The sequence below is a fragment of the Negativicoccus succinicivorans genome (assembly GCF_014207605.1).
GTDB classification, from domain to species: domain Bacteria; phylum Bacillota; class Negativicutes; order Veillonellales; family Negativicoccaceae; genus Negativicoccus; species Negativicoccus succinicivorans.
Window position 1 is genome coordinate 229,046 of the sequence record NZ_JACHHI010000003.1, and the last position, 42,682, is coordinate 271,727.

Below are 42,682 nucleotides of genomic sequence, written 5' to 3' on the forward strand. Positions count from 1 at the left end.
CGCGGTGACGGATGTGTTGCCGTTGCAAGACGATGTTTCCGCGCAAGAGGTCTTGGCGTTGGCGGCGGCGGCGGAAGAACAAAGCGAGCATCCGCTCGGCAAGGCGATTCTGCACAAGGCGCAGGCTGTCGGCGTCACGCTGCCCGAGCATACCGATTTTGTGATGACGGGCGGCCGCGGCGTGCGCGTTCGACTGACCGACGGCAGCGTTCTTTACGCGGGCAGCGAACGGTACCTCACGCAAGAAGGAATCAACATCGCGCCGACGGTGGAAGCCACGCTGAACGAGTTACGCAGCAACGGCAAAATCGCAGTGCTTGTGGCGCAAGCGGATCAACTTATCGGCGTGGTCGCTTTCGCGGATACGGTGCGCGCGCAGATGCCGGCGGTGACGGCGGCGCTGCAACGCGCTCGACTTACGCCGGTCATGTTGACGGGCGATAATGCGCAAACGGCGCAATTCGTCGGCGCAACCGTCGGGATTGATGAAGTGCACGCGCGCTTGCTGCCGGAAGATAAAGTAGCGTACATTGCCGCGCAGCAAAAAGCGGGCCGACGCGTGGCGATGGTCGGCGACGGAGTGAACGACGCGGCCGCGCTGAAACGCGCCGATGTCGGGATCGCGATCGGCGGCACGGCGGGCGATATGGCGATCGAAGCGGCGGATATTATTTTGCCGGGGAGCGACATGACGCGTTTACCGTACCTCGCGCGTCTTTCACAAAAGACCTTGCGCACGATTCATATTAACTTGGCGATCGCGTTGTCGCTGAATATTCTCGGCGTCATTTTATCGCTTTTCGGTTGGCTGACGCCGGTGACGGGCGCGATCGTGCACAACGCGGGCTCGATTATCGTGTCCTTGCACGCGATTTGGCTCTATGAAACCAAAATTTTGACCGGCGTGCGGGAGGCGGATGCCCGACCGACTTGTGGCGCGTTATCGCGCGATATCATCCGCGGCTGATGACGCAACAAAAAAAGACCTCGTACGAGGTCTTTTTTTGTTGGTTAATTTTGCGCGGCATCGTCCGCGGGAAAAGAATGGTCGGTCGGCGGCGCGAAATCGTCGCGATCGGCGACTTTGGTGACGACGCCGCGCACCGCTTTCATGAATTTCGGACGGGCGATCATCACGGTATGACCGCAACCGCGGCAGCGAATGCGAAAATCCGCGCCGATGCGCAAGACTTCCCATTCCTTGCTGCCGCAGGGATGCGGCTTTTTCATGTTGACGATATCGCCGATATCTACTTTTAAATACGCCATGGTTTCTCCTTACGCCTTTTTCACAAGCCGCGGCACCGTGTAGCTGCCTTGCGGCATGAGGCAAATGTCCGCGTTCGGACCGAGTTTTTGTTCCGCCAGTGCCAGCGCTTCTTCGACCGAATGCACCGGCGTGAAAAGGGCGGCGCGGGCTGCGTCGTCGGGCATTTCGGAAAGCAAATAGAAGTCCGCTTTTTTCATCAGACGCGTAACCGCGTACGCTTTGTGACGGCCGATTTGAAAATCTTCGCGCACGTACGCTTCGATTTTTTCCGGCGAAGGATACGCGCGCACCGTCGCGTCAAATTCACTGTTGCCCGAACCTTCCGGACAGGCGGCGAGCAAGATGACGACACCGCCTTCCTGCACGGCGCAAACGGCGTTGTCCATCGTTTTTTGGCTCTGGTAAATATTGATGTCTTTCGGATAGCCGCCGCACGTCACGATGACGATCGGATATTCGCGCGGAATTTCGACGCCGTTCATGCGGTCGACCAACTCACAGGCTTTTTCGTGCGCAGTGATGTAGTCGCCGGCGAACACGCCGATGAATTCTTTCTTTTCATTCAAGACGGTATTGAGCAAAAAGGTCGGTCGATGCATTTCACAGCCTTCGACCTGATCGAGATAGATCGGATTGGTTTTGATCTCACCGATGACCGCGTGCGGATCGAGCATCAACGAGTGGTTGTGGCGGATGGTTTCCCGATGCGCCACGCCCGGAAAGAGCGCCTTGCGCCCGCCGCCGAAACCGGCGAAGAAATGGTGAACGACGCTGCCGGTCAGAATTAATTTATCCGCGGCCAGCGCGTCTTTGTGAAACGCGACCGGCGTACCGTACGAGGTCGTGCCGATTTTGATGTAATCCGCGTCATGTCGCGCTTGGGCGTTGACCGTACGCAGACGGCGAAAGAGATCTTCCGTGATTTGCGAAATCATTTCTTCGTCCGTCATCGGGCGATGCATACCCAGTGCGAAAAGAATCGTGATATCTTCGTCGGCCACGCCGCGCTCGTTCAGCATTTCCACTATGACCGGCAAAAAAATATCCGTGTGCGCGATGCGTGTCGTATCATTGACGATGATCGCGACTTTGTCGCCGGCGTCAATCAGTTCCGGCAGAGGGGCGGAGTCGATCGGATGCAACAGCGCTTCACGAATCGCTCGGATCGGATCGGCGAGCGGCTGCATTTGTGCCATGGTTAAACAATTTTTTACCCGTTCGTCGGGCAATGTAAATGAAATTTCTTGGCGGCCGTAGGGCCAGGTGTAGGTGGTTTCCATGGGACTCCTTTTCGAATGATTTACATCATTTGCGCGGCGGCGTGAAGTTTTTCTTCTTTCAATACACCGCTGGCTTGTTTGCCGGTCAGTGTTTCAATTTTGAGATAAAAAACCGCGACTTCATTCAGATATTGATCGACGAAAGCTTCCACCGTGTGCTCATGTTGTGGCAGGTAATGATTGCCGAAGCTCTGCATCAACATTTTTATTTCCGCTACGTCGCGGACGACGGTGAGCGGTCCGAAGGCAATAACGCTTTTAAAATACGTAGTAAATTCCGCCGCATGAATATCGGCGCGATCAATCACGCAAAACGAGCCTTGCGGGTGCGCGGCGATAGCGCTCATTTTATGTCCTTGGGGGGCGCCATGAAAGTAGAGCGTATTATCATGGTACCAATAATTGAGCGGAACGGCGTATGGTTGACCGTCGGCATCAATCAAAGCAAGCACGCCTTCATGGTGCTTCTGTAAAATTTTCTGACAGTCTGCATTGCTGAGTGCCTGCTCCGGTCGACGCATTGCTACCGATTTCATCGCTCTTCCTTTTTACCCGTATATAAAAAGCGGTTGCCGAGCCAATCGGTGGCGGACACGAGCATGCCTGTCGTCACGAAGTGACCGAGATTGTCGATAAATTCCGTTTTGACATCGGCGCCGGCATCTTGCAAAATGGTGGCGAACTCCACATCCGCGCGCGGGTCGACGGAGTTGTCGGCGGCGCCGTGAATGAGGTAGAACGGTTTTTTCTTGAGGGCCTGCGCGTGCATGTGCGGCGACATTTCCTCCACGTCTTTATGGATTTCCGCGGCGAGCGGATACATTTGGCCGAAGCGCGCCTGGAAGAAAAGGTGGCTCAGCGGCCAATGACCGGAACCGTTGATCGCGACCACGCCGGACACCGCTTTTTGTTGTGCGGCGACGCCGAGCGCGGAGAAACCGCCCATGGAATGGCCGGACGACACGATCAATTTGTAACCGTTTTCCCGCGCGTAGTCCATCCAAATATCGCTTTCGCGCACGTTTTGGAACAGCGTTTTCCAAAAGTACGGATAGGATTTCGGATCTTCGTAATCGATTTCGCCGCGATTGTCATGGTAGATAGCCGCCGGCACGATGACTTCCCAGCCGGCGTTCGCAAAGGCCAGCGCCCGCAGTTCCTGTCCGGCCATCTTCGAGCTCCAGCCGTGGTACCAAATCACCAGGCCGCGCGGATTGACGGGGGTGTAGCGGATGGCATCGATGCCCTGGCGCGTAATGGCGGAGATATTCACCATAAACGCGCGTGCTTGTTTGCTCATTACATTCGACTCCTTTGTTTTATCGGGAACGTATCGTTTTACGCTTAGTTTCATTCTATTACAAAAACGATACGCCGCCAACCGCGCGGGCGCGGAAGACGAAGCGGCGGAAAATTTTCGTACACGCGCAAAAGGTTGTCAGGCGCTTGTCAAAATGCTTATACAAATTTTGCATTATACAATATCTTGTAACTGAAGAAAGAAGATGTATAATAGATATACAAATTATTGATTACCTGCTTGCAGGTTGCAAAGATATCGTATGGAGGAGAATATGAGTCGTTTTACCGGTTTCAGTGAGGAATTTATTCAGCAGTATCCGCATTTTCCGGCGCATATGACGCAGTTGGCGAAGTTCGTTTACTATCGCACGTATTCGCGTTGGCTGGAGGAAGAGGGGCGGCGGGAAACATGGCGGGAAACCGTCGTACGCGCGCTCACGTATAATTGCCAAATGGCGGCGGAAAATCAGGAAGACGCGGAAGCGCTGTTTGACAATGTTTTTAACCTGCGTCAATTTATTTCGGGACGCAGCTTGTGGATCGGCGGTTCGAGCGCGTCGGAAAGTCTGATCACGGCGAATTTCAATTGCGCTTTTACGGTGATGGATAATGTGCACGCGTTTGTCGATCTGTTTTACCTCTTGATGGTCGGCACGGGCGTGGGCTTCCGCATTTTGAAAGACGATGTGGCGAAGTTGCCGAAGTTCCGCCATGACGTTATTTTGGAAAACTTGCCGTTTGAGCCTTTGCCGTCGAATGAACGCGTCGATCCGACGTCGATTATTTTCCGTACGGACGATATCGCGACGATTGTGGTCGGCGATTCCAAAGAAGGCTGGGTGCAGGCGCTGCAGTTTTATCTCGATATTCACACGCGCCATGATTACCGCAAAATTAAGCGGGTCCGCATCAATTACAACGGCGTGCGCCCGAAAGGCGAGCGGCTGGTGACGTTCGGCGGCACCGCGTCGGGATATGAGTCGCTGGCGACGATGTTTGAAAAAATTCATAAAGTGCTGACGACGGAAGAATTCGCGCCCGCGCCGGTCGAAGGGCAGTTGCGCCCGATCCACGTGCTCGATATCTGCAATATCATCGGCGAAAACGTGGTGGTCGGCGGCGTACGTCGCACGGCGGAAACGGCGATTATTTCGCCGGACGATGATGAAGTCATCGAGGCCAAAACCGATCTTACGCCAAACAAATTCCACCGTTTCATGAGCAACAACAGCATTTATTTTACGGAAAAACCGTCGCGCGAACGCTTGCAGCAAATTTTTCACACCTTGCGCTACACGGGCGAGCCGGGCTTCGTGAATGCGGCGGAGGGCAAACGCCGTCGCGCCGATTTCGAGGGCTTGAACCCCTGCTTTGAAATTTTACTGCCGCGTAATTCCGTCTGTAACCTGACGACGGTCAATATTCTCGCCTTCGTGAAAGACGGCAAGCTGCTGAAAGAGGAGCTTTTGGCGGCGGAACGGTTGAGCGCGCGCGCGTGCTACCGCATGACCTGCATGAACCTCGAATTGCACAATTGGAACCAAACTCATCAGCGCGACCGCCTGCTCGGCTGCTCGATGACGGGCTGGCAGGACGCGATGAGCGCGCTCGGCTACGATCGGGAGCAGCAAATCGAATTGATGCGGGAACTGCATGACGCAGTCCGCGAAGCGGCGGATGAGTACGCGGATGAGCTCGGCACGCCGCATTCGCTCCTGGTGACGGCGGTGAAACCGGAAGGCACGCTCTCGCTGGTGGCGGGCGGCGTCAGTCCGGGATTGCATTACTCGCACAGCGAATATTTTATTCGTCGGATCCGTGTCAACGCCAGCGACCCGCTCGCCAAAACGGCGGAGGCGCTCGGCTGGAGCGTGCATCCCGAAGTGGGACAGGAAGAGCCGAATGTGCGCACGAAAGTCATCGATTTTCCGTGCTATTCGCCGGTCAAGCGCACGAAGTACGATGTGTCGGCGATGGAGCAGCTGCAGACATATTACGATTTCCAGAAGTACTACACGGAGCAGAACAGTTCCAATACGATTTCGATTAAAGACGACGAATGGGACGACGTTTGCCAAAACGTGTACGACCATTGGGACGAAATGCTCGCCTGCTCGTTTTTGAGCTTGTCGGATCATCACTATGAACTCGCGCCGTACGAAGCGATCACGAAGGAAGAGTACGAGGCGATGACGGCGACGATGCAGGACTTCAATCCGAATTTGCTGAATTATTATGAACAGGCGACGGGGAACGAAGGTAAGGAATTTGAAATTTTGGACGATCGTGAAGAATGCGCGTCGGGAGTTTGCCCGATCAAATAAAACGAGGTGCTGAGCATGGAACAAGCGCCGATTTTGGCGATTTGTTATGATTTTGACCACACGCTTTCTCCGGACGACATGCAGGCCGCGGGCTACATTCAGTCCGTCGGCTTCGCCGTGGAGGATTTTTGGCGAGAGTCGCGGAAACTTGCGGAACAAAATGAAATGGATCGCAATCTCGCGTACATGTACCTGATGGCGAAGACGGCGCGCGGCAAAGTGTTGTTCACGCGCGATCGACTGGCGGAGTACGGCGCGCAAGTGCCGTTGTATCCGGGCGTGCGCGAATGGTTCGCCAACGTGAACGCGCTGGGGGAAGCTGCGGGCGTGCGGGTGGAGCATTACATCATCTCGTCGGGATTGAAGGAAATGATCGCGGGCACGGCGATTGCGAACGAATTCAAAGCGATTTACGCGAGCTCCTTTTTCTATGATGAAGACGGGGTGGCGGTATGGCCGGCGCAAGCGGTCAACTACACGAATAAAACGCAATTTCTGTTTCGCATCAAAAAAGGCGTGCTCGATGTCAATGACGAACGCATCAATGAATATTTCCCGAACGAAGAGATGCGCGTGCCGTTTCGCAATATCGTCTACATCGGCGACAGCGCGACGGACATTCCGTGCATGAAGCTGGTGGCGAGCTCGGGCGGTCATGCGATCGGCGTGTACGCGCCGGGCGAATCGACCGCCATGGTGGACGGTTTGCTGCGCGACGGGCGAATTCAGTACAAAGCGCCGGCGGATTATCGGCAAGGCGCGCCGCTGGAACAGTTGATCAGCGCGATTATCGCGCAGACGGCGACGCGGGAAAAGTTGGAGCGGCGGAAGGTGGCTGACCTTCGTGACGCGAAGAGCCGACTCGCGAACGCGAAGCAAGGGCAATAATTTTTCCGAATTAGCATCACGTAATAAAAAAGTAGACACAAAAAAAACCGCCGTACGGCGGTTTTTTATTACGGTAATTCATACGGCTGATCGCCACGCGGCGGTCCGAAGATGGCGGCCATGATAATGCCTTTTCGCCAATCCTCGCGCGTTAAGCGGCGACCTTTCATGCCGACGCGACTCGCCGATAAGGGCGTTGCCTTCAGCGTCGCGAGCGGATTGTCGTTGCCGATCGGAAGCGACGGTTCTTTTAAATCGCGTACGGCGGCGGGCGCCTGACGCAACGGATGGCCGGCATGATCGTGTCCGGCATGCGCCAACGTCGCGGAGTGACCGGGTTCTTCGATCGGCATTCCCGAATGCCGCGCCGGTGTTTCCATAGGCGGTTTTTCTTTCGGCGCGCGTTCCGGTGGCGGATCTTCGTTCGGAACGGGATCGGTGACCGAAGGATCGTCCGCGTCATTGGAATTTAGCGGCGGCTCGAAAGGCGCCAACCATTGCTTTTTCATAAGCTCGATGGCCTCTTCCAATGATGGCAGGCGCGACGCGGTTGCGCCTTTCTGCGTGTGAGGTCGGGGCGGTTGCGCATTTTGCTGCGCGGAAGGGTCCGAGTACTCCGGCGGCAGCGAATGATTTTGTTGTGATTTTTTACGCCGTCGCGATTGCAATGAATCGACAACAACGATAGCGATGACAAGCAGGATGCCCAACAATGAATCCATAGGTTGTCCTTTCCTGTGCGTTGAACTTCAGCAAAAGCAACGAAAGCCGTTGCCGTCTTGATTATTTTATTAGCGTTTCCGTTTTTTGCGAAACAGATGGAAGAGACCGCGGCCGAGCGTGACGTAGAGCAACACTTGCAGTAAAGTGGCGGTCGTTACCGCGATGGCGCGGATGACACTGCCGATAAAGCCCATGAGTTTGCGCCTCCTTTAGAGATCACGGCAAGCCGTCAACGACGGTGTAACCATTTGGCAATCGCGTAGACAATGCCGATACCGGCGATGAAGTACAGCGCCAAGCGCAAAAGCGATAAAAAGAACGCGGCTCGTAAAAATACACCCATGATTATTCCTCGCTTTCCGGTTTGGCAATCGCCTCACGCATTTCCGTGTCGGCGTTGATGTTTTGCAAACGATAGTAATCCATGACGCCCAATTTGCCCGACTTGAGCGCTTCCGCGAACGCGATCGGCACTTCCGCCTGCGCGCGGACCACTTCGGCCTGCATTTCCTGCGTCTGGGCGCGCATTTCCTGCTCTTTGGCGACCGCCATCGCGCGGCGCTCTTCGGCGCGCGCTTGAGCGATGCGTTTGTCGGCTTCCGCCTGATCGGTTTGCAGTTCCGCGCCGATGTTGCGTCCGACATCGACGTCGGCGATATCAATGGACAGAATTTCAAAGGCCGTGCCGGCATCCAAACCTTTTTCCAATACGGTGCGAGAAATGTGGTCGGGATTTTCCAAGACGTCGGTGTGACGTTCGGACGAGCCGACGGTTGTGACGATGCCTTCACCGACACGGGCGATGATCGTCGCTTCGCCGGCGCCGCCGACCAAGCGGTCGATGTTGGCGCGAACGGTGACGCGCGCCCGCACGCGCAATTCGATACCGTTTTTCGCCATCGCGGAGATGATCGGCGTTTCAATGACTTTCGGGTTAACGCTCATTTGCACCGCTTCGAGCACGTTGCGTCCGGCGAGATCAATCGCGGCGGAGCGTTCGAAGGTCAGCGGAATCGAAGCGCGATGCGCGGCGATCAGCGCGTCGACTACGCGGTCGACATCACCGCCGGCGAGGTAATGCGCTTCCAGCTGGTTGACGTTGACCTCAAGTCCCGCTTTTGAGCCCTTGACGAGCGGCAACACGATCAAGCGCGGCGGCACGCGACGTAAGCGCATCCCGATGAGATCAAAGATGCTGATATGAACGCCGGCCGCCAGTGCGGAAATCCACAACCCAATCGGCACGAAATGCTGCAAAATCAGGATAAAAAAGACAACTAGCACAATGGTGAAGCCCGGAAAAATAAAGTCCATATTTCCTCCTTATAATTCGTTTTCACCGTCGGAACGTGCGGCAACGATGATGCGATTACCAATGACGCGACGCACAATGATCGGCGTACCGCGCAAGATGAATTCGCCCTGCGTCACAACATCATAGGGACGGCCGTCGATTTTGGCCGTGCCCGCCGGTCGTAACGGCGTGGCGGTGATGCCGGCGTGTCCGGTAAGAAAGGTATAGTCGTCATTGCTGGTGTAGCCCGACGCGCTGTCGCTTCGTTGCGAAAGCGTCAGACGCCGCCAGAGCCGACCTGTTGTCAGATGTTTGGCCAGGTGCCAGAACACGATGATCGAGAGCACCAGCCCGCCGGCGATGATATACAGCGCCGAGCTGCTGCCGCCGAGCAACAGAAACAGACCGCCGATACATAAAGCGATCCCCGCCGCCGTGACAAAACCGGTCATGGCGAAGAATATATCGGTCAAGATGATGAGCACGCCGCCCGCGAGCATGAGCGCGGCCAAAAGTGACGGATTGCCGATTTGCCATTGCCCAAAAAAGAGCAGGGCCGTTGCCACGAAAGCGACGAGGCCGCCGCCGGAAAAGCCGGCGGTTTTGATTTCCGCGAATAATGAAACGAAAATAATCGCAATTAAAATGATTTGCAACCAGGGCGACGCGAGCCAGCCGACAAGCGTGTCGGACCACTCGGGCGCGACGGTAATGAGGCGGGCGTTTTGCCAGCCGTAATGCGCGAGCAGCGTGGTCAAATCACCTGCCGAAGTCTGCGCGAGACCCGCGGCCTGCGCCTGCTGCTCTGTCAGCGAAAGAATCGTCCCCGGCGCGGCGTAAGGCGGATAGCCGAGCGTTTTATCGACCATCGCCGCAGCGAGTTCCGGAGAACGGTTGCGCCGTTCCGCTGTCGCGGCAAATTCACCGCGCACGGCCGCAATCGTTTTTTCGGTGGCGGGAATCGGTTCCGCCGCTCCGATGGAACTGCCCGGCGCCATTACGAGATCCTGTCCGGCGAGCGCCAAGAGAGCGCCGGCGGACCAGGCGCGCGGATGCACGTAGACGACCACCCGTTGCGGGGAAGCGAGAATTTCATCGCGCATCGCGGTGGCATGCGTCAAAACGCCGCCGAAACTGTCCAAATCAAGTACCACCGGCGCGTTTTCCTGCTGCGCCGTCGCAAGCGACCGATGGAGTTGCGCTGCGGTTTGGGCGTTGATTTCACCGTGGATCGGTACCAACACCACATTTTGCGCAAAAGCGGTCAGCGCCAAACAGCAAAAAAGGCAGAGCGACCAAAGGACGCGCCAACCGAAGCGAGGGCGCGGCATCATGAAGCGCCTTGCGCCTTAGCGGCGTATTTATCGCCTTTTGCTTCGGCGTGAAAATAATTCATCAGCGCCTGCGCGCGTTCGATCGTGAGGTGGGCGTAGCACGCGTATTCGAGCAGCGGATTGCCGCGCTCCTTGCGCTTTTGCGCCATATACGCGCGGCGTTCGTCCAACGTCATGTCGGCGACATATTCCAGATCCTTTTGCCGACGTTCGTAACGAAATTCCATATACTTTTGGGTAGCGTCCGCTTCCGCGCGAGTCATCACGCCCGCGCGCACGGCATCGTCCAAATAGTAACGGATCGCTTGCGGATGGTGCGGGGAAAGTTCACGCACGGCCGGGGGCATCGCCTGCGGTACGGGCGGCGGCGGAGCCGCGACGGTGGCGGTGATTCCCAGCAGACACGCGCTGCAAAGAAGCGCGCTGATTCGTTTTATCATATTAGCTCCTTTCTAAAGCGGAAAAACAACATTTATACTTTGAATATACCTGACGAAAAAAGCAGTGTCAAACGCGCGACAGACAAGGTACAACATATTGCCCTTGCCCGTCGGGAAGGAGTTCGTTACAATAATATAAGGAGGCTGTATGCAGGAACGAAAATCATTAACGAAAATTACTTTGGAGACATCCGTGCGTGCGGCGGCTCCGTTCCAACTCATTTACACGGCGATGGGCATTGTTTTCGGCATGCAAATGGTGATGACGCCGCGCTCCCTTTTACAGGGAGAATACGCCCTGGCCGTTTTAGTTTGCGTTTGGTTGATTCACAGCGCCAAGCGCGTGCTTGTCGTGCTCGATGCCGAGACGATGGAAGTCACGTTGCGGCCGACGACGCTCCGCGGCCTGTTCGGGGAGACGTTCGGCAAAAAAACGACCGCCACGGTGGAGTACTCTTCGGTTGTCGGCGTGTCGGAGACGTGGCGCGAATTATATGTAGTCAATCGCAATGGCGGTATGAGCGTAATACCGGTCACGTGGCATGAACTTTCCGCCCATGATCGCGGTGTGATTTTGCGTCGCTTTCAGGAAGCAAAACACGAAAGTTAACGGCTAGAAATACAAAGGAGAAATTATGAAACGAGTCTATTGGCTGACCAATATTGACAGTCAGGCTGACCATGTTGCGCGGGCATTACGCTCGTTGCGCGAAAAAAATGAAACCATTCCGGCCGAGGTCGTTCGGGTCAAAAGCGGTGACGCGACCGATTTCACGCCGTCGTCATTTCAGGACGCGGCGCTGGTCGTGATGTCCTTCATGGGCGGTCAGACGCTGGTGGAAGAAACGCTGAACGTCTTGAATGAATACCCCGATGTGCCGTACCTGGTGCTGGCGCACGGACCGAACCCCGCCCGTCCGCGCGGCGTGGAGCCGGAAACGATCGAACAGATGACGAAGTATCTGGCGTACAGCGGTTTGCGCAATATTGAAAACCTCTGGCGGTATCTCGCGCATGCCTTTTTGCATATCGGCAAAGGCGCGACGGCGGAACCGCAACAACTGCGCACGGACGGATTATATTATCCCGGCGAAGAACCGTACGGAACGCTTGCGGAATTCGCCGCGGCGCATCTCGATCCGGATAAATACACGGTCGGCTTTTTCTTCTTGCGCGATGATTGGCTTTGGGGCAACTTGCGTTTTTACAATGCGCTGATCGCGGAAATCGAATGCGCCGGCATGAACGCGTTGCCGCTTTTCACGCATTGGGGCAGCGGCGCGAGCAAGGAGCGCACGCTTGAAACCTGCGTGCGGGAATATTTTTACGACGCCGACGGCAAGGTCGTGCCCGATGTCGTCATCAATAACCATCGCATGTCGTTGCGACTGGGGCGCGCGAACGATCCGAAATTTTTGGAAAAACTCGGCGTACCGACATTGCAGGCGTACCATTCCAAACAGGATGAGGCGACTTGGCGCGCCAATCCCGCCGGCCTCACGCCGACGGAAATCTCGGCGACGGTGGCCATGATTGAAACGGACGGCATCTTGCACGGGCCGGTCGCGTCGCATCGCGAGGTCGAACCGGGCGGCGAGCCGCAACGCGAACCCTGGGCGTACGGTTTGGAACTTTTGGTACGCAAGGCGAAACGCTGGGCGACGCTGCGGCACAAACCGAACGCGGCGAAAAAAGTGGCGATCGTGCTGCACAATTACCCCGCGAATAATACCAATATCGGCTGCGCGGCGGATCTCGACTCGGGGGCGAGTCTGTTCCGTATTTTGCAGGCCATGCAAAAAGACGGTTACGATGTCGGCGCGTTGCCGGACACGGCGGCGGAGCTTTGGGAAGAAGTGCTCGCGCACATGACCAATGACCGTCGTTACCTGAGCGAAACGATGCAACGTGAAGCGACGAAAATCGCGGGCAGCGATGTGATTAAGTATGAAAAAACATTGCCCGCAAGCGTTGTCCAAAAGATGAATGACACATGGGGGAACGCGCCGGGCGACGCCTTTGTCAACAATGACGAGGAACTTTTGCTGCCGGGCTTACGGCGCGGCAATATTTACATCGCTTTGCAACCGCCGCGCGGCTTCGGTGAAGATCCGTCGGCGATCATTCACAGCCCGACGCTTGCGCCGACGCATCATTATTTGGCGTACTACCATTATTTGCGCGACGTGTTCGGCGCGGACGCGTTCGTTCACCTCGGCACGCACGGCTCGCAGGAATGGCTGCCCGGTAAACAAATGGGCCTGTCGGATGAATGTTACTCGCAAATTACGATGGACGACATGCCGAATATTTATCCCTATTTAACGACGATTATCGGCGAAGGCATTCAAGCCAAGCGACGCGGTCAGGCGGCGTTGATCGGTTACCTGCCGGCGCCGACGGCGCAAGGCGGTTTGTACGGCGACTGGGAAGCGCTGGCGCCGCTTTTGGATGAGTATCGGCATTATAAAATCTACGAACCGAAACACACGGCAAGCGTGGTCGCGGATATCGCGGCTTTGGTGGAAAAACTGGGCATGACCGAAGTGTTCGGCACACCGACGGCGGAAACTCAGGAAGAGTACATGCTTAAAGTGCACAATTTCCTGGACGATATGGAAAGCAGTGAAACGCATACCGGTCTGCATATTCTGGGAGAAGTGCCGACAGGGGATGAATTATACGCGCTCGTGCGCAAACTTGTCGCGGTGGCGCACGGTGATGTGCCGTCGCTCGTCGACGCGCTCGCGGAGGCGCTTGATATTCCCTACGCGGACATCGCGCAAAAACCTCTCGCCACGCCGGAAGAACTCGCGCAAAAACGCAGCGTCGACCGCAAAGCGGAGGAACTTTTACAGGCGCTCGCCGCGCGTGACTGGCAGGCGGATACATGGCGGGATCTCGTTGCGGATACGCCGCAATCGTCCGCGTTGGACGCGGTGCTGGCGTTGATTACCGAATCGATTTTGCCGAAAATTCAAGGCGTCGGTCAGGAATTGACGAATCTTGTCGCGGCGCTGTCCGGCGTGATGGTGCCGGCGGGTCCGGGCGGCTCGGCCGCGTCGGGCAATTTGGAAGTGCTGCCGACCGGACGCAATTTCTACGGCATCGATCCGACGAAAATGCCTTCGGCGACCGCGTGGAAATTGGGCACGGCGTTGGGTGACGCGCTCTTGGAACAATACGTGGCGGAAGAAGGCAAGTATCCCGAACAGGTCGGCATCATCGTTTGGGCCGGCCCGAATTTGCGCAGCAACGGTCAGTGCGTCGCGGAAATTTTATATTTACTCGGCGTCAAACCGGTTTGGCGGGCGGAAACGGGACGCGTGGAACGGCTCGAAGTGCTTCCGCTTAACGAACTCGGTCGCCCGCGTATCGATGTGACCGCGCGCATCAGCGGCCTGGTGCGCGATTCGTTGCCGCAGGCGGTCGCGCTTATTAATCAGGCGGTCGCGTTGGTCGCGGATCTGGACGAACCGACGAATATCAATTTTGTAAAAAAACATATCGAAGCGGACGCGGCGGAATTGGCGGCGGCCGGTACCGATCCCGCGGCGGCGCTCAAAGAGGCGCGGTACCGCGTCTTCGGTTGCCCGCCCGGCGCGTACGGCGCCGGCGTCGGCAATGTATTGGATGAAAAAAATTGGGAAAACGAATCCGATCTCGCTGACGCGTACTTGGCGTGGGGCGGCTACGCTTACGATGAAAACGGCATGGCGCACGCGTCGAAGGAAGCCTTCGCGCAACGTCTCAAAACGCTTGACGTCACCGTGAAAAACGAAGACACGAGCGATTTGAACCTGATGAGCTCGGACGATTTCAACGCGTACCACGGCGGCATGGTGGCGGCCAGTCGCGCCTTGGGCGGGAAAGCGCCGCGCTCCTACGTCGGCGACAGCTCGCAGCGCAGCCGGGTGCAGGTGCGCACGCTCGCCGAAGAATTCCAACGTGTCGTGCAGTCCGAAGCGCTTAACCCGAAATACATCAAAGGCATGATGGAGCACGGTTATAAAGGCGCGCTGGAACTTGCCAAACGCGCGATGCTTTCCTACAGCTGGGATGCGACGTCGGGCGTTATGAATGACGCGCTTTACAATCGCATTACCGAATCCTACGTGCTCGACCCCGAAGTGCGGGAATGGATGCAAAAAGTCAATCCCTGGGCGCTGCACGAAATCAGCGAGACGATGCTGGAAGCGCGGCAACGCGGCATGTGGAACGCGCCGGAAGAAATGCTCGCCGAACTGCGCGACATTTATCTTGCGACGGAAGGCGATTTGGAAGAACGCAGCGAATAATCCTTGGGAAAAGGAAACGACGCTTGCTTGAAGACAGACAACATGATGGGTAGGTATTATGGAGACAAAAACACCGGCCGATTTGGCCAATAATGTACATGATAAGGTGGGCAAGGCAGCTACGAACGTCAGCCACGAGGTCACCGAACAGGTCGACACCGCCACGCAATGGACCGCCAATGCCTGGGATTATCTTTCATCTCACCTGGTTGATTTTCTGATGGCGATTCTGATTTTTGCGATCGGTTACTACATCGCCCGCTTCCTGCGGGACAGTCTGGCGCGGATGATGAAGCGCTCCCGCGTCGATCAGTTGGTCGTCGACTTCGTGACGCAGGGGCTGTATTTTGTCATTTTAATATTGGTCGCGCTGGCGGCGTTGAATAAAATCGGCGTACCGACGGATTCCTTTGTCATGGCTTTGGGCGGTATCGGCTTAGGCGTCGGCTTGGCTTTGAAGGACAATATCAGCAATATGGCGGCCGGTATTTTAATTTTGATTTTCCGACCGTTTCGCATCGGAAACTACGTGCGGGTCAGCGACGCGGAAGGCACTGTGACGCAGATTACGCTGATGAATACGCACTTGCGCACGATCGGTCGCGAAGAAACCATCGTGCCGAATGCGATGATGATCTCGAACGCGATCGTCAATTATTCCGCGTACCCGACGCGTTGCATGGAGCTTTTGATCGATGTGTCTTACAGTTCCGATCTGAATCAAGTCGTCAGCGTTTTAAAAGATGTCGCCAAAGGTGACGGCGGCGTTCTGAACGCGGACGATATGCTGATCGGCGTGCGCGAATTCGCCGATAACAGCGTGCGCGTGTACATGCGGCCCGAAGTGGATGCATCGGAATATTGGCCGACCTATCATCGCTTAATGCAATCGATCAAGGAAACCTTTGATGCGAACGGTATCGATATTCCGTTCCCGCATCGCGTGCTGGTATTGGAAAAAGCGCAGGACGCGCCTCCTCTGGCGGGCGCGCTTCCGGAGCAGGGCAACGCTAAATAAATGTTTGTAGCACGATCATCGCGAAGTGACGCGATTGATAAGGACACCGGCGATGACAAACGGGCAAGATATTATGATAAAAAAGACACCGCTCTGCGGTGTCTTTTTGTTTATTTCAATTTGTGCAGCAGGCCTTCGCGCTTTAAAAATTCGCGTGCGACTTTCGCCGGATCCTGCTGTTCTTCATCGACCTTGTAGTTCAAATCTTGCGCGACTTGATTATTGATATGCGATCCCAGTTCGTTCAACACGGCAATGACTTCCGGATGCTTTTCCGCGGCGTCGGTACGCAAGAGCGGGGTCGCGAAGTACGGCGGAAAGTAGTGCCGGTCATCGACGAGCGCGACCAAATTGAATTTACGGACCAAGCCGTCGGTGGTGTACGCGTCTACGACCTGCACGTCATCATTGAGGAGGGCGATGTAACGCGAGGAGCCGTCCAGCCCGGTGGTGCCGGCGAAATTCATGCCGTAGTAAGCGGTCAGACCGGGGAGTCCGTCTTTGCGATTGGTAAATTCGAACGTAGAGCCGACGACCAAATGCGGCGCGGCGGCGATCAAATCGCTCATTGTTTGCAAGCGGTATCGCTCGGCGGTATCTTGCCGTACGGCGAGAGCGTACGTATTGTCGAAACTGTATTGCGGAAGCATCATGATTCCCATGGTCGCGAGTTCATCGCGACTGCGGCGATATACTTCATCGACATCGGTCAGCGGTTCGTGGCGCAATATGGAAACGTAGACGGTGCCGGTGTAATCCATGTAGAGATCGATGCCGCCTGTTTTAAGCGCCTCATAGGCGACTTGCGTGCCGCCGAGATTCGTGTGACGGGTGACGCGTAAATCCGTGCGATCTTCGATCATATCGGCCATCAGATGCGCCATGATGACGCCTTCCGTGAAATCTTTCGAACCGACGGTGATATCGCTTTGCGTTTCGGCGTAATTGCGCCAGACGGTGGTTCCCACGCCGATGATGAGAAGCGCCGTGACGAGACCGATCAACCATTTGGCGAGACGGCGTTCTTTTCTAATGACCGCGCGCGTATGTTCCGGCGTAATCAAGGTCGCCATCGGTGTAACGAGTTCTTCCACAAGACCGAGCAGGTAGTCTACGGCAAGCGCCAGCAAACAGGCGGGGATCGCGCCCGCGAGAATCATATTGTTATCGACGGTACGAATGCCGGCGAAGACGAGATCACCTAAGCCGCCCGCGCCGATGAAGGCCGCGATCGTCATCAAACCGACCGCGGTGACGGCGCTGATACGGATTCCGGCCATGATGACCGGCAGCGCCAGCGGAAATTCCACTTTGCGCAGCACTTGCCAAGGGGAGAGGCCGATCCCGACGGCGACTTCCTTGGTGTCGGGAGAAATTTGCGTCAGTCCCGTGTACGTGTTTTTGATAATGGGCAACAGGGAATAAATAATAACGACAAGCACGGCCGGCACACGACCGATCCCGAAAAAGGGAATCGCGAAGCCCAGCAGCGCCATGCTCGGAATCGCCTGCATGATATTCGCCGTTTGCAAAACCGGGGCTTGTAAAGGGCGATGTTTCGCGATCAGAATACCCAGCGGCACGCCGATCAAAATCGAAATGCTGACGGCAATCACGGTCAGCTCGATGTGTTCCCAAAGAAGTTCCATAATGTGCGGCCAAGCGGTGGTCAGATAATTCAAAAAAGGATTCATGCCGGCATCTCCTTACCGTCTTTATGCAAGTATTGACGCGCGCTGCTCTAGAGCCATCAGACAGAGCGTTTTTCGGACGCGATCGCCGCATTATTCCCGCCGGGGCGGATTTTGTTTTCTGAACGGGCATGCGCGGGAACACGGCGCGTATGTTGAACACAGTATAGCACGCCGTTTACAAAAAAAACGGAACGTGCATAATTTTTTTCCCTGCGAAAAGTTATTTTGTCGGGAATGGTGTGAAATTTTTTGTTTTTACACAATAAAAAAGCTCCCGCGGGAGCTTTTTTATTGGCGTTTACTTTTTCAATAAGTTTTGCGAGACGAGGAACTCATGAGCCACTTTTTCCGGATCCTGACGTTCTTCGTCCACTTTATAATTCAATTCGCGCATGACTTCGTCCGTCAAAAGCGGCGCGAGTTCATTCAGCGCGTCCACCACTTCCGGATGTTCTTCGGCGACTTCCGTACGCAGAAGCGGTGTCGCGTAGTACGGCGGGAAGTAATGCCGATCGTCTTCCAGCACTTTCAGATTAAATTTCTTCAAAAGGCCGTCGGTCATAAACGCGTCGATCGCCTGGACTTCATCATTGTTGATGGCGATGTAACGCGAGGAGCTGTCAATACCGAGCGCGTTGGCGAACTGCAGACCGTACATTTGCGTCATGCCGTCCAAACCGTCGGGGCGGTTTTTAAATTCGAACGTCGTGCCGACATTCATATCTGACGCGACGGCGCGCAGATCGCTGATCGTTTCCAGGTTATGCGCGGCCGCGAAATCAGGGCGAACGGCGAGCGCGTAGGTGTTATTGAACGCGTACTGCGGCAGCATGGTGATGGAAAGCGGCGCGAGTCCCGCTTTACCTTCTTCGTACACCCGCTGCATGTCGCTGATCGGTTCGTTTTTCAAAAGGGAAACGTAGACCGTGCCCGTGTAATCAAGATAAAGATCGATTTCTTTGCTCTTGAGCGCTTCAAACGCGACATTGGTGCCGCCTAAATTGATGCGTCGTTCTACGTTCAGACCCGTATGATCTTCAATGATTTCCGCCATCATGTGACCCATCAGGATGTTTTCGGTGAAATCTTTCGTTCCGACGACCACATCGGCTTTCGGCGCGAACGCTTGCCGGATGCCGGCATAGCCGCCGCCAAGCACGAGCAAAATCGCCAGCGACGCGATCAGAATTTTGGAGCGACGGTGGCGGCCGATGACCGCTTGACGATCCGTTGTCGGCGAAAGTTGGGTGGCGATCGGCGTGACGAGCTGTTCGACCCGACCTAAGATGTAATCGACGGACAGAGCTAAAATACAGGCGGGAATCGCGCCCGCGAGAATCATATTGTTATCGACGGTGCGAATGCCGGCGAAGACGAGATCACCCAAGCCGCCCGCGCCGATGAAGGCCGCGATCGTCATCAGGCCGACCGCGGTGACCGAACTGATGCGCACGCCCGCCATGATGACCGGCAAAGCCTGCGGCAATTCGACTTTGCGCAATACCTGCCAGCGCGAAAGACCGATGCCGATCGCCGCTTCACGCATCTGCGGACTGATTTGCGAAATACCCGTATACGTATTTTTAATAATCGGCAGCAGTGAGTATAAAATAACGACGATAATCGCCGGCAGACGACCGATTCCGAAAAACGGAATCGCGAAGCCCAACAGCGCCATGCTCGGGATCGCCTGCATAATGTTCGCCGACTGTAATACCGGTGACTGCAGTTTGCGCCGGTACGAGATCAAAATTCCGAGCGGCACGCCGACGAGTACCGAGATCGCGACCGCGATGGCGGTTAATTCGATATGCTCCCACAAAAGAGAAAGGATGTAGGACCAATTGGAGGTGACATAGGAGGTAAAACCGCTCATGCCTGCACCTCCTCATCTTCGATATACTGTTGGGAAAGCGTCGTGACAAGACTCGACTGCGTAATCAGGCCGAGCAGCGATCGTTTTTCATCGACGACCGGAATGTAATAGAGGTCGTGCGCGTTGATTTTCGTCAAGGTGTCGACCAGCGTATCCGACGGCACGACAGTTTCCACATGCGTTTCCATCACGTCGACAACCGGCGTCTGCAGGTCATCCAATGCGCGCAACTTCTGCGCGAAGACCGAGCCCAGCAGTTCGCGCGTGCGCAGATTGATGACTAAAAGACCGTTGATGTGCGCCCGGCGCATGCGCTCCAGCGCGCGGAACGCCGTCAGATCCGGTCCGCAGGTGTGTGTATCGGTGACCATGATATCTTCGGCGCGAATCAGTTCCGGCGAATTCCAGATTCTGTTTTTACCGATGAAATCGGCAACGAACTGATTGGCCGGATTTTTCAAAATATTTTCCGGCGTGTCATACTGCGCGATCACGCCTTTGTCGATGATGCAGATGCGATCGCCCAAACGGATCGCTTCGTCCATATCGTGCGTGACGAACACGATCGTTTTATGCAGCTCGTTTTGCAACGTGCTGACTTCGTCCTGCAACGCGGTGCGCGTGAGCGGATCCAACGCGGAAAAAGGCTCGTCCATTAAAATAATATTCGGATCGCAGGCAAACGCGCGGGCGACGCCGATGCGTTGCTGCTGACCGCCGGACAGTTCCGACGGATACCGATGCAGAAAATGTTCCGCGTCCAAGCCCACCATATCCAACAGGTGCGCCGTACGGTCTTTGATCTGCTCGACCGGCATTTTCAGCGCGCGCGGAATGACCTCGATGTTTTCGGCAATCGTCATATGCGGGAACAGTCCCGTTTGCTGAATGACGTAGCCGATGTTGCGCCGCAACGCGAGCACATCTTTTTTCGCGATATTTTCGCCGTCGATGCGAATTTCTCCCGATGACGGCTGAATGAGCCGGTTGATCATTTTCAACAGCGTCGTCTTACCGCTGCCGGATTCACCGATCAGGCAAACCGTTTCCCCTGCGGGGATGGTGAGAGTGACATCGCGTAATACTTCGGTTCCTTTGTAACGTTTCGTAATATGGTCAAATTCAATCAAAACGACCACTTCCTTTCGTAGCTGACAATCATCAAATATTCATGTAAACCGGTCCGAAGTATGCATAAATACATACAAAGTATACTAATATTATAACATTTTTTGAGATTTCATGCGAATTGGCGTCGCGGCAACCGCTTACGGCGCGCGTTTTCTTTGACAAGCGCGGGCCCGCTCGGTATACTGATTCTAATGGTGCGGGGGAACTGCGTACGCGGTTGAGAGGACGAGGTCCGACCCTTTGAACCTGTAGGTTAAGACCTGCGTAGGGAGCACACCCGTCTGAGCGGCGGGCGTTGCCGCAAAGAAGGGAGAGAAACATGAAATTATCGACACGTGTATTAACGGAAAGCGGTCTTTGCATCGCGCTGAGTTTGCTCTTGGGGATGATCGTCTTTTGGCGCATGCCGCAGGGCGGATCGATTCATGCGGCGCACATGGTACCGCTTTTATTATTGGCGCTGCGGCGCGGACCGAAAGTCGGCATGCTGGGCGGTTTGACCTACGGGATTTTGCATTTCCTGTTGGGGGCCAAATATTCGCTGCATCCGCTGAGCATAATTTTGGATTACCTGCTTGCTTACGCCGCGCTTGGTCTGGCGGGCTACGCGAAAGAGCATAATCGCGCCAGCGCGTTGGTTTGGTCGGCGTTGGCGATGTTCGGTCGCTATGTGATGACCGTGCTGTCCGGCGCGATCGTGTTCGGATCGTATGCGCCGGCGGGCATGAACCCATGGTGGTACTCGATCACGTATAACGCGACGGTGATTCCTCCGGACGCGATCATCAATTTGATAGTGCTGGCGTTGATTTACGCGCCGATCATGCGCATTCAACGATGAGGAAAAGCAAAAATACGCGCGTATGCGCGTATTTTTTTGTGGCGTGATTCCATATAGGAGCGAGTGAAAAACGAAGCGAGACAAGCGATTTAAGTTCATTTGACCGGCTTGCATGAAGCAAATGAAGCGGCGGGAACTTGACCTTTGCGTTTTATCTCGGGTAACCATATTTTGAGCAATAAAAAAGCACCGCTATAGCGGTGCTTTTAGTTTTAGAACAACAAGAAGTTCGCGAGCACGAGTGTGATACAAGAACCGATCATCGGGATCGCGGTACGTTTGACGAGATCGAACGACGAAATGTTCGCCATGCCGCTGACGACGATGATAACGGCCGTAATCGGCGAAATCGCGCGGGCGGAGCTGGCGATGAAGTGCATCGGCAAGATCATCGTTACCGCGGCAATACCGCTCTTGGCGGCGATATCCGGAACGAGGTTGGCGAACGCGAAGAACGGAGCGTTACCCGAACCCATAACAACGGAACATACGCCGATGATGATGATCATGACGAGCGAAAGTGCGATCGCGCCGAAACCGCTGTTTTGCGTCCCGGAGATCAACGCATCAATCGTGCCGCTGACCATGAGGCCGCGGGCGAACGTTTCACCGGCGACGATCAGCGTGACGACGTTGGCCATCTGACGTCCCATGCCGTCAAAGAAAATCTGCAACTCTTCGGCTACCTGCTTGCCGTTGCGGGTGCGGATATACTGCGCCAGCATACCGACGGCGGTGCCGATAAGCATTGCCTTGATGATGTCCATCTTAATGTCGGGAATCAGCAACGGGCTGAAGACCAAAATCAAAGCCAAAGGAACGATCGGCAACAACGCGTAAATAAGCGGCGGATGCGCATTGTCCAAGGTCCCGTTATCGGTCGATACCTCGACATCTTCTTTGCGCATCGGTTGCACTACGTGACCGTCGCGTTTATCCATGTATTTCTGGGTAAAATAATGCAAAATCGCGACCACCGGGAAGACGCAGAGGGCTACCGGCACCTGGTAATCATGCCAGTACATTACCGGATCGATACCGGAGAGTTCCGCCGCCAAAATCGTACCGGTGTCACTCGGACTCCAGTCGAGGCAAAGCGTGGTTGCGATCGCGGCCGCGGCCGAAAGACGGCTGACGCCGAGCGCTACCAAGATCGGGAACATGGTTACCATCAAGAGCATCGCCAAACCCGACGCGCTGTTAATAGCCAAACCTAATACCATACCGAGCGCCCAGCAGGCGGATAAAACGAGGTACGGCGATTTTAAGCGCAAGAGCGGCTGGATCGTCAAGTTGACGAGCGCGCGGCTCGCGCCGATGTGGTCCATGTAGCGGGCGAAACCGGCGACGGCCATAATGTTCAAGCCGAGTTTAGCGGCGCGCGAGGAAAGCACCGTACGAATAAATTCAAAGAGATCGAAAAGCAACGAACCGGTGCTGCCTTTACCGGCCGGGAAAATCTCCCCGTACCCTGCAATGACGGACACTAACATCAGGAACATGCCGCCGATGAATAAAATGGTCTGCGGTTTATAGCGCTTCACAATGAAGTAGGCTACCCAGACGGTCACCAAAATTGCCAATAAAATGTTCACAACATCACCCCTCTACAACCCTTACTAAGCTCATATTTACAAAGCTTATATATTGGTATCATTATAGCATGATAAAGAGCCAAATCGGCTATAAAATTTTTGGGATAGGGGAGTATTTATTGCTATTTACGCATATGGATTTGCATAGCGATCGAAATTTGAGAATATCCGCCAAATACGCACAAAAAAACCGCCGGAAGGCGGTTTTTTATTCGAAATCGCAAACTTGCGCGTCCTCTTTACAATATTTAATCTGCTGACATATACATTTGTCTTTCTCGCGGAAAAGTTGCGGCAAGAAGCGCAACAACTCTTCAAAACGTTCTTCGTTGATCGAATAGCGCGTCCATAAACCTTCGCGACGGGATTTGACGACGCCCGCTTCGACAAGAATTTTCATGTGGTAGCTCAGCGTCGACTGCGAGAGCGAAAAACTCTGCAAAATATCGCAGGCGGATAATTCGCAACAGGAAAGCATGTCGACAATGCGCAGACGAGTTTCATCGCTCAATGCTTTGAAAATATCGGCGTAGGTTTTGTAAGTGAGTTCCATAGTAAATTCCTTTCTGTATCGGTCGCGGGACAACCTTCCAAGACGCGGTCCGCGAGCGTGTTTACGTCGGTGCTCGGCGGAGCCGGCGCCACAGGTACAGCAAGCCTGCTCGGTGCTTACGTGCTGCCTCGCGAGTTTCGGTGCGAAGCGTTTCCGGGGCGCGTTTACCGTTGCACCGCGCCGCATCGGTCAAAATCGTAAATTTCAATCGTGCAATTTTATATTGAAAATATTCTTTATAATACTTTACCCGATTTTGACGGTGTTGTCAAAATTTTCGATATAGCATCGAATTGGTTTATTTTTATGCAATCAAAAGGAGAGCCCGCGGGCTCTCCTTTGAAAAAGGGGGAGATTATTTATAACGCGACGACTTCTTCGTTGACGCGCGCTTCGCGTTCCATTTTTTCCTGCGCGATATTTTTTCCTTCCCACTGATTGACAATGGCGGCGCAGGTCATATCGCCTGTGACGTTCAAGCAGGTGCGGATCATATCCAAAATACGATCGACGCCGGCGACAAGCGCGATGCCTTCCAACGGCAAACCGGTGGTTTGCAAAACCAGCATGAGCATGATCATGCCGGCGCCCGGAACGCCCGCGGTACCGATGGAAGCAAGGGTCGCTGTCAAAATAATCATCAATTGGTGACCGATATCGAGGTTGATGCCGTACACCTGCGCGATGAAGATTGCGCAAACGCCCTGATAAATCGCCGTGCCGTCCATGTTGATGGTCGCGCCCAACGGCAATACGAAACTGGTGATGGATTTATCGATGTTCAAATTTTCTTCGCAGCACTGCATAGACACCGGTAATGTGCCCGAGGAACTCGAAGTGGTAAAGGCCACCGCCATGGCCGGGAAAACGGCGCGGAAAAATGTCAGCGGGTTCAATTTACCCAGCATTCGCACCAAGCCGCCATAAATAACGGCCACATGAATGAGGCTTGCCAACGCCGCCACGCCGATTAATTTCAGCAACGGCAACAGGACCGCCGCGCCGCTTACCGCGACGACCGGCACGATCAGACCGAACACGCCGATCGGCGCAAGCCGCATGATCCACGCGGTGACTTTGTACATCACTTCGGCGAGACCGGTAAAGAAACGCTCCACGACCTGCGCTTTTTGGCCGACGGCGAGGATGCCGCAACCGAAGAGCAGCGCGAAGAAGATAATCTGCAGCATGTTGCCTTCCGCCAGCGCTTTGATCGGATTCGTCGGAATGATACCGAGCAGTACGGATGCGATCGAAGGCGCTTCTTTCACTTTCACGCTGAGTTCACCGGTCGGCAGCACGAAACCCGCGCCGACGCTTAACGCGTTGGCTAGCACCAGACCGAGCGTGACGGCAAAACCGGTCGTCAGCATGTAAAAGCCGAATGCTTTGCCGCCGATCGCGCCGAGGCGTTTGATGTCACCCAAGCCGCACACGCCGACGATCAGCGAGGCGAATACGAGCGGAACGATAATCAATTTAATACAATTCAGGAACAATGTGCCGAGCGGTTTGATCCAAGCGGTCGCGATGGCGGGACTGCCCTGCAACATGAGCCCGACGATAACCCCCAAAATGAGCGCGATGAAAATGCGCGCCGATAAACCTAAGTTTTTCATGTCTTTCTCCCCTTTTCTATTGTTTTATACAGGTATCATTATAAAAAGAAGATACGCGAATAACAATAGCGTATACTGAAAAATACTGTATACATAATTTTGAACGGGGCGAACGTTTAAAAATAATATGCAAAAATATTTTGGAAGAAAATGGGTATTCACTTGTGTTTAGGGGATTTCGTAAAAAATGAATCAGAACAAAACGGAGATAAACCATCTTAATCATTCGTGCTTTGTATACAATATACTTGTGTAGGCAAAAGAAAAATACTTGTGCGTACGAAATAAAGGCGGTTCGTTTGGCGATGTGCGTGACGAGGGCGAATAAGCGCAAGAACTTCTCTTAGGATCGGTCCAAACGGTGTGGAAGCGGATAGGAACGATTGCGCGGCTTGTATTTTCTGTTTGGAGCATGATCGTTTTTATAGAGTATAAACATACGTAAGTCTGCCGAGAAGTGAAAATGGGCACAAAAAAAGAACGCGCTCGCGCGTTCTTTTTTATATGCTTACAGTACGTTGACGAGGTCAATCGTCTGTTCACGATCCGGACCGACGGAAATGATGCCGAGTTTTACGCCGGTGAGTTCAGAAATTTTCGCCAAATATTTCTTGCAGTTTTCCGGCAAGTCTTCGTACTTACGTACGCCGGTGATATCTTCCTGCCAGCCGGGCATTTCCTCATAGACCGGCTCGAGCGTTTCGAGGCGGGTGAGGTCGGCAGGGTACTGCGCGACTTCGTTACCGTTCGAATCGCGGTACGCCTTACCGATTTTAATCGTTTCGAGTTCGTCGAGGATATCCAAACGCGTGATCGCGAGGTAGTCCAAGCTGTTCAGCATCGCGGCATAACGCACGCCAACCGCGTCGAGCCAGCCGCAGCGACGGGGGCGACCGGTGACGGTGCCGTATTCATGCGCGCGTTCGCGTAAATGATCGCCGGTGGCGTCGGTGAGTTCGGTCGGGAAGGGACCAGCGCCGACGCGCGTGCTGTACGCTTTCACCACGCCAAAAATATTTTCCATACGGTGCGGACCGATGCCGGCGCCGATGCAAGCGCCGCCCGCGATCGGGTGCGAGCTCGTGACGAAGGGATAGGTGCCGTGGTCGAGGTCGAGCATGGTCGCCTGCGCGCCTTCAAAGAGCACGCTTTTGCCTTCGCCGATGTAATCATGCACGCTGTAGTTCGTGTCGCGCACGTAGGGGCGCAAACGGTCGGCATATCCGCAATATTCTTCAAACATCGTATCGAAATCAAATTCTTCGACATGGTAGAAATCACGGAACAGGCGGTTTTTCGATGCCAAATTCCAACGTAATTTTTCCGCGAACACATCGCGATCCATAAGATCGGCCATGCGGATGCCGATGCGGTTGACTTTATCGGCGTAGCAGGGGCCGATACCGTTTTTCGTCGTGCCGATTTTCTTCTCGCCTTTGAGCCGTTCTTCCGCTTCGTCAATGCGGTTATGGTACGGGAAAACCACGTGGGCGCGATCGGAAATTTCGAGCGCGGAAACGTCGATTCCTTTTTCAATAATCGAATCGAGTTCGGCGATCAGACCTTTCGGGTCGATGACGACACCGGTGCCGATGACGCATGCTTTGCCCGGGTACATAATGCCGCTCGGCAGCAGACGCAGCGCGAACGCCTGGCCGTCGACGACGACCGTGTGGCCGGCGTTGTTGCCGCCTTGCGAACGTACGACGACATCGGCGCGAGCCGCCAAGTAGTCGACGATTTTACCTTTTCCTTCGTCACCCCATTGAGTGCCGATGACCATTGCTGTAGTCATTAGGTTACATCCTTTCTCTTATAAGCCGAAGCGTGCGAAGACCTCGTCCACGTGCGTCAGCATGGCGTGCGGATCGAAACGGGCGCGAATTTCATCTTCATTTAAATAGCGACGGATATCTTCATCTTTCAACAGATTTTCGAGGAAGTCCTCCCCTTCCAGCCAACGTTTCATCGCGTTGCGCTGTACCCAGCGGTACGCGTCGTCACGCATCGCGCCTTTGTCGACAAGCGCCAAGAGCACGCGCTGGCTGTAGATGAGGCCGCCGGTTTTGTTTAGGTTGGCGCGCATGGTGTCCGGATAAACGAGCAGTTTATCGACGACGCGCGTGAAAATCTGCAGCATGTAGTCCAAGGTGATCGTCGCGTCGGCGAGGATGACACGTTCGACCGAGGAGTGCGAGATGTCGCGTTCATGCCACAGCGCTACGTCTTCGAGCGCCGGAATACTGTAACCGCGCATGACGCGCGCGAGACCGCTGACGCGTTCGCAGGTAATCGGGTTACGTTTGTGCGGCATGGCCGATGAACCTTTTTGTTTCGGCGAGAAATATTCTTCCGCTTCACGAATATCCGTGCGTTGCAGGTTGCGGATTTCGGTGGCGAATTTATCCAGGGAGCTGGCGATGACGGCGAGCGTCGTGATGTAGGCCGCGTGGCGATCGCGCTGCAACACCTGCGTCGAAATCTTGGACGGCGTGAGGCCCAGTTTTTCGCAAACGTATTTTTCTACGAAGGGATCGACGTTGGCGTAGGTTCCGACCGCGCCGGAAATTTTACCGACGGCGATTTCTTCGCGCGCCGTACGCAGACGACGCAGATTGCGTTCCGTCTCATCGTACCAAAGGAGCAATTTCAGACCGAATGTGGTCGGTTCCGCGTGAATGCCGTGCGTCCGGCCGACCATTTCCGTATATTTGAATTCGACGGCGCGGCGGCGCAATACTTCGTGGAACGCTTCCAAGTCTTTGATTAAAAGATCGGTCGCGTCGCAGAGCATCGAGCAGAGCGCGGTGTCCTTGACATCCGTCGAGGTGAGACCCATGTGGATGTATTTAGAATCTTCACCGACGAATTCACCGACGGCGGTTAAAAAGGAAATAATGTCATGGTTGATTTCCGCTTCGATTTCATGAATGCGTTCTATTTTGAAATCCGCTTTTTCACGAATCGTTTTCACGGCTTCTTTCGGAATGACGCCTAACTCCGCTTGCGCTTCACAAGCGTAAATTTCGACATCGAGCATGCGGCGGAATTCGTGTTCTTCCGTCCAAATTTTACCCATTTCGGGTTTCGTATAACGTTCAATCATGTGAATGGCCTCCTTTGGCTTCGGTTTCCCGACGGCGGATCTCGCGACCCACGATGACGCCGGCGACAGATGCCTGAATCAGACCGCGGGTGATACCGGCTCCGTCACCGGCGGCGAAAAAGTTGGGAATCGTCGTTTCTAATTGATCGGATAATTGCAGGCGCGAGGAGTAGAATTTCGCTTCCACGCCGTATAACAGCGTGTGACGCGAATTCGCTCCGGGCGCGACGGCATCCAGTGCTTCAAACATTTCCATAATATCGACCAGATGACGATACGGCAGTACCAGCGAGAGATCGCCGGGCGTCGCCGACGGCATCGTCGGATGGACCAGACCGCGGCGAATCCGTTCGGGCGTCGAACGACGTCCGTCACGTAAATCGCCGAGGCGCTGCACGATCGGGCCGTCGCCCAAAAGATTGGCGAGACGAGCGATCGATTTACCGTACGCGATCGGTTCTTTGAACGGCTGCGTGAAACGTTTTGAAACGAGCAGCGCGAAGTTCGTGTTGGGACTCTTCTTGTGCGCGTAGCTGTGCCCGTTCACCGTCAGCAGGCCGCCGTTGTTTTCCGTGACGACAAAGCCGTTCGGATTCATGCAGAAAGTGCGTACCTGATCGTCAAATGAGCGCGAGAAGTAAAGCAACTTCGACTCGTAAACGATATCGGTAATATGTTGGAAGATTTCCGCGGGCGTTTCGACGCGTACGCCGATATCGACGGCGTTGCTCGAAAGTTCAAGACCGTAATGCTTGGCCTGCGTCACAAACCATTCCGAACCTTCGCGCCCAGGCGCGGCGACGAGGTACTTGGCGCCGATATATTCGTCGCCGACCTTGACGCCTTGCACGCGCCCGCCTTCAAACACGAGCTCGGTCACTTCCGTATCGCAACGGATATCGACTTTACCCGCGAGCGCTTCGCGCATATTTTTCAGAATTTCGACATTGACATCGGTGCCGAGATGGCGAATGCGCGCCGGGATCAGCGCGAGATCGGCGGCGGCCGCGCGCCGTTTCAGCTGCGCGATCGCTTCCGCGTGCTCATCGCCGTAGACTTTGCGATCCGCCCCGCCGTATTGACTGTATACGGCATCGACATAGTCGATCTCTTTTTGCAGGGCGGCCTTGCTCATGAAGTCATCCAAATTGCCGCCGTATTCCGTCGTCAGCGTCAACTTGCCGTCGGAAAACGCGCCGGCGCCGCCCCAGCCGCAAACGATATTGCGGCGGCGTTCTTCGAGCGGCGTCGCGCGATCCGCGTTTTGCGACGCGCGCATGGCGATGTCATGTCCTTTTTCCAGGATTAAGACTTTTTGTCCGGTATCGGCCAGCTCCAGCGCCGTGAAAATTCCGGCGGGTCCGGCGCCGATAATGACCACGTCGTAATCGGCCAAGGAAATCTTCCTTTCTTACTCATAAAAACAGCTCAAAAAAGTGCGGGGACTTTTTTGAGCTCTCTGTTATTTCCCTTTCACATAATACCAGCAGGAAGGTAGACTGTCAATAAATATCGAACAATTTACAAAAGAAATATAAAATCGTTCGCAATTCGGTAAGCGGTTTGTATTTTTCGGATAAAACGGGACGTGCTTGCGGAAATAAAAAACCGGCTTGCGCCGGTTTTAAAATTTAAAATATATGCAAGAGTAACGGAACGAGAAAAGGCGCGATGAGAGCGGTGATGACGCCCATGAAGATCATCGCCACCGACGCCATGACGCCGGCCTTTTCATTCTCTTCGTACGCGCGCGCCGTACCCGTGCCGTGCGCCGTGAACCCGAAGAGCAACCCTTTCAGTAAGGGATTATGAATATTTAAAAACCGAATGATGGCGACTGTCATTAACATGCCGATCACGCCTGTCAAAATAACGAACACCGCGGTGATCGTTTCATTGCCGCCGAGCATCACCGAGACGTTCATCGCCAGCGGCGTCGTGATCGAACGCGGCGCGAGACTCAGCACGTAGCTCTCATCCACGCCGAAGAGATGCACGATACCCATCGTCGTCGTGATCGCGGTGGCGGCCGCGACGATGCCGACAATCGAAAGCTCCGGCAGATATTTTCGGATCAAGTTCTGTTGCCGGTAAAGCGGTACGGCGAAGGCCACCGTCGCCGGTCCCAACAGCCACTGCAATACCGAACCGCCGCCGCGGTATTCTTCATACGGCACGCCCGCAAAAAGCAGCAACGCGACAATCGCGATCGGACATAAGACGAGCGGCATGAACCAAAGCGAACCCGTGCGCAGGTACAACGCTTTGATCAGGTAGTACGCCGCGAGCGTCCCGCAGAGGGAAAGTAGAATCGCTATCATAACCGTTTCCATCCTTTCCGTCGCGCGCGCATTACCAGCACCGTGCACAGCGAAATGATCCACAGCACGATCAAGATGCTGATCGCCACCGCGCCGATCAGTTTTGAACCGAGTACGCCGAATAAATTGGTGTACTGCATGATGCCGACTGCCGGCGGAATAAAGAACAGCAGCAGATCGCGAATTAAAAGATCCGCGCCGTCTTCCACCCATTCCAGCCGCACGATTTTGTATTGGAGCGCGAGAAACAGCAGCGCCATGCCCAAGAGCGCGCCGGGCACCGGCAGGCCGATGGCGCGTACCGCTTGTTCACTCAAATAAAAAATGCCGCTCAAAAGGACGATTTGCCAAGCGGCCCTAAACCACCACATAAAATTCTCCCAAAATAATAAATATATAGTAAAATAAAAGCAATACGACGGCGCAAGGCCTGTCGGATCTATAAAAAACAGTAGACTTATTCTACTCTCTTCATCGGTAAAAGTAAAGGGGAAGCTCATGGAGCTGTTACATTTACAATACTTCAGCGAAGTCGCGCACTGGAAATCCTTCACGCGCGCCTCGCAAAGTCTGCACATCAGCCAGCCGTCGATTTCCAAAGCCATCCGCGCGTTGGAAGAACGTTGGGGCGTGCAACTTTTTCATCGCCAGGGCAAGACGATCGCGCTGACCGATGCGGGCGAAGTCATCTTGCCGAAGGTGGAGGAGTTTCTCGATCAATACTATCGGCTGGAAGCGGACATCGTTTCACCGGAGTTGCGTCGTCAGGGGAAAATCGTCCTCGGCGTCGCGCCGATGGTCGGCACCATTTACCTGCCGGAGCTGCTGCGTGATTTTGCAGCCGCGTATCCTTATCTCGCCATCGAGCTCGTAGAACGTCCGACGGCGGTCGTGGAAGAGCTGTTGGAAAACGGCGCGGTGCATTGCGGCTTTTGCATTGTACCGACGATCAACGGTGATCACGAGACGCTGCTTTTGCCGCGCGAAGAAGTGCACGCGTTTTTGCACAAAGACCATCCGCTCGCGTCGAAAGAAGCGCTTACCATTGAGGATCTCGCTACGACCAAACTCATTACGTTTACGAACGAAACCACCTTGTACCGCAGTATCATCCGCAATTTCCAGGCGCGTGAAATGCGTCCGCAAATCGCCATTCAGGCCTATGAATGGAGTTTGCTCGCGGCCTTCGCCGATGCGAATGTCGGCGTTACCTTATTGCCCGAACCGCTCGGGCGATTCGTGCCGCAACTGTATCCGAATCTCGTGGATCGACCGCTCGTCGACACCGACCTTGCCTGGCGCGCCGCGCTCGTTTGGCAGGATAAACGTTACGCCGGCACCGTCGTCGAACTCTTCGTCGAATTCTTCCGTATGCATCAGGGACTCGACACCGCCGCTTCCGCCGCGCACAAAAAATAATTCGCGCGGCAAAGATCATTGCGAAGTCATGACCGTATCGCGGTGAAGAACCGGCATTGCGATTTGAAAAAACGAAAAGGCACGGCAAACAGCCGTGCCTTTATTGTATTAATATATAAAGAAATATCAAGAACACAAGCAAGAAAAAGCACTCCCTATTACGGGGAGTGTTTTTCATATGCGCACGCCTTCGTGACGCAATAAAAATAATTTCGTTTGTACGCCTTCCACATCGTGGTAGCCGCCGGGGCCGTTTTGCGCGACGACGCGGTGACAGGGAATGAAAAGCGGCAGGGGATTGCGACCGCAGGCGTTGGCGACGGCGCGGGCGGCGCCGGGACGACCGAGCGCTTGCGCGACGCGACCGTAGGTGACGGTTTCGCCGTAAGGAATTTCCTGCAGCAAACGCCAGACCGAGCGATCAAATTCCGTGCCGGCGAGATCAAAGGGCACGATGAAATGTTGCCGCGTGCCGGCGAGGTATTCGTCGATTTGCAAGAGCGCGGTATCGAGCCAATTGGTGGCCTGTTCGATACCGAAACCGCAACCGGCAATACTAAATTGTTCGGCGGGAGCTTCCCAATGCGCGCGCGCGGCGAGCGCCGCGGCCGGTGTAAAAGCGATCAAACCGTTTTCGGAGGCGCTGAGCGTGGCACGTCCCTGACCGTACGACCAGGTATACCGCGCGAGCGGCGTCGGTGTGGGCATAAAAAACTCCTTACGAAGGATAAAAACTTACCGGAGCATATCAGCATCGTGTTGGCGTATGCTCAGAGTGTTAAAATAATGCGTCTTGCGACCAGCCGGCTTCGCCTAAAAAAGCGTGCGGGCCGAGGCCGAGTTCTCGGAACATGGCGAACGCGTCGGTGTGCCCTATTTCTTGCAACGCGTGACGGACGATTTCACCGCAGATCAAGGCGTCTTCATCGGCGCGGTGATGATGAAATGTCAGGCCGAGGAAATCGCCAACGCGATTTAACGCGTACGCCGGCAAATCGGGCCACACGCGCCGCGCGAGCGTGACGGTGTCGCCGTATTGAAAGGAAGGCAGCGTCAGTCCGTAGTAGGAAAGTGACGCGCGCAAAACTTCCGTGTCAAATTTCGCATTGTGCGCGACGCAGAAGGTGCCGTCAAAATACGGCGCAAAGTCCTCCCAAATGGCAGGTAACGTCGGCAGGTCTGCGACGTCGGCGGGACGAATCTGATGGATGCGGATATTGTCATCGTCAAATTTCATTTCCGGCGGCGGAAATAAATGCGCGACGGTTTCCTGCGCGCCGTCTTCGGTGAAACGTACGACGGCGAGCGAGCAGGCGCTGGCGGGCGACTGCGTCGCCGTTTCAAAATCAAAAGCGATAAATTCCATAACGACTCCTTTGTAATGAGGTCATTATACCATGACGCGGGCGCAGGTGACACGCTCTTGGAGCTGTGCTAAAATGGTAAATAGAAAAAAATCGATAATAAAAGAGAGAGTACGAACAGGAGTGAATCATCATTAATTTTCAACCGTTTGCCATCGAAGATAAACCGATTTTAGATCGCTTTTTCAGTGAACATCATTACGAACAATCGGAATGCGCGTTCGGTACGCTTTTCATTTGGCAGGATGCGTTTCGCCTCGCGTGGGCGGTCGAAGACGATATTCTGTTTATTCGCGCGGGTCGGTACGGTCACGAGTTTTTATTGCCGCCGTTCGCGGGCGAAAATAATTCCTTTGTGGCGGGACTGCGCAAGGCCGAAGATTGGTTCGCGGAGCAACATTTACCGTTCCTTTTGAAAGGCGTTTCACCGTGGGTCGTGGAGCGGATGAAGGAGCTGTGCCCGAGCTGCTATCGCTATGAACGCGACCGCGATAATTTTGAATACATTTATAAGACAAGCGATTTAATTAACCTGCCGGGCAAGTCGTTGCGGCAAAAGAAAAATCACGTGAACGCGTTTCGGCGGGATTATGTGGGTTACGAGTATGTGGATCTCGGACCGGAGCATAAAGAAGAATGTTTGGCGGTGGCCGATGAATGGCTCGATGAACACCAGACGACGGAAGATATGGCGGCGGAACGGGTCGGCATCGAACGGGTGTTTGACAACTGGGACGCGCTCGGCGTGAAGGGCGGCGCGATTCGGATTTACGGCAAGATCATCGCGTTTTCGATCGGCGAGTATATCCACCCGAAGTTGGCGGTAGTTCACTTTGAAAAAGCGAATCCGAATGTGCGCGGCAGTTTCCAAATCATCAATCAGGAATTTGTCAGCCACGCCTGGGCGGATACCGAATTTATCAACCGTGAGGAAGATATGGGCATCGATGGTATGCGGCAGGCGAAAGAAAGCTACCATCCGGATCATTTCGCGGAAACATATGACGTATATTTGGCCGACGGCGTTTGCGGCAAGCCGTTGGCGCGGGAGCTCAGTGAATGATACGTACGGCGCAAGAGCGTGACCGCGCGGCGGTAGAGGCGCTCTGGGATTACCACTTTGAAAAACGCGACGAACCGTTTTTTCCATTTTATTTTCAAGAATGTTACCGTCCCGAGGAAACGCTTTTATATACCACGGAGACAGGGCTTGCGGCGGCGTTACATTTGCGGCGTTATACGCTTTCGATCCGCGGCGCGTCCGTGCCGGTGACGTATATCGTGGGACTGGCGACGCATCCGGCGGCGCGCGGGCGCGGCTATGCCGGTGCGCTTTTACAGGCGGCGCTGGCGGAAGGTAACCGTCTCGGACGCTACGCCAATATTTTGATGCCGTCGGCGGCGGGTTTTTATATCCCGCGCGGCTGGTCGCTGTATTGCCACCAGTGGCGGCGGCGGAGCGCGTTTGAGTCGCGCGCGCAGGCGTACGCGCTGCCGGCGGGCGATATTCATTACGAATGGTTGGCGCGGGAAAGTTCCGTGCAACCGCTTGTTGATTTATATCGGGCGGCGATGGCGGGCGTTTCCGGCTACGCCGAACGGGACGCGGAAACATTTGCACGACTGGTGCGCGGCCAGCTGGCGGAAGGATACGCGGTGGTCGCGTATGAAGGAGCGCAACCGCTCGGCTATGTATTTTTCTCGCGCCAGGACGAAACGCTGTTGGTCGGAGAATGGATTTCGCCGACCGCGGCGGGCGATCGCGCGTTATATCAATTCATTCGTCAACAGGCGGGCGAGTTCAAAGACTGGGTGCGCTTCGCCCCGCTGGATGACGCTTCCTATCTGACGTGGCCGGACGGCGCGGAACATATTTACACGCAAAATGAAACGTTTCCGTTCATGATGATTCGCATCGCGGATGTGGCCAAGTTTTGGTCGCAAATTCCGGCGGCGACTGCCGGCGCGCTGAATGTCGCGGTAACACTGCCCGAAGGCGCGACGGAAACATATTGCGTGACGGCGGTAAACGGCATCAGTCGCGTCGAACCGACGCAAGACGCGGCGGATGTGACGACGGATATCGGCACGCTCGGCGTCATGCTCATCGGACGGCTGACGGCCGGCGCCTTGGCGCGCGCGGGACGTCTGACGGGGGATGCGGAAGCGATCGCGTTGCTGGATCGATTGTATCCGGCGCAGCGCGTATATATTAATGAGTGGTATTGAGCGGCTGACAGTATGCCGTAGACGGTCCCTTATCGCCGCGGCATTTTAGGCGAACGACAAGGACGAGGAGGGCGCAATGCGGGAAATTTATTTGGCAGGAGGATGTTTCTGGGGACTGGAAGAAGTGTTTTCACGCTTGCCCGGAGTGATCGCGACGGAAGTCGGCTACGCCAACAGCAAGCAGGCGGCGCCGAGCTATGAAGATGTGTGCACGGATGAAACCGGCGCGGCCGAAACGGTCAAGGTAACGTATGATCCGCAAAAGATCGCGTTGACGGACATTCTCGGCGTGTTCTTCACCGTCATTGATCCGTACAGTAAAAATCGTCAGGGCAATGACATCGGCAGTCAATATCGGACCGGCGTGTACTATACCGATCCCGCCGATGAGCCGATGCTGGAGCAATATTTTAACCGTTTGCAGCAGCTCGACCAAGAGGGCGCGATGACGATTCATGAAGAACCTGCTGTTCTCGGCGGTAAAAAAATACAGACGGAATTATTGCCGTTGGAAAATTTTTACACCGCGGAAGAGGAGCATCAAAACTATTTAAAGAAACACCCGCAGGGCTATTGCCATATTAATCTGGCGGCGCTCGAACGCGCCGGCGTGATTACTGCGGCCGAAACGAAGGAGTGACGTAGAGTTGAGCAATATGACCTATGCGCTGGCGGTTCATTTCGCCACCAAAGGCGAAGGATGCAAGGCGTTTTTAAAAACGGCGGAAGACGCGGCGAAAATGTATCAGGCGAGCATCATTCTGCAGCCGAACGGCGATGTGACGCTGGCGGGTATCGCCGCCGATGAAGTCGCGCCACTGTTGATCGCGACGGGCATGTCGCCGTACGCGGAATGGCCGCGAGATGTCGTCACCTGCGATATCGAGACGCCGTTGCCGCTGCGCGCGGTCGGCATGGAAGACGGCTGGGAAATATTTCTCGGCGATAATGTCTTTGTCGGTTTCGTGAGCATGCCTGATGATGCCGTGCGGATTTTGGAACGCGCGGGCGCTTTCTACACGAATCAGGAAAAATTTGAAACGCTGCCGCATTTTGTGGAACGCATCGGGCTGGACGCGTTTCGTCGTGAAGTGCTCGGCGTCGAACCGCTGACGGACGCTTCGGCCTTGCCGCCGGAATACACGTCGGGGGGCGATTTTTACAATCTCGCGTATGATCCCGCACCACCGACCGACTGGGATGAACGCCCGGCGGCGCGGACGCTGCATCATGGCGATTTCGTGCGCCCGGATGACAATTTGATGCAAATTCTGACGGTGTATCCGGAAATGGGACCGCTGTTTATGGAATACGGCATGCATTGCATCGGTTGCGTCATTTCCTACGACGAAAGTTTGTGGGAAGCGTGCCAGGTGCACGGCCTCGATATTTTTGAAATCATGGGCGAAATGAATGAATACCTGGCCGATAAACTCGGTAAGGAACTGATCACGGGAGAGACGCCGCTGCAGGAATTATTCACCATGTATCCGCAGACGGTGAGCGTACTGCAGGAATACGGCATTTCGTTGCCCGATGAAATGTCCACGACCTTGGGCGCGCTCGCGGCGGAGCGCTCCGTCAGCGAAGCCGATCTTTTGGCGCAAATTCATCGTAAATTGCGCAAGGAGGTCTGATGGAAACCAATCGAGCAGCGCTTATTTACGCGCAGGCGGCCGCGAGTGACGGACGTTTTCTGCGCTTGCACGAGGCGGCGCGACGCGTTTTCGGACAGGAAGCGGATCGGCGGTACGCGGAGGTCGTTTTGCAATACGGCAAACCGCAGACGCCGGACTACCGTTTGGAAGATCTGTTACCCGCCGATACGGACGATCTGACGCCATTGGCGACAGTGGTGCGCACGGCGCTCACGCGCGAGGCGGCATATATCGCGGCGCTCTATGATTTCGAGGTGGCGCCGGCATCGGAACTGACCGCCGGTATTTGGACGCGCGACGGCCAGCGGCAAGGCATGGAAGCGCGACGTTCGGCGCTGTCGGTGGATACGGCGTTGCAAGCGGCGCAGACGTTGACGCAAAGTCTGTGGGGGATCCCGACGTGGCCGCAGGAAGTCAACGTATTGGCGGCCAGTGACGAGCTTTTTGCCTGGGAAATGCCGTTGCCGTTTTTGCAGGATATTTGGCGGGACATCGAACTTGCGCAGGAAGAATGGTTGACGCTTTGGGCGCTGTGGTTGCGCGCGTACGTACACGCGCTCACGCCCGCGTGCCATTTCGTCGCGGACGAGACGACGTCACCGCAACGCTTCATCATCACGAAAGTAAAATAAGACAATAAAAAACACTCCGTACGGAGTGTTTTTTTGTGCTTAAAATTCGTACACTACATTGCCCAACACATGACCGATCGGTACGGGTCCGATGTAGCGGCTGTCGCTGGAGTGGTTGCGGTTGTCGCCCATGACGAACACCGTGCCCTCGGGAACGATAAACTCACCGTCTAAGTTAAATTTCATCGGTTCGTTGATGTACGGTTCGTTCAGCGCGCGGCCGTTTCGGTAAACATGCCCGTCGCGGAAACCGAGACGATCCCCCGGATGACCGATAACGCGTTTAACCCAAATGTAGTTCGCCGCGTACGAGGAATCCACAAGTGACATGTAGTTGTACGCAGGCTCCGCGAAATCATCGCCCCAATCGCGCGGCCGTTGCGTGCGGCTGTCGATGATGACGATTTGTCCGTAGTCGGGCAGCTCCCGCAGCACGTGGCTGATTTTGGAAACCAATAAATACTGACCGTTATGCAGCGTCGGCACCATCGATTCGCCGGCGACGCGGGTCGGCACAAAAATAAAAATGTGAATCAGCATGGCCAGCGCCAATGCCACAATGATTGAATAAACCCAATCCCATACTTCTTTCCAAAAATGATTCATAAGTCCTCCTCGCAGTTCATTCATTTATTTATTGTAGCAACTGCCTTTGGAACTGGCAAGAATAAAAGCGCGAACACGGAAATTTATCAGGTTACACTAATCATTCATAAAATGCAAATAGTATACAACATATATTCATTTCGTATATACGGTATTTTTAAAGATTTTTTGTGATAGTATAGAAAACGTAATGTTTTTAGTAAAAGAAAGAGGAGAATAAATGGAGCTGTTTCGCAAAAAGTCGTTGGGAATGTTTCAGCATAATTTAGCGCAGAGTTCGTTGAAAAAAGGTTTGAACGCGATCGACATCACCTTGCTCGGTTTAGGTATCATTATCGGCACGGGCATCTTCGTGCTGACGGGCGTGGTCGCGGCGGACTATGCCGGTCCGGGCATCATGCTTTCCTTTATTTTGGCGGGGATCACCTGCGCGTTCGTCGCACTCGCGTATTCGGAACTGGCAGCGGCTTTGCCGGTGGCGGGCTCGGGCTACACGTACACGTACAGCACGCTCGGTGAAATCGTCGCGTGGCTCGTCGGCTGGGGACTGATTTTGGAATATTCCGTCGGTTCGGCGACAGTCGCGGTCGGTTGGAGCGCGTACCTGACCGGCTTGTTGAAATCGACCGGTTTCCATTTGCCGCAGGCGCTGACGGCGGGACCGATGGAAGGCGGGCTGATCAATTTGCCGGCGATGCTCATTGTCGGTATTATCACCTTGCTTTTGATTCGAGGCACGAAAGAATCCGCGCGCGTCAATAAAATTCTCGTCTTCATCAAAGTCGCGGCGATTTTTATTTTCCTTTTCCTCGCGGCGCCGAGTGTGGAACCTGTCAACTGGGTGCCTGTATTGCCCTTTGGCTGGCACGGCGTCTCGGCCGGTACGGCGGTTATTTTCTTCTCGTATATCGGCTTTGATTGCATCGCTACCGCGGCGGAGGAAACGAATAATCCGAATCGCGACATGCCGATCGGCATCATCGCGTCGCTTTTGATCTGCACCTTGCTTTACATCGCGGTCAGCGCCGTCTTGACCGGCGTCGTTCCTTACAGTGATTTGAATAATGCGGAACCGGTCGCCTACGTCTTGCGCCATCTCGGCTACTCGTTCGGCTCGGCGCTGGTCGGTACCGGCGCGCTTTGCGGCCTTTCGACCGTTATTTTAGTCTTTCTCTTTGCGCAAAGCCGTGTTTTCTTTGCCATGAGCCGTGACGGACTGTTGCCGAAATCGTTCTCCAAAGTAAACGCCAAAACCGGCACGCCGGTGGAAGTCACGTTGATCGTCGGCACGCTCGTCGCCATCATGGCGGGTCTTACCCCGATTCATGTCATCGCGGAAATGACGAGCGCGGGCACGCTCTTCGCGTTCCTTTGCTCGTTGCTCGGCGTCATGATCTTGCGGAAACGGCATCCGGAGTTGCCGCGCCCGTTCCGCTGTCCGGCGCTTTACCCGATGGCCACATTGGGGATCGTCTTTTGCGGCTACATTTTCAGCAATCTTTCCGTGCATACGTTCATGATGTTCGGCGGCTGGCTTTTTGTCGGACTGTTGATTTATTTATTCTACGGCCATAAGCACAGCGTGCTCTCCGTCGGCAGTGACGCTCATCGGCGCTACCGCGCGCAGGTGGAAGATTCCGAAACATTTGGCGCCGGCACGACCGCCGCGTCCGAATCGTAAACTCGCTTTCCCGTACATACGAAAAGCCCCTCGCGCAGAGGGGCTTTTTCATATGGCGCATGATGAAAAAAGAAAATGCGGAGGTAAATGGTTCTTTTAGCATATCGAAACGCTTGAATATTAAAAACGGGCGTGCTATAATCAAACTATCTCATATAGATAAAATTCGAAATGCAGACAAGTATGCAGAAAGGATGGTATTGATGAAAGCAAAGTTGCAAAAGAAATACGATCTTTATATTGGCGGTGAATGGGTCGCGGCGGGTGATCAAGAACTGATTGCCGTACATAGCCCGATTGACGGCAAAGAACTGGCGAAAATCGCGGAAGCCACCGAAGCCGATGTAGAGAAAGCGGTTGTGGCGGCGCAGGAAGCATTTGAAAACTGGAAAAAAACCACGCCGCAGGAACGTCAGCAGGTACTGACGGCGATTGCGGATCTGATCGATGCCAATAAAGAGCATTTGGCGACGGTGGAAACGCTTGACAACGGCAAACCGATCCGTGAAACGATGGCGGCCGATGTCCCGTTCGCGGCGGATCACTTCCGTTACTTCGGCGGTCTTCTGCGCGGTCGGGAAGGTTCGGCGACAATGCTTGACGAAAACACGCTCAGCCTCATCCTTCGCGAACCGATCGGCGTCGTCGGTCAGATTATTCCGTGGAACTTCCCGTTCCTGATGGCGGCGTGGAAATTGGCGCCGGCATTGGCGGCGGGCTGCACGGTCGTATTAAAACCGTCGAGCCACACCTCGCTTTCCATCTTGGAATTGGCGCGCTTAATTGATGAAGCGGGCATTTTGCCGAAAGGCGTTCTGAACATCATCACCGGCAGCGGCTCCAAAGCGGGCGAATACATGCTGCAAAATAAAGGCTTCAGTAAATTGGCGTTCACCGGCTCGACCGCTGTCGGCCAGGGCGTATACGAAGCGGCCTGCTCACACATGATTCCGGCCACTTTGGAACTCGGCGGCAAATCGGCCAACATTTTCTTTGAGGATATGGACTGGGACGTTGCCATGGACGGCGCGCAACTCGGTATCCTCTTCAACCAGGGTCAGGTCTGCTGCGCGGGCTCGCGTATTTTCGTTCAGGAATCGATCTACGATGAATTCGTGGAACGTCTGGCGAAACTCTTCAAGAACGTCAAAGTCGGCAACCCGCTTGACGCGGACACCCAGATGGGCGCTTTGATCTATGAAGATCAACTCAAGAAAGTACTCAAATATGTGGAAATCGGTAAAGAAGAAGGAGCTCGTCTTGTGACCGGCGGCAAACGCATTACCAAAGACGGTCTCGACAAAGGTTTCTTCATCGAACCGACGATCTTTGCCGATGTGACCAACGACATGAAGATCGCGCAGGAAGAAATCTTCGGACCGGTCGTTGCTATACAGAAATTTAAAGATGAAGAAGAAGTCATTCGCTTGGCCAACGACAGCATTTACGGCCTCGGCGGCGGCGTCTTCACCACCAATATCAACAAAGCCATCCGTGTAGCGCGCGGTATTGAAACCGGCCGCATGTGGGTCAACACCTACAACCAGATTCCGGCAGGCGCACCGTTCGGCGGTTACAAGCAGTCCGGTATCGGTCGTGAAACCCATGCCATGATCTTGGATCACTACACCCAGGTGAAGAGCATCCTGATCAACCTCAACGAAGAACCGAGCGGCATGTACCAAACGAAATAATTCGTGCGCATACCCGCGCAGTAAAAGGAGCGCCACGGCGCTCCTTTTTTGTTGCTTGGCAACAACTTGCAAACGGTTACGATTACGCATATAAGGATATATAAATAAAGAAGCATACGAACGTGACATTACGTCGTAAAAAATGGAAAAAACAATTGGCAAGTTCATTTTCTTATGCTACAATAAATCTCGCTTGCGTACTACCAACCCGATGTAGACGCTCTGTCAACGAGCGGCTAAAAAATGATCAAGAACGAAAATAAATTCTTGACAGTCGGTGCCGGGACATGATAGTATAAATGAAGTCGCACGAAGCGACACGGTTCTTTGAAAACTGAACAATGCAATGAATTAACGCCAATGTGCGGGTCTGAATATTCAGACCCGAGTCAATTACAAAAGTCCTTGGCAACAAGGCAAACAAATGAGCAATCAAACTATCATGGAGAGTTTGATCCTGGCTCAGGACGAACGCTGGCGGCGTGCCTAACA

General features: G+C 54.7%; 38 protein-coding genes and 1 riboswitch (1 of these 39 only partly in view). Of the genes, 15 read left to right on the forward strand and 23 right to left on the reverse strand.

Annotated elements, in window-relative coordinates; translation table 11 throughout:
- Nucleotides 1-967: the 3' end of a heavy metal translocating P-type ATPase gene (locus HNR45_RS04480; protein WP_159822835.1), read on the forward strand. The gene continues 995 nt to the left of window position 1, outside the view; 967 of the gene's 1,962 nt are visible here — the last part of the coding sequence; the start codon falls outside the window, past its left edge; the stop codon is at nt 965-967.
- 44 nt (nt 968-1,011) lie between these two features.
- Here the strand turns inward: HNR45_RS04480 and HNR45_RS04485 are convergent, their stop codons facing one another.
- Genes HNR45_RS04485 through HNR45_RS04500 form a run of 4 tightly spaced genes read right to left on the reverse strand, consistent with a single transcriptional unit; the run spans nt 1,012 to nt 3,850 of the window.
- Nucleotides 1,012-1,269 carry a DUF951 domain-containing protein gene (locus HNR45_RS04485; RefSeq protein WP_159822837.1) on the reverse strand — a complete coding sequence of 86 codons (258 nt, stop codon included), beginning with the start codon at nt 1,267-1,269 and terminating at the stop codon, nt 1,012-1,014.
- Nucleotides 1,270-1,278: 9 nt separating this feature from the next.
- A complete protein-coding gene (locus HNR45_RS04490; RefSeq protein WP_159822839.1) occupies nt 1,279-2,550 on the reverse strand; it encodes a nickel-dependent lactate racemase family protein in 1,272 nt (423 codons plus the stop codon).
- Nucleotides 2,551-2,570: 20 nt separating this feature from the next.
- Nucleotides 2,571-3,086, reverse strand: a complete 516-nt coding sequence (locus HNR45_RS04495; protein WP_159822841.1) for a pyridoxamine 5'-phosphate oxidase family protein — start codon at nt 3,084-3,086, stop codon at nt 2,571-2,573.
- Nucleotides 3,083-3,850 carry an alpha/beta hydrolase family protein gene (locus HNR45_RS04500; RefSeq protein ID WP_159822843.1) on the reverse strand — a complete coding sequence of 256 codons (768 nt, stop codon included), beginning with the start codon at nt 3,848-3,850 and terminating at the stop codon, nt 3,083-3,085. The genes HNR45_RS04495 and HNR45_RS04500 overlap by 4 nt, the downstream gene beginning before the upstream one ends.
- A 274-nt stretch (nt 3,851-4,124) precedes the next feature.
- Here HNR45_RS04500 and nrdJ point away from each other — a divergent pair, with 274 nt between their 5' ends.
- Both nrdJ and HNR45_RS04510 read left to right on the forward strand, forming a co-directional pair.
- Complete coding sequence (gene nrdJ, locus HNR45_RS04505) at nt 4,125-6,176, forward strand: ribonucleoside-triphosphate reductase, adenosylcobalamin-dependent (protein WP_200841499.1); 2,052 nt, start codon at nt 4,125-4,127, stop codon at nt 6,174-6,176.
- Nucleotides 6,177-6,191: 15 nt separating this feature from the next.
- The gene (locus HNR45_RS04510; protein WP_159822847.1) at nt 6,192-7,064 is read left to right on the forward strand and encodes a haloacid dehalogenase-like hydrolase; all 873 of its coding nucleotides are present in this window, start codon (nt 6,192-6,194) and stop codon (nt 7,062-7,064) included.
- A 68-nt stretch (nt 7,065-7,132) separates the two neighbouring features.
- Here HNR45_RS04510 and HNR45_RS04515 read toward each other — a convergent pair whose 3' ends face one another.
- From HNR45_RS04515 to HNR45_RS04530, 5 genes are all read right to left on the reverse strand, one after another.
- On the reverse strand, nt 7,133-7,786 hold the full coding sequence (locus tag HNR45_RS04515; protein WP_159822849.1) for a hypothetical protein: 654 nt from the start codon (nt 7,784-7,786) through the stop codon (nt 7,133-7,135).
- Between the two features lie 69 nt (nt 7,787-7,855).
- A complete protein-coding gene (locus tag HNR45_RS07305) occupies nt 7,856-7,981 on the reverse strand; it encodes a hypothetical protein (protein WP_260399129.1) in 126 nt (41 codons plus the stop codon).
- A 151-nt stretch (nt 7,982-8,132) separates the two neighbouring features.
- Nucleotides 8,133-9,101: a flotillin-like protein FloA gene (floA, locus tag HNR45_RS04520; RefSeq protein ID WP_024048394.1), complete on the reverse strand. Its 969-nt coding sequence runs from the start codon at nt 9,099-9,101 to the stop codon at nt 8,133-8,135.
- A 9-nt stretch (nt 9,102-9,110) separates the two neighbouring features.
- A complete protein-coding gene (locus HNR45_RS04525; RefSeq protein ID WP_221417800.1) occupies nt 9,111-10,415 on the reverse strand; it encodes an NfeD family protein in 1,305 nt (434 codons plus the stop codon).
- Entirely contained in the window at nt 10,412-10,855 is a 444-nt protein-coding gene (locus HNR45_RS04530) for a hypothetical protein (protein ID WP_024048396.1), read from the reverse strand. The genes HNR45_RS04525 and HNR45_RS04530 overlap by 4 nt, the downstream gene beginning before the upstream one ends.
- A gap of 148 nt (nt 10,856-11,003) precedes the next feature.
- Here HNR45_RS04530 and HNR45_RS04535 point away from each other — a divergent pair, with 148 nt between their 5' ends.
- From HNR45_RS04535 to HNR45_RS04545, 3 genes are read left to right on the forward strand one after another with little or no spacing between them, the layout of a single operon-like run.
- Nucleotides 11,004-11,465, forward strand: a complete 462-nt coding sequence (locus tag HNR45_RS04535; protein WP_159822853.1) for a hypothetical protein — start codon at nt 11,004-11,006, stop codon at nt 11,463-11,465.
- Between the two features lie 25 nt (nt 11,466-11,490).
- A complete protein-coding gene (gene cobN, locus HNR45_RS04540) occupies nt 11,491-15,153 on the forward strand; it encodes a cobaltochelatase subunit CobN (protein ID WP_159822855.1) in 3,663 nt (1,220 codons plus the stop codon).
- A gap of 58 nt (nt 15,154-15,211) precedes the next feature.
- The gene (locus HNR45_RS04545; protein ID WP_159822857.1) at nt 15,212-16,171 is read left to right on the forward strand and encodes a mechanosensitive ion channel family protein; all 960 of its coding nucleotides are present in this window, start codon (nt 15,212-15,214) and stop codon (nt 16,169-16,171) included.
- 110 nt (nt 16,172-16,281) lie between these two features.
- Here HNR45_RS04545 and HNR45_RS04550 read toward each other — a convergent pair whose 3' ends face one another.
- From HNR45_RS04550 to HNR45_RS04560, 3 genes are all read right to left on the reverse strand, one after another.
- Nucleotides 16,282-17,865 (reverse strand): ABC transporter permease/substrate-binding protein, encoded by a 1,584-nt coding sequence (locus tag HNR45_RS04550; protein WP_159822859.1) that lies wholly within the window; start codon nt 17,863-17,865, stop codon nt 16,282-16,284.
- 298 nt (nt 17,866-18,163) lie between these two features.
- Nucleotides 18,164-19,741 carry an ABC transporter permease/substrate-binding protein gene (locus HNR45_RS04555; RefSeq protein WP_159822861.1) on the reverse strand — a complete coding sequence of 526 codons (1,578 nt, stop codon included), beginning with the start codon at nt 19,739-19,741 and terminating at the stop codon, nt 18,164-18,166.
- Nucleotides 19,738-20,871 carry a betaine/proline/choline family ABC transporter ATP-binding protein gene (locus HNR45_RS04560; RefSeq protein ID WP_159822863.1) on the reverse strand — a complete coding sequence of 378 codons (1,134 nt, stop codon included), beginning with the start codon at nt 20,869-20,871 and terminating at the stop codon, nt 19,738-19,740. Before HNR45_RS04560 ends, HNR45_RS04555 begins: the two co-directional genes overlap by 4 nt.
- 189 nt (nt 20,872-21,060) lie before the next feature.
- Nucleotides 21,061-21,160: riboswitch (TPP riboswitch) on the forward strand.
- Between the two features lie 31 nt (nt 21,161-21,191).
- On the opposite strand from HNR45_RS04560, the gene thiT reads away from it, so the two are divergent.
- Nucleotides 21,192-21,713: an energy-coupled thiamine transporter ThiT gene (gene thiT / locus HNR45_RS04565; RefSeq protein WP_159822865.1), complete on the forward strand. Its 522-nt coding sequence runs from the start codon at nt 21,192-21,194 to the stop codon at nt 21,711-21,713.
- Nucleotides 21,714-21,925: 212 nt separating this feature from the next.
- Here thiT and dcuC read toward each other — a convergent pair whose 3' ends face one another.
- The 8 genes from dcuC to HNR45_RS04605 all read right to left on the reverse strand — a co-directional run bounded on the left by dcuC (nt 21,926) and on the right by HNR45_RS04605 (nt 31,278).
- Nucleotides 21,926-23,308 (reverse strand): C4-dicarboxylate transporter DcuC, encoded by a 1,383-nt coding sequence (gene dcuC / locus HNR45_RS04570; protein ID WP_159822867.1) that lies wholly within the window; start codon nt 23,306-23,308, stop codon nt 21,926-21,928.
- Between the two features lie 208 nt (nt 23,309-23,516).
- Entirely contained in the window at nt 23,517-23,861 is a 345-nt protein-coding gene (locus tag HNR45_RS04575; protein WP_024048702.1) for an ArsR/SmtB family transcription factor, read from the reverse strand.
- A 359-nt stretch (nt 23,862-24,220) separates the two neighbouring features.
- Complete coding sequence (locus HNR45_RS04580) at nt 24,221-25,480, reverse strand: dicarboxylate/amino acid:cation symporter (protein ID WP_159822869.1); 1,260 nt, start codon at nt 25,478-25,480, stop codon at nt 24,221-24,223.
- Between the two features lie 508 nt (nt 25,481-25,988).
- Entirely contained in the window at nt 25,989-27,275 is a 1,287-nt protein-coding gene (locus HNR45_RS04585) for an adenylosuccinate synthase (protein ID WP_159822871.1), read from the reverse strand.
- Nucleotides 27,276-27,293: 18 nt separating this feature from the next.
- Nucleotides 27,294-28,586, reverse strand: coding sequence for an adenylosuccinate lyase (gene purB / locus HNR45_RS04590; RefSeq protein ID WP_159822873.1), 1,293 nt, complete (start codon nt 28,584-28,586; stop codon nt 27,294-27,296).
- Nucleotides 28,579-29,982, reverse strand: a complete 1,404-nt coding sequence (locus HNR45_RS04595) for an NAD(P)/FAD-dependent oxidoreductase (protein WP_159822874.1) — start codon at nt 29,980-29,982, stop codon at nt 28,579-28,581. The genes purB and HNR45_RS04595 overlap by 8 nt, the downstream gene beginning before the upstream one ends.
- A 235-nt stretch (nt 29,983-30,217) precedes the next feature.
- Nucleotides 30,218-30,907, reverse strand: coding sequence for an LrgB family protein (locus tag HNR45_RS04600; RefSeq protein ID WP_159822876.1), 690 nt, complete (start codon nt 30,905-30,907; stop codon nt 30,218-30,220).
- Nucleotides 30,904-31,278 (reverse strand): CidA/LrgA family protein, encoded by a 375-nt coding sequence (locus HNR45_RS04605; protein WP_024048049.1) that lies wholly within the window; start codon nt 31,276-31,278, stop codon nt 30,904-30,906. Before HNR45_RS04605 ends, HNR45_RS04600 begins: the two co-directional genes overlap by 4 nt.
- A gap of 127 nt (nt 31,279-31,405) precedes the next feature.
- Between HNR45_RS04605 and HNR45_RS04610 the strand changes: the two genes are divergently transcribed.
- Nucleotides 31,406-32,326, forward strand: coding sequence for a LysR family transcriptional regulator (locus tag HNR45_RS04610; RefSeq protein ID WP_159822878.1), 921 nt, complete (start codon nt 31,406-31,408; stop codon nt 32,324-32,326).
- A 174-nt stretch (nt 32,327-32,500) separates the two neighbouring features.
- Here the strand turns inward: HNR45_RS04610 and HNR45_RS04615 are convergent, their stop codons facing one another.
- The gene (locus HNR45_RS04615; protein WP_159822880.1) at nt 32,501-33,034 is read right to left on the reverse strand and encodes a methylated-DNA--[protein]-cysteine S-methyltransferase; all 534 of its coding nucleotides are present in this window, start codon (nt 33,032-33,034) and stop codon (nt 32,501-32,503) included.
- Nucleotides 33,035-33,104: 70 nt separating this feature from the next.
- Nucleotides 33,105-33,692 carry a 3'-5' exonuclease gene (locus tag HNR45_RS04620; protein WP_159822882.1) on the reverse strand — a complete coding sequence of 196 codons (588 nt, stop codon included), beginning with the start codon at nt 33,690-33,692 and terminating at the stop codon, nt 33,105-33,107.
- A 167-nt stretch (nt 33,693-33,859) separates the two neighbouring features.
- Here HNR45_RS04620 and HNR45_RS04625 point away from each other — a divergent pair, with 167 nt between their 5' ends.
- From HNR45_RS04625 to HNR45_RS04645, 5 genes are all read left to right on the forward strand, one after another.
- On the forward strand, nt 33,860-34,753 hold the full coding sequence (locus tag HNR45_RS04625) for a DUF2156 domain-containing protein (RefSeq protein ID WP_306769714.1): 894 nt from the start codon (nt 33,860-33,862) through the stop codon (nt 34,751-34,753).
- A complete protein-coding gene (locus HNR45_RS04630) occupies nt 34,750-35,919 on the forward strand; it encodes a GNAT family N-acetyltransferase (protein ID WP_159822884.1) in 1,170 nt (389 codons plus the stop codon). Before HNR45_RS04625 ends, HNR45_RS04630 begins: the two co-directional genes overlap by 4 nt.
- Nucleotides 35,920-35,995: 76 nt before the next feature.
- Nucleotides 35,996-36,559, forward strand: coding sequence for a peptide-methionine (S)-S-oxide reductase MsrA (msrA, locus tag HNR45_RS04635; protein WP_159822886.1), 564 nt, complete (start codon nt 35,996-35,998; stop codon nt 36,557-36,559).
- 16 nt (nt 36,560-36,575) lie between these two features.
- Nucleotides 36,576-37,556: a DUF1858 domain-containing protein gene (locus HNR45_RS04640; RefSeq protein WP_235020619.1), complete on the forward strand. Its 981-nt coding sequence runs from the start codon at nt 36,576-36,578 to the stop codon at nt 37,554-37,556.
- Nucleotides 37,556-38,209, forward strand: coding sequence for a hypothetical protein (locus HNR45_RS04645; protein ID WP_159822890.1), 654 nt, complete (start codon nt 37,556-37,558; stop codon nt 38,207-38,209). The genes HNR45_RS04640 and HNR45_RS04645 overlap by 1 nt, the downstream gene beginning before the upstream one ends.
- A 39-nt stretch (nt 38,210-38,248) precedes the next feature.
- Here HNR45_RS04645 and lepB read toward each other — a convergent pair whose 3' ends face one another.
- Nucleotides 38,249-38,815: a signal peptidase I gene (gene lepB, locus HNR45_RS04650; RefSeq protein WP_034437211.1), complete on the reverse strand. Its 567-nt coding sequence runs from the start codon at nt 38,813-38,815 to the stop codon at nt 38,249-38,251.
- Nucleotides 38,816-39,035: 220 nt separating this feature from the next.
- Here lepB and HNR45_RS04655 point away from each other — a divergent pair, with 220 nt between their 5' ends.
- Both HNR45_RS04655 and HNR45_RS04660 read left to right on the forward strand, forming a co-directional pair.
- Entirely contained in the window at nt 39,036-40,496 is a 1,461-nt protein-coding gene (locus HNR45_RS04655) for an amino acid permease (RefSeq protein ID WP_159822892.1), read from the forward strand.
- A 203-nt stretch (nt 40,497-40,699) separates the two neighbouring features.
- A complete protein-coding gene (locus HNR45_RS04660) occupies nt 40,700-42,190 on the forward strand; it encodes an aldehyde dehydrogenase family protein (RefSeq protein ID WP_159822894.1) in 1,491 nt (496 codons plus the stop codon).
- The last annotated feature ends 492 nt before the right edge of the window (nt 42,191-42,682 follow it).

Coding starts and splice junctions, on each gene's coding strand:
- HNR45_RS04485 (WP_159822837.1), bottom strand. CDS start 1,269: ATGGCGTATTTAAAAGTAGATATCGGCGATATCGTCAACATGAAAAAG.
- HNR45_RS04490 (WP_159822839.1), bottom strand. CDS start 2,550: ATGGAAACCACCTACACCTGGCCCTACGGCCGCCAAGAAATTTCATTT.
- HNR45_RS04495 (WP_159822841.1), bottom strand. CDS start 3,086: ATGAAATCGGTAGCAATGCGTCGACCGGAGCAGGCACTCAGCAATGCA.
- HNR45_RS04500 (WP_159822843.1), bottom strand. CDS start 3,850: ATGAGCAAACAAGCACGCGCGTTTATGGTGAATATCTCCGCCATTACG.
- nrdJ (WP_200841499.1), top strand. CDS start 4,125: ATGAGTCGTTTTACCGGTTTCAGTGAGGAATTTATTCAGCAGTATCCG.
- HNR45_RS04510 (WP_159822847.1), top strand. CDS start 6,192: ATGGAACAAGCGCCGATTTTGGCGATTTGTTATGATTTTGACCACACG.
- HNR45_RS04515 (WP_159822849.1), bottom strand. CDS start 7,786: ATGGATTCATTGTTGGGCATCCTGCTTGTCATCGCTATCGTTGTTGTC.
- HNR45_RS07305 (WP_260399129.1), bottom strand. CDS start 7,981: ATGGGCTTTATCGGCAGTGTCATCCGCGCCATCGCGGTAACGACCGCC.
- floA (WP_024048394.1), bottom strand. CDS start 9,101: ATGGACTTTATTTTTCCGGGCTTCACCATTGTGCTAGTTGTCTTTTTT.
- HNR45_RS04525 (WP_221417800.1), bottom strand. CDS start 10,415: ATGATGCCGCGCCCTCGCTTCGGTTGGCGCGTCCTTTGGTCGCTCTGC.
- HNR45_RS04530 (WP_024048396.1), bottom strand. CDS start 10,855: ATGATAAAACGAATCAGCGCGCTTCTTTGCAGCGCGTGTCTGCTGGGA.
- HNR45_RS04535 (WP_159822853.1), top strand. CDS start 11,004: ATGCAGGAACGAAAATCATTAACGAAAATTACTTTGGAGACATCCGTG.
- cobN (WP_159822855.1), top strand. CDS start 11,491: ATGAAACGAGTCTATTGGCTGACCAATATTGACAGTCAGGCTGACCAT.
- HNR45_RS04545 (WP_159822857.1), top strand. CDS start 15,212: ATGGAGACAAAAACACCGGCCGATTTGGCCAATAATGTACATGATAAG.
- HNR45_RS04550 (WP_159822859.1), bottom strand. CDS start 17,865: ATGAATCCTTTTTTGAATTATCTGACCACCGCTTGGCCGCACATTATG.
- HNR45_RS04555 (WP_159822861.1), bottom strand. CDS start 19,741: ATGAGCGGTTTTACCTCCTATGTCACCTCCAATTGGTCCTACATCCTT.
- thiT (WP_159822865.1), top strand. CDS start 21,192: ATGAAATTATCGACACGTGTATTAACGGAAAGCGGTCTTTGCATCGCG.
- HNR45_RS04575 (WP_024048702.1), bottom strand. CDS start 23,861: ATGGAACTCACTTACAAAACCTACGCCGATATTTTCAAAGCATTGAGC.
- HNR45_RS04580 (WP_159822869.1), bottom strand. CDS start 25,480: ATGAAAAACTTAGGTTTATCGGCGCGCATTTTCATCGCGCTCATTTTG.
- HNR45_RS04585 (WP_159822871.1), bottom strand. CDS start 27,275: ATGACTACAGCAATGGTCATCGGCACTCAATGGGGTGACGAAGGAAAA.
- purB (WP_159822873.1), bottom strand. CDS start 28,586: ATGATTGAACGTTATACGAAACCCGAAATGGGTAAAATTTGGACGGAA.
- HNR45_RS04600 (WP_159822876.1), bottom strand. CDS start 30,907: ATGATAGCGATTCTACTTTCCCTCTGCGGGACGCTCGCGGCGTACTAC.
- HNR45_RS04605 (WP_024048049.1), bottom strand. CDS start 31,278: ATGTGGTGGTTTAGGGCCGCTTGGCAAATCGTCCTTTTGAGCGGCATT.
- HNR45_RS04610 (WP_159822878.1), top strand. CDS start 31,406: ATGGAGCTGTTACATTTACAATACTTCAGCGAAGTCGCGCACTGGAAA.
- HNR45_RS04615 (WP_159822880.1), bottom strand. CDS start 33,034: ATGCCCACACCGACGCCGCTCGCGCGGTATACCTGGTCGTACGGTCAG.
- HNR45_RS04620 (WP_159822882.1), bottom strand. CDS start 33,692: ATGGAATTTATCGCTTTTGATTTTGAAACGGCGACGCAGTCGCCCGCC.
- HNR45_RS04630 (WP_159822884.1), top strand. CDS start 34,750: ATGATACGTACGGCGCAAGAGCGTGACCGCGCGGCGGTAGAGGCGCTC.
- msrA (WP_159822886.1), top strand. CDS start 35,996: ATGCGGGAAATTTATTTGGCAGGAGGATGTTTCTGGGGACTGGAAGAA.
- HNR45_RS04640 (WP_235020619.1), top strand. CDS start 36,576: ATGACCTATGCGCTGGCGGTTCATTTCGCCACCAAAGGCGAAGGATGC.
- HNR45_RS04645 (WP_159822890.1), top strand. CDS start 37,556: ATGGAAACCAATCGAGCAGCGCTTATTTACGCGCAGGCGGCCGCGAGT.
- lepB (WP_034437211.1), bottom strand. CDS start 38,815: ATGAATCATTTTTGGAAAGAAGTATGGGATTGGGTTTATTCAATCATT.
- HNR45_RS04655 (WP_159822892.1), top strand. CDS start 39,036: ATGGAGCTGTTTCGCAAAAAGTCGTTGGGAATGTTTCAGCATAATTTA.
- HNR45_RS04660 (WP_159822894.1), top strand. CDS start 40,700: ATGAAAGCAAAGTTGCAAAAGAAATACGATCTTTATATTGGCGGTGAA.